A 57671-nucleotide genomic window follows, 5' to 3' on the forward strand; every position below is an offset into this window, starting at 1 on the left:
CAGGATAATATATTAAAATAGATACAGGGTCTTGGTCTCCATCTCCTAAGTTCTCAAAATCAAAAGTTACGTCTGTATACCCCTTGGCTGTAAAGCCTTTTTGCAAAGCTTCATAAAAAGTGGTAGTTACAAACTCAAAAGATGTTGAACGTAATTTTTTAACTTGAGTTTTGCTAATGTTACCACTACTAAAACCTAAATATTCTCTACTTAATGATAGGTCTATATCTTCTGAAAAACGCTGAATAACTTGCCACGCTTTGCTTAAAGAAGTACCTCCTTTAAACAACAAGTGTTCTGCCATATCTAACTTAAAAATAATGTCTAGCGTTTGTACTACCCACCAATCCTTTTCTACGGCAAAATAAGGCAAGTTTTTTTGTTCTGCCACCTGTTGTATTATTTGTAGCTTTTCTTTTTTATGTAAGTTGTAAAAGTTGTTGTTTGCCATACTACAATGCTTTTGCCATAATTTCTGCTATCCATTGCGGTGCTAGGGCAATATCGTGCTTTAATGTTTTTGTGTTTTCTTGTTGCAATAGTTTGTTAATTTTAAAGAGTTCTTGTTCTGTTGCTTTGTCTTTGCCTATATCTTTTAAAGCCTGTACCACTAATTTGCTTATTTCTCCTTTTAAGGCTAAGTTTTTAGGGGTTGTTTTTTTAAACTGTATGGTACGGTTGCCTATTTTTAGGGTTCTAGGAGAACCGTCTGTTAAATAAACAATACGTAAAGGTATTTGGGTAGATAAGCCCAAAGCATTTTGCGCATAAGCTCCTGTTGGTAACAACCTAGCTTTGTCTCTTTTTGCAATGGCAACAGCCACTTCTTCTGCCGTAGGTAATACCTCTGTATGTAGTAATTTACTATAGGTGGGTTTGGCATAAATACCACGTGCTAAACGATGTATTTTTTTTGCTTTTACAAAACGATGTAAAGCAATATGAACTGCACCTTTAGTACCCAACTCTAAAAAATCTTCCATAAAAAGAATAGCCCCCTCTTTTGCTTTTAAAATTTGTGCTGCAACTTTATCTTCTGTACTTTTCATACAACAAATATATATTTTTGTAAGTAATTTAAAATTATTTGTAAGTAATTTATTCTAAAAAACTTACTATGTTTTACAACCACGCTTTTATATTTGTAACAAAATTATACTAAAAAGGTTACAGTTTTTTTTCTAGTTAGTTACACATTACTACTTAAAATTTCTATTGTTATATAATAATAAATAACCTTTTACAACCCATAATTATTTCTTTTGTTAGTCTATTTTATAGTTGTTGTATTCTTCTTGGGTTAAGCTAAAATTAGGATCTATAATAAGTACTTCTTGATAAGTGAGATTGTAGAGCTTGTAGATTAGAATGTCTAATTCACTTAATAAAGCTTTATCTAACTCTAAAGATGAAAAAAGTTCTTTAGATATAGATTCAATACGAACACTTATTTCATCTTCTAATTTTATTAACGGAAAGTTTTTAACATCCTCAATTACTACTATTAAAGACCAAATTTATAATAGTGCAATAGGTACATTTTCCAAACTTGTAATATAGTATGAAAATAGGGTAAAAACATACCCATAACATTTATTATAATTAGTGCACATCTACCACTCACATCAATCCTAGTTTTGAAAACAGAAAAACAAAGCTATGGAGTAGAAAAACCTTATATCTCCAATAATATAATAAAAGTCTGGTTTGAAAGCTTTTTAATTTTGGTATAAACCGTTTTTTTCTTTCTATAAGATTCGTAATGATCTGTTTTGTACTGTGCTAATATTTCTGTGTTTTGAAACAAAGCCAATATTTCTTTTTGTTTGGTATCTAATTTCTCTAGCGGTACTGAGGTGTTTTTTTCTATCATATTGTACTTCGCTATAAGTTCGTTAGCTAATTTTAGATACTTCTCTTGATCTAATAAATCATTCATTGTATGTATGTTTATTGGATGCTTTCCTTTGTTTAAATGTCTTGTATAAACACTTACTTCAAACCTAAATATTTGTTTATTCAAGGGTTTACCTTCATGTCTTTTTACTTCAAAAGTTTTATTATATCCCTTAATTGTGTAATCATAGGAGTAAAATTTTTTACCATAATACTTGCCTCTATCTATCATTTTAATGGGTTCTTTATTTCGTATATGCGACCAAATGTTTAAAATAGTATCGGCTTCGTGCTCTATGTTTGCTCCAAATTCAAGCTTAATAATCTTTGCTTTGTATACATCAAAAGGTAGTTGTTTATTTAAGCTATGTATTGCCTTACAGACCTGTTCATAAGTAAAAGGTTGGTAATTGTTATCCATATACCATTTTTGTAAAGAATTGGAGCATAAAATTGTGTCACCTTTTATGGTTAGGTTTAAATTTTTGATACTTGATTTGTATCCGCTTACTTTTTGGGTAGTTGTACTGTAAGTTGGAAACCAAACCATACCATGCCACTCAAAAGATTCTTCTTTTAAAGTGTATAATTGCTCTGGCAAATATTCTAAAGTAGCTTTTAGTTTGATGTTATCAATCATAAGCTAGTAACTATTTAGAGTTACTAGCTTTTTTGTAGTGTTTTTCGAGTAAGAGGTCTACATCTTTTCTTAGGTAGTAAATTTTACTTCCTACTTGCGAAAAGGCAATGGTTCCGTTGTCTCTCCAAGTTTGAGCAGTTCTTTTGCTAATATGCATTAACATGATAAAATCTTGATTGTCTATAAACGTAGGTTCTGGAGCTTTAGACTTTTCTTCTAATTTTAGATTTAGAAGGTCTATTTTGTTTACTAGTTCATCGAATTGGTCTGATGTTAAAATAATTGCACTCATATGCTGTATGTTTTTAAATTGATACCGCAATATTGCATTGGTTATAAGGTACTAAAAGGACACCCTTATAAAACCCTTATCTTTTTTTAATTTTAATGAAGTGGGTTGTTTTTTATGTAGTTTAATGCTTCTTTTTTATAGTTTTCTGAGGTTGTAGATGCATCTAACTCTGACTTTAATTCTAGTTGTATTTTGTCTGCAACTATTTTACAAAGTGAATGCAAACTCATATTAGGAATGATGCATTTTTCTTTTAGTGCTTCTACAACACCTCTTAATGCTCCTTTTTTTCTTGGAGTTAATATACTTTTTCCATTTATAGTTATTGATAAGTCTTCTAACATTGTTAAGACATATTCTTGATTTTCTTTTTTTGGAATGAATTCTTTAAAGCTTTTATGATTTGTTATCTGTACAGATGCAACACCAGTACCATTTGTATTACTTTGTATAGAAATCTGTTTATTTACAATATTTAAAAGCTCGTAGATATTATAAAATTCAAAAGGGAATAAAAGTTTTTCTTTATCTAGATAATAGTTTTCTGTACCGTTTAATTGCTTGTCTATTTTGTTCAAATGATAATATCCTAGATTTATCATTTTTGGAAAGTCATACCCTTTCTTTTTTAATTCAGATATAGCTTTGTTTAGTTCTTCTTTTGAAAAAGAATTCGCTAAAGCTTCTTTTTCAGAATGTAAATAAATTTCAATATCCTTTTTAAAGTATTCTAATGCAATTATATCTAATTGAGTACGTTCTTTAACGAAATTATACAACTCTAACGAAGTTTGGTCTTTTTCTCTTATTTTGTTCAAAATAGAGTAGATTTCGTTATTGGTATCTTCTTTTTTTTCTATTTCTAAAAGAGTTTTAAAACCTCTTAATCTATCGGCTAAAACCATGTTCTTAACAAACTGTTTTATTAGTTTTTTATCAATTCCAAAAATAGATTCGTTTAAAACATCTTCCCAAAAGAATTCATCAACATTGTTAATATCAACTTCTTTAAAATACAATTCTAATATTGATAATGCTTCTTCTTGATGATTTAATAAAAAGTTCCCTATTAATTTCTCCTTTAATTCATCATATGTTAAATCTGAAATATTGTTTGCTTCTGGATTTAAATAAATACTTATGTAACCTGCTATTTCAGAATTACAATCTGTTAGTTTAGATTGCATTTTCTTTATTTCAGATTTTGTTAATTCCTGCTTTTCAGAATCATTTAAACAAGAACTAAAAAGCATTCTATCTTTTGCAATAGCACTCTCATTGAAAACATCAATTTTACAACTAATGATTTCTATTAAATTATCTAAAACTTTTTCAAAAATACTTGTATTTTCTTCCTTCACAATAGCAATACTTTATATCAATAGCAATTACCACACTATTAAAAAAAATAATGTGGTAACTTCAAATATAAGTAATTATGATGTGTTTTTGTTATGATATATTTCGTAAAACAGCCATATCGTTGCTAATTTTAGTATCTAATACTTTTGAATAGATTTGTGTAGTTGAGAGTTTTTTATGCCCTAAAAGCTTAGAAACTGTTTCCATAGGTATTCCGTTGTTTAGAGTAACTGTAGTTGCAAATGTATGCCTTGCTAGGTGTGTATGAAGTTTTTTAGGTATTTTACATAAAGTTTGTATTTCTTTAAGGTATTCGTTCATTTTTTGATTGGATGGAACTGGTAGCAATCTGTTTTCTATCTCATTACATAAATGTTTTTTGTATTTATTTAAAATAGCTTCTGCATGTGGTAATATTGGAATTTTACATTCTGTTTTTGTTTTTTGTCGTTTTACAACTAACCATTTATTTCCATCTATTCCAATAACCACATTATTCTTATTCAGTTGTTTTAGGTCTGCAAATGCCAATCCAGTATAACACTGAAACACAAATAAATCTCTTACTGTATTTAATCTTTCGGTACTGAACTCTTTTTCAACTATACTTTCTAATTCAAACTTGTTTAAACATTGTCTTTCTTTTTCTTTAACCACAACTTTATAATTTAAAAATGGGTCTTTTTTTAAGTGTTCATTGGCCAAAGCTTGATTGATAACTTTTTTTAAAGCTTTTACATGCTTCATAGCTGAGTTGTGTTGGCATTTTCCAGATGTTTTTAAGTAATGCTCAAATTGTACTATAAAACTATGATTGACTTCTGATATCAAAAGGTCTGTATTATTGTACTGTACTTTGGTAAATGTAAAAATATGTTTTAAAGCTGTTTCATACCTGCTATGTGTAGTAGGAGAGTACCCTTTATCTATTAATTCTTTTATTTGGTCGTTATGGTTTTGAAACAATTCTTTTAATGTCCATTGTTTCTCTCCTTTACCTAAAAAAGCATTGGTAAGTGCTTTTGATGTAATTGGCTTTCCGTATTCTTGTAAGGTTTGTTGGTGGTTTTGTATTTGTCCTCTAACACTATTTAAATACTCATTTAAAGCTTTACTTTCTTTGGAACTTCCTTTTACTTTGTTGCGGGCTGTATCCCAAAGTCTGGGTTCTACACTTCTTTTAATGGCAACTTCAGAACGTTTTCCGTTTACAGTTATTCGTAAATAGATTGGTGCTGTTCCATCTTTTAATGTTTTGGTTTTCTTAATAAAGAATAGAATGGTAAATGTGGCTCTTTGCATGGTACTTAAATTTTGGGTTATAAAATTAGAGCATCACGTTATTTATGCAAAACATAAAGCACTGAATAACAACGCAAAAGAATCTAGTAGGTGGACTTTTTACTACTTAATTTTAGTCCTCCGATTAGTACTCTTGCAATATGGGGAAAGTGAGTGTTTTTGTAAGAAGCTATAAATAAAAAAGCCCCATTTTAGTGGGGCTTTCGTTGAATCTTAAGGATTCTCTTCATAAGAAGCGGTCTGGACGGGACTCGAACCCGCGACCCCCTGCGTGACAGGCAGGTATTCTAACCAGCTGAACTACCAGACCGTTGCTGTTAGCGGTTGCAAATATACAACTAAATTCTATTTGCACAACAAAAAAATATATTTTTTTCAAAAAAAAAAAAAAAATAGCAATGCTAGAGCATTGCTATTTTTATATAATTAGAAAGTCTAGTCTATACTAAATTCAACCAAGAACTATCTTCTTTATAGTCAGTAATTAACGTAGTATTTTCTTGAAAAGTTAATGAGCTTACACATGCAGTAACTTCGTGTTTTAAAGAAGTTATGCATTCAGAAATTAAATCAGATCTAAATCCTTTTATACCTAAATCAATTACAAAATTAGCAGAAACTACTCTTCCTATAATTTTTCCTAAATCAACCATTTTACGTTGAGGCAAATCCATGTTTAAATTAAAACTTAAAACTTCTTTAAAAAACTCAGATGATTTAATGGTTAAATCATACTGTTTTAAAAACTCAAATAAATTGGTTATTTTTTTTCGCTTCATCAACTTCATTATCGCTTCCGAAATTTGGGTATACAACATTTCGTTAGACCCTTCAAAAATCATAAAAGCTCTACTATCCATAATTCCTCTAGCTCCAATGTTTTCTTCTTTATAACCAGAAGAACCTGATAATTGAACTAAGGTTTGAGCTGAAGCTTGCATCATATCTGTAATCACAGATTTCATACTATTGGCTTCTACTTGACAAGTAGCCAATTCTTTATCTATTCCACTTTCTTCAGAACTTCTAGCACACATAGCAGAACAAACAGTAAATGCCGATTGAATATTGGCTATTTGTTCTTTTACTTTGTCTAATGCTAATAAATTTTTTCCTCCTACAATTCTATGAGTACAATGCTCAATAGCTTCATCCATCATTCTTTTAATGAATCCCATGGCCATACCAGGAAATTGCATTCTAGAACGGTGTAACAAATCTAACATCAACTTAATACCTGTACTTCCTCCTTCTAATTTTTGATTTTCGGGAACTTTCAAATCTAATTTATTATTTCCGTAAGGAATGGCATACAAACCAGCATTATTGTAATATTCTTCAACAATTACTCTCTGTTCTGGATCTTGATTATCTGCTATAAAAAAATCAATATCTCTACCTAACTTTCCATCTTCACCTTTTTTGCGTGATGTAATCAACCAATAATCAGCCAAACCTGTTAAACCTTGCCAATGTTTGTAACCTTCAATATGGTATTTTCCATCTTTATAAGTGTTAGATGTTTCCATACTTAGAGCATCCGATCCAAAACTTGGTTCTGTAATCATCAATCCTCCCATATTTCTTTCTTCTAAAAAACGCTTAAAAATTGGTGCTTTTACCTCTGGTTTTGCATATTTACTTACAGGTTCTAAAAATAAAGCGATGTTAATTCCAAATGTTAGTGATAACGGAAGTGACTCGTACGAAGCAGCTTCTAGAACACCTAAACATTCTTTTACTTTTACTCCTCTTCCTCCATATTCTGTTGGAATAGCTACCGATAACGGTTTTTTAGCCATAATATCTCTAAAAACTAAAGAAGGAAAACCTCTTACTTGGCTAAATTTTTGGATATCATCTTTTTCGTAAAAAACACTTTTTAGTGTTTCTTTAAAATCCTTTAAAAAATCACTGTATGAAATGTTTTGTATATCTTTAATTGACATATATTTTATTGTCTTTACAAATTATTGTTGCAAATATACAATTCTTAAAGTGATATAAATGACTACATTGTCTTAAATAGTTTAATTTATATTTAATTTTATGAGGATTAAAAGGGTGGTTTTTAAATATTTTCTTAATTTTGAAGCCGTGAAAAATACAGAGACTACATATTTAACATCTTCTTTCTTTACTACCCCTTGGGGTTGTCTTTGTTATTTATATATATAAAACGTAAAATCTTGAACTTTAATTGACAATGACTTTCATTAAAAATCAAGTACTGTTTTTTTTCTCAATCATTCCATTACATCTATGAAAATTTTAAAATTTGGAGGTTCATCAATAGCCTCAGCTCAAAATATCGTTCGTGTTCTTGATATTTTAAAATCGAACAACAAACAACAAATTGCAGTGGTTTTTTCTGCATGCGGTAAAACTACAGATGCTTTAATTACTATTGCTCACAAAGCTCAAAATCAAAACGATACTTATCACAATTTATTAAGTGATTTGGAAAACAATCATTTTGATATTGTTCGAGAATTAATTCCTGTAAACAATCAGAGTGGTGTTTTAAGTGGTGTTAAAAAATTATTTAACCAACTAGAAAACATTTTAGAAGGTGTTTACTTATTGCAAGAGTTATCTGCCAAAACCAAAGATACCATAGTAAGTTATGGTGAGTTTTTATCTACTTTTATTATTACAAAAGCATTACAATGTCAAGAAATTGATGCTGTATATAAAAACACTGGAGAACTTATTATTACCAATAACAATTTTGGAAATGCTACTCCTATTTTAGACCTTACAAATGCTAACATAAAAGAGTATTTTTCTAACAACCAACATAACATTACTGTATTACCTGGTTTTGTTGCCTGCAATAGTATTGGAGACAAAACAACTTTAGGACGTGGTGGTTCTGATTATACTGCAGCTATTTTGGCTGCTGCTTTGGAGGTGGAACAATTAGAAATTTGGACAGATGTTAGTGGTATGTATACTGCCAATCCAACTATTGTTAAACAAGCTAAGCCAATCCATAAACTATCCTATAATGAAGCTATGGAATTGTCGCACTTTGGTGCTTCCGTACTATATCCTCCTACCGTACAACCTGTAATGCATAAAAACATTCCTTTGTTTATTAAAAATACTTTTAAACCTAATGATTATGGTTCTTCTATTTCTAACGAAAATGTTAAAGATGGAGGTGTGGTAAAAGGAATTAGTCATATAGACAATATTGCTCTAGCCACCGTAGAAGGAAATGGTTTAATTGGAATTCCTGGGGTCTCTAAAAGATTATTTAGTGCCTTATCAGAAAAAAATGTAAATGTAATTCTAATTACACAAGCATCATCAGAACACTCTATTTGCATTGCAATTGATAGCGATGATGTTGAAAAAGCAGAACTAGCCATTCAAGATGAATTTGCTTTTGAATTAAGTTTAGGTAAAATAGATCCTTTACACATACAAACTAAAATGGCCATTGTAGCTATTGTAGGTGAAGAAATGAAAAGCCACCAAGGAATTAGTGGAAAAATGTTTAGTGCCTTAGGAAAAGACAACGTAAACATACACGCTATTGCACAAGGTGCTTCAGAAAGAAATATTTCTACGGTAATAGACAGTAAAAATGTTAGCAAAGCCCTAAACAGCTTGCACGAAGAATTTTTTGAAGATCATATTACCAAACTAAACCTATTTGTTATAGGGGTAGGAAACGTTGGTGGAAAATTAATAGAACAAATAGAAAAACAAAAATCTTATTTATTAGAAAAACTACAATTAAGCATTGAGGTTGTTGGAATGGCCAACTCTAAAAAAATGATTTTTAATGCAGATGGAATTGATTTATCATCTGACTGGAAACAAAATTTAATTGAAAACGGAGAAGATTTAAATCTTGATTTGTTTCTAGAAAACGTAAAAGAATTAAACCTAATAAATAGCGTATTTGTAGACAATACTGCCAACGCAACCATTGCGGGTCTGTATGCAGATTATTTAAAAGAAAGCATTGGAGTGGTTACTTGTAATAAAATTGCCGCATCGTCTGAATACAGTGTATATGCAGAATTAAAAAAACTATCTCAAGAATACAATGCTCCTTACCTATTTGAAACCAATGTAGGTGCTGGTCTACCTATTATTAACACCTTAAATAATTTGGTACAATCAGGAGATCAAATCTTAAAAATACAAGCCGTAGCCTCTGGTTCTTTAAACTTTATTTTTAACTCTTTTGTTGGCGATGCTAATTTTGCAAAAATAGTTGACGAAGCAGGAGAATTAGGATACACAGAACCAGATCCTAGAATTGATTTAAGTGGGGTTGATGTAGCTCGTAAAATTTTAATTCTTGCTCGTGAAAGCGGAGCTAAAATGGATTTAGAAGATATTGAAAACAAATCTTTCTTACCAAAATCTAGCTTAGAAGCTTCATCTGTAGAAGATTTTAAAAAGACATTAATTACAGAAGAAGCACATTTTAATGCTATTAGAGACAAAGCAGCAGCTAATCATACTCAATTAAAATATGTGGCAGAATATGTAAATGGAAAAGCTAATGTATCTTTACAAGAAGTTAGTGCAGACCATCCTTTCTATAATTTACAAGGAAGTGATAATATTGTATTATTCTTTACAGAAAGATATCCTGAGTTTCCTTTAATTGTTAAAGGAGCTGGTGCTGGTGCAGATGTAACCGCATCTGGAATATTTGCAGATATTATTAGAATTGGTAAAGGATAAAAAAGTAATGAGTCCATAGTACTAAGAATAAAATAACTCACTACTCTATTCTTAGTACTCAATACTAAATAAAACATGAAAGAAATAAAATTATTTTGCCCAGGTACCATCGCCAATGTTTCTTGTGGTTTTGATGTATTAGGTCTTTGTCTAGATACTACAGGTGATGAAATGATTATTCGTAAAGTAGAAACCCCTGGAGTAAAAATTACTAAAATAGTAGGACAAGATTTGCCTTTGGCTACAGAAAAAAACGTAGCTGGTGTTGCTGTTTTAGCCATGCTAGAAAAATTAAACAACACCAAAGATGGTTTTGAAATAGAAATCTATAAAAATATAAAACCTGGTAGCGGAATTGGAAGTTCTGCAGCTAGTAGTTCAGGAGCTGTGTATGGAGTAAATGAGCTATTAGGAAAACCTTTTAACAATCATGATTTGATTGAATTTGCTATGAAAGGTGAAGAATTAGCAAGTGGAGTTCCACATGCAGACAATGTTGCTCCTGCTCTGTTAGGAGGTTTTACCTTGGTTCGTAGCACCAATCCTTTAGATGTTATAAAACTACACACACCTTCTGAACTATATGCAACAGTCATTCACCCTCAAATAGAGGTAAAAACAGCAGATGCTCGCGAAATATTAAAAAGTAAATTGCGTTTAAAAACAGCCATTACCCAATGGGGAAATATTGGAGCCTTAGTAAGCGCATTGTACACAGAAGATTACAATTTACTTTCTCGTGCTTTGCACGATGAAATTGTAGAGCCTATTCGTTCTATTCTAATTCCTGCTTTTGATTTGGTAAAACAGGAGTGTAAAAACGCAGGTGCTTTAGGTTCTGGAATTTCTGGTTCTGGTCCTTCTATCTTTGCTTTAAGTAAAGGAGAAGCAACAGCAAATAAAGTTGCAGCAGCTATGAAATCTGTTTATGAAAAAATTGGTGTTGATTATGACATTCACATCTCAAAAATTAATGACCAAGGAATAAAGATTTTATAATAAGTATATTCGTTTATTTGCTTATTTGTTGAACTGATAAAACGAGTAAACAATTAGCATAATACAATATGACAGGTGTTCGAGCGGAGTCGAGAACCAAATAAACACATCAACATAAAAAAATGAAATATTTTAGTTTAAACGAAAATGCACCTGCAGTATCTTTTAGAGATGCTGTTGTTAATGGAATTGCTCCAGATAAAGGATTGTATTTTCCAGAAAGTATTACGCCATTATCTCAAGATTTTATACAAAACTTAGATAAGTATAGCAATGATGAAATTGCATATCAAGTCATCAAACAATTTGTAGGTGATGAAATTCCTACTGAAGACTTAAAAGAAATTGTTAAAGAAACCTTATGTTTTGATTTTCCGGTAGTTCCAATTGAAGAAAACATAGGCTCTTTAGAGTTATTCCACGGACCAACTATGGCTTTTAAAGATGTGGGAGCTCGTTTTATGGCTCGTTGTTTAGGGTATTTTAACAAAAAAGAAAACAACACCAACGATGTCACCGTATTAGTAGCTACTTCTGGTGATACTGGAGGTGCAGTAGCTAGTGGTTTCTTAGGCGTTGATGGTGTGAAAGTAGTTATTCTATACCCTAGCGGAAAAGTATCCGATGTACAAGAAAAACAACTAACTACTTTAGGACAAAATATTACAGCTTTAGAAGTAGAAGGTGCTTTTGACGATTGTCAAGACATGGTAAAAACCGCTTTTTTAGACGAATCTTTAAAAAAATACAGAACCTTAACTTCCGCAAACTCTATCAACGTGGCACGTTGGTTGCCACAAGCCTTTTACTTTTTCTTTGCATACAAACAAATCAAAGACAAATCAAAAGATATCGTATTTTCTGTTCCTAGCGGAAACTTTGGGAATATTTGCGCTGGTATGATTGCTCAAAAATTAGGACTTCCTATCAAAGAATTTATTACCGGAACCAACGTAAACAGAGTCGTTCCTGCTTATTTAGAATCTGGAATATACCAACCTAAACCTACCATTGCTACTATTTCTAATGCTATGGATGTTGGTGCTCCAAGTAACTTTATTAGAATAGAAAAGTTGCATGACTTTGATATTGATAAATTACGTAAGAATTTAAAAGGATATTCTTACACAGATCAAGAATCTACAGCTGCCATGGGGCATTTATATAAAAAGTTTAACTATGTAGCAGAACCACATGGAGCTATTGGTTATTTAGCTTTAAAAAACTATTTAAAAACAGCAGAAAATACACAAGGGGTTTTCTTAGAAACAGCACACCCTGTTAAGTTTATGGATGTTCTATATCCTGGTGTAGCAGAAACTATTGAACTGCCAGAGCAAATTAAAGCCGTTATAGACAAACCTAAAACATCTATTAAAATAGCAGATTACACTGGTTTAACTGACTTTTTAAAGTCTTAAAAACCTGTGCAGATACACCACATTAAAATCCCCTTTTGGGGATTTTTTTATTTACTTTTGTTACTCATATACCTTTTCAATGAAAAATACAGCACTTACACACATACACAAAGAATTAGGAGCAAAAATGGTTCCTTTTGCAGGATTTAATATGCCTGTTCAATATGAAGGCGTAAAAGCAGAACACGAAGCTGTGCGTACAGCTGTAGGTGTTTTTGATGTTTCACATATGGGAGAATTTTTACTAGAAGGTCCCAATGCTTTAGCTTTAATACAAAAAATATCCTCTAACGATGCCAATAAATTAAATATTGGAGATGCTCAGTATGCTTGTATGCCTAATAACAATGGGGGAATTGTTGATGATTTATTGATTTATAGAATAAAAGAAGAAACCTACTTATTAGTTGTTAATGCTTCTAATATTGATAAAGACTGGGAATGGATTTCTAAACAGAATAACGATGATGTTCTAATGAGAAATTTATCAGACACATATTCTTTATTGGCTATTCAAGGTCCTAAAACCATAACAGCTTTACAAAGCTTAACCTCTGTAGACCTATCTAGCATTCCTTTTTACAAATTTGTAATTGGAGATTTTGCAGGAATAGAACATGTAATTATTTCTGCTACAGGTTATACAGGTGCTGGAGGTTTTGAAATCTATTGTAAGAACAATGAAGTTGAACAAATTTGGAACAAAATATTTCAAGTCGGAAAAGATTTCGGAATCAAACCTATCGGTTTAGGAGCTAGAGATACCTTACGTTTAGAAATGGGATATTGTCTGTATGGTAATGATATCAACGACACTACTTCACCTATAGAAGCTGGTTTAGGATGGGTTACCAAATTCAACAAAGATTTCATCAACAAAAAAAATATTTTAGCTCAAAAAGAAAATGGAGTTGCTAAAAAATTAGTAGGTTTTGAAATTGTAGATAAAGGAATTGCAAGACATGATTATCCAATTGTAGATGCCGATGGAAATGAAATAGGAATTGTAACGTCAGGAACCATGTCTCCAAGTTTAAACAAAGCTATAGGGTTAGGATATGTTCCAACAGAACTTAGTAAAGTGGACAGTGAAATTTACATTCAAGTAAGAAAAAAACAATTAAAAGCCAAAGTTGTAAAATTACCTTTTTACAAAAAATCTTAACTAAAAACATCTATTATGGAAATGATATATATACTTCTTAGTCTATTATTAGGTGGAGCAATAGGTTTTATCATATCAAAAAAAATAAGTGCTTTACAAGCAGCTAAAGATATCGCTACAAATAAAGAACAACTTAATTTGTTACAAAAAGAACTAGAGTATAAAGAAAAAACTGCTCAAGAAAATAAACTTAGATTCGAACAATCTTTACTAGAAGGCAAAAAAGAACAAGAAAAAGTTATAGAAAATGCTAAGTTAGATATAGAGCTGCTTCGTCAAAAAAAAGAAGAAGAAATTAAAGCCCTGCATCACGAAAAAGAAACCTTAGCTATTTCTTTGGAAAGAGCCAATGCAAAAACCGAAGAACTTTCTACAGATTTAAAAGAGAACAAAGCAGAAATAGAAAAACTGCAAGAAAAATTCACCAAAGAGTTTGAAAATTTAGCCAACAAAATTTTAGAAGAAAAATCTAAAACATTTTCTGACCAAAACCAGAAAAATATTAGTGACATTCTAAAACCTTTACAAGAAAAAATTCAGTCTTTTGAAAAAAAAGTTGAAGATACTAACAAAGAAGGAATAGAAAGAAATTCACGTTTAAGGCAACAAATAGAAAGTTTAAAAGACCTAAACAACAAAATGAGTAAAGATGCCGAAAACTTAACCAAGGCATTAAAAGGAGATAGCAAAACCCAAGGAAATTGGGGAGAAATGATCTTAGAACGTGTTCTTGAAAAATCTGGTCTAGAAAAAGGAAGAGAATATGATTTAGAAAAAAGTTTTGATACTGACATTGAATCCAAAACTCGTTTAAGACCCGATGTAATCATCAATTTACCGGACAATCGTAAAATGATTGTAGACTCTAAAGTTACATTAACAGCTTATGAAAAATTAGTGAGTTCTAATGACGATCTTGAAAGAGCACAATACACTAAAGAACACTTACTATCTTTAAACAGACATATAGAACAATTAAGCGCTAAAAAATATTCAGAATTATACCAAATAGAGTCTCCCGATTTTGTTTTGATGTTTATTCCTATTGAACCTGCATTTGCTTTAGCTTTAGAACAAGATGGAGAGCTATACAACAAAGCTTTTGCAAAAAACATTGTAATTGTTACTCCAAGTACCTTGTTGGCAACACTACGTACTATAGAAAGTATGTGGAAAAACGAAAAACAACAAAGAAATGCACTGGAAATTGCCACACAAGCTACAAGATTGTTCGAGCAATTTGTGTCACTTACAGAAGAATTGATTAAATTAGGAAAACAACTAAAAACAGTTGAAGGAACGTATGATACAACCATGAAAAAATTAACAGGAAGAGGAAACTTAATTGTTAAAGTAGAAAATTTAAAAAAGTTAGGAATTAAGACCAATAGTAAAGAATTCAATCAAAAACTACTAGAAAGAGCTTCTGAAGAAGCTTAATAAAAAGTTTTTTGAAGGCTAACAATTTGATATTAAATAAACTATAAAATTGCTTAAAAAAAGTTAAATTTTTGTTTTGCCATAACAGAGTTATCCTTTATATTTGCATCCGCAATGGCGAGGTAGCTCAGTTGGTTAGAGCGTCGGATTCATAACCCGGAGGTCACGAGTTCAACTCTCGTTCTCGCTACAAGTTCTTTTATAAGATTACATACCAAATAAAAAAAATAAGCGAAAGTAGCTCAGTTGGTAGAGCGTCAGCCTTCCAAGCTGAATGTCGCCGGTTCGAACCCGGTCTTTCGCTCAATTTTTTATCAAATTAAATATATTTTAATTATGCGAAAGTAGCTCAGTTGGTAGAGCGTCAGCCTTCCAAGCTGAATGTCGCCGGTTCGAACCCGGTCTTTCGCTCTAAGTTTTAAAAAATAAATATATTTAATTATGCGAAAGTAGCTCAGTTGGTAGAGCGTCAGCCTTCCAAGCTGAATGTCGCCGGTTCGAACCCGGTCTTTCGCTCTAAGAACACCATTAAGTTGGTGTTTTTTTTTAGATGACTATTCGGGGTGTAGCGTAGCCCGGTCATCGCGCCTCGTTTGGGACGAGGAGGTCGCAGGTTCGAATCCTGCCACCCCGACAAAAGCCAGTAAATTTTAATTTACTGGCTTTTTTTATACTGTTTAATTCTTTTTTAGATCAAATCTCCATATAAAAGAGAATAATTATTGAATTACTAAAAAATCCAGTTACAATTTAATTGCAACTGGATTTTTTTTATTCTGAAAACTCAAACAATTGAGATTTTTTATTCTTGCCTATATAATGTAGCTGTTCTTTAAGTTCTACAGACATAGATTTGTAATGAGAATTTCTAGACAACAAATAAAAAGGCATTCCTTTATGAATTACTGCTTGCAACTCTTCTTTAGTATGCAATACCTTTATAGCCCCTTTTGTATAAAATTGGGAGGAATAGGATTTAAACTCCCATGCATATATGTTATAAGACTTATCTTTTATTGTAGTTAATAAATGTTTGTCTGTATTTTGCCAATTTGTATTACTGTAAACAGTATTCATTCCTATAAAACCAATCAACAAAGCAATAGGAACAATTGTAGCTCCAATTACCCATCCTTTGTGTTTTTTAAAATGCTCAAAATAATACAATACCAATAATCCTAATGGAATTGTACATGGCAATGTATACGTATGTATTAAACTTTTTGATGCTGTAAAAAAGAAAGGAGTCCACAACATCCAAAGCCACAAAAAAGTAACCCATTCGTTTTTTAAAATTTCACTCTTCTTTTGAATTAATTTTGTGATTACAAACTGAATCCAAGGCATAGAAAACAACAATAAGAAAACCCAAATCATTCCCAATGGTTGTTGTTTGGCAAAACCATACTTATCTCCTTTCCAACCCGATTCAAAAAAGCGTTTGTAGTGCTCTCCAACAAAGAAATAATCAATAAAACCAGGTGTTCTAATCTCTGCCCAATAAAACCAAATAAAAGAAAGTACAAAAGCTAATAAAAGCCCCGGAATCCATAAAGCTTTTTTAAAGAAAACAATTAGCTTCCCTTTGTAAATACAAGCCCATATAAATAACGGAGGAACGGTTAATATTAATGTTATAGGACCTTTAGATAACATTCCTATTACAACTCCTAACCAAGTTAAAATTTTCCATAACAGCTTGTTGTTTTGAGTATAAATAGATTTCCAAAAACCTATCATAATAAAAGTAATCCCTACTAATAAAGAAGAATCTGTAGATACTACCCCACTGTGTATGTAATATTCTGGAATGGTTAGTAAAATAAAAGCTAGTAAAAAAAGTTTTTTTTGGGTGTAGTTTAATGCCTTTGCTACAAATACAATGAGTACTATATGTAAGAGAAAAGAAGGAAACCTTGCTGCAAATTCATTAACACCAAACACATGAAAACTTAAAGCAGAAATCCATGTAGACATTGGGGGTTTTGCCCAAAAAGGAACTCCATAATCTATTTGGGGAGTTACCCAATTTCCTGTTTCGTACATAATTCTTGCTATTTCAGCATATCTTGCTTCTGTTTTATCTAGCAAAGGAAGCCAAGCAGCTACCAAAATTCTTAATATTACTAGTCCAAAAACCGAAAGTATTAAAGCATTTTTTTTTAGATACGTATACATTATTTATAGATGTTTATATGCATTGTTTATTTTTAACAAATCGAACCATAGTTTAAAGAAGTAACTAAGTTTTACTTTTGAATCTCCTTTGTCTATCCATTTGTTAAGAGGAATTTCTTTCATTTTTAGCAAGGCCTGCTCTCTGCCATATATTTTAATAATTCTAAAAAATATTTCTACATCAAACAACCATTTAGATATAAAAGGCTTGTTAAACACTTTTATGCTTAATTCTTTGGTAAATACTTTAATACCACACTGAGTATCATACACTCCCAATTTTAATACATTCGATATAAAAGTGGCAATTACTCTTCCTGTAAAAAATCTAAAATAACTTCGTTCTATTTTAGAACCTAATTTTTTAATTCTAGAACCAAACACAAAAGTTAACTTTCCTTTTAGTTTTTCACTTATTCGGTAACATTCATTTAACGGAGTAGCCAAATCGGCATCTATATATGCTATTTTTTGATACTCTAAATGTTCTGCACAATATTGCATTCCTTTTAAAGTAGCACCTGCCTTTCCATAATTTTTAACACAATCAAACACAAAAATTTGAGAAGGTTGCTTTAATGAATATCCTTGTAAGGTTTCTAAAGTATTATCTGTTGAACCATCGTTTACAAAACAAATTGCTACGTTAGGGTGTTTCTTTAAAAATGAAAAAAACTTTTTTTTACGAAGTGATTTAGATTCGTTATAAGATGGAATTACGATAACTAAATCGTATGTTTTTTGAGGTTTTGGCATAAATAATTTTAACAAAAAATAATAGAGAGTCTCTGCTTAACATTTTTTTAACGTATCTGTAAAAATAGAATTATTTATCAACATAAGAAATGAATAATTACAGAGCTTTTAATCTCACTATTTTTACTATAAATAGCATCAATTAAAGGATTATAAAAAGTTATAAACATTAACAACAAATACCTGTAAAAAAAAATTATTTTAGCGACTCATAAATTCTAAAACTCATAGAAATATGTCAGAAACTACAGAAAGAATTAAATGCCTTATCATAGGATCAGGTCCTGCAGGATATACTGCTGCTATATATGCATCTAGAGCAGATTTAAAACCTGTAATGTATACAGGTATGCAAATGGGTGGACAATTAACAACAACTACAGAAGTTGATAATTTTCCTGGATATCCTAACGGTACTGATGGTACTGCTATGATGGAAGATTTGAAAAAACAAGCTGAACGTTTTGGAACTGAAGTACGTTTTGGATTGGCTACAGCCGTTAATTTTAGCGATGAAGTTGGTGGTATTCATAAAGTAACCATTGATGGAACAAAAGAAATAGAGGCCGAAACTGTAATTATTACAACAGGAGCTACAGCTAAATATTTAGGTTTAGAAAGCGAAGAACGTTTAAAAGGAGGTGGTGTATCTGCTTGTGCTACTTGTGATGGTTTCTTTTACCGTAAACAAGATGTAATTGTTGTAGGTGCTGGAGACACAGCTGCAGAAGAAGCTACTTATTTGGCTAATATTTGTAATAAAGTAACTATGTTAGTTCGTAAAGATTACATGAGAGCTTCTAAAGCAATGGTTCACAGAGTAGAAAAAACAGAGAATATAGAAGTTTTATACAATACAGAATTAGATGAAGTATTGGGTGGTAATGTGGTAGAAGGTGTTAGAGTTGTAAATAACCAAACAGGTAACAAACATCAAATAGATGTTACAGGTGTATTTATTGCTATTGGTCACACACCAAACACAGATATTTTTAAAGGTCAGTTAGACATGGATGAAACAGGGTATTTAATTACACAAGGAAAATCTACCAAAACAAACAAACCTGGTGTTTTTGCTGCAGGAGATGTTCAAGACCACGAATACAGACAAGCTGTTACTGCTGCTGGTACGGGATGTATGGCTGCATTAGATGCTGAACGCTATTTGGGTAGTTTAGAATAACCAATATTCTTAAAAGCTTAAAAAAACATCGTTAAAATATATTTTTAGCGATGTTTTTTTATATGTAACACCACTAATATTCTCTATACAGTTTCAACATAATCCTTTCTATATTCTTATTTTTGTATACAAATTTTAAATTTTCTTACAGGTATGAGTATTGCTAACCATTTAACTTCTATTCAAAAAAACATTCCTAATCATGTAACTTTGGTTGCTGTTTCTAAAACCAAACCCGTTTCAGATATTTTAGAAGCCTACACTGCTGGACAAAGAGTTTTTGGTGAAAACAAAATTCAAGAAATGGTAGCTAAATATGATGAATTACCTAAAGACATTGCTTGGCACATGATTGGACATTTGCAAAAAAACAAAGTAAAGTATATGGCTCATTTTGTAGATTTAATTCATGGTGTAGATAGTTTTACCACATTGCAAGAAATTAACAAACAAGCTAAAAAACACAATAGAACTATTAAATGTTTACTACAATTAAAAATAGCTCAAGAAGACTCTAAATTTGGTTTATCTAAAGAAGAAATTACAAACATTTTAAATAGTTATGATTACAAAAACATGGAAAACACACAAGTAGTAGGACTCATGGGAATGGCTAGTTTTGTAGATGATAAAAACCAAATTAAACAAGAATTTTCATTTCTTAAAACTTTTTATGATGAGCTAAAACCAGATCAACCCCAATTTAATACCATTTCTATGGGAATGAGTGGTGATTATCAATTAGCTATAGAACAAGGGAGCAATATGGTTCGTGTAGGTAGTGCTATTTTTGGGAACAGAAACTACACCAATTAAGCTAATTTTTTATAAAAATAGAAAAACATATTTCCTATTAATGAGCAAGTAAACATAGCAATACCTATAGGAATTAAATTATCTGAGTGAAAAACAGCAATTAAAGTTCCGGCCAAAAAGCCTAATAAAAATCTAAAAATCCCTAACGTTGCATTTGCAGATCCGCTCGCTTCCGGATTGATATCTAGTATAATTGCTGATCCATTTCCAAAAATTAACCCCAAACTACCTATAAAAAATACAATCAACACAAATACATTCCAAAAGGTAGCACAACCCAAAACAAGAGTTGCTAACAACAACAAACCCGTAGTTAATTGCAGTAACAATCCTAACTGTAACAACTTAACCGGTTTGTAATATTTAAGAAGAATTGTATTTAATAAAGAAAGCAGAATGTTTAACAAAATATTAGCTCCAAAAACCATTGGAAATGTATCCATTGGTACTCCAAAATAATCTAAATAAATAAACGATGAACTAGTTATAAAAATATACAACCCTGCTACTGGAAAACAAATAGAAAACAAAAACATTACTGATTTTTTATCGGACAAAAACACTTTATATTTTTGAAACAATTGTTGTACAGTTATACTTTTTGTTAGGTATTTTTTTTCTCTAGACTCCGGAATAAAAACCACAAACACAACAAATAATAATACGGCAAATAGAAACAAAAAATAAAACACACCTTGCCACCCTTGATAAAAAGTAATATAAGAACCTATAATAGGAGCAAACAAAGGAGCCAACATCATAATCATTGCAGTAACCGTTATTAACTTTGCAACTTGTTTACCGCTATACAAATCACGAATAAATAAATTAGAAGTAACTGTGGCAAAACCACCGCCAAATGCTTGCACAAACCTTAACAACAACACAACTTCTATTTTTTTACAAAACGGTATAGACAAAGCAGAAATACCATACAAACCAATTCCTATTAAAGCTATGTTTTTTCTACCAAAAGCATCGGACAAAGGACCTCCAAAAAAATTACCTACAGCAAAACCTAAAAAATAAACCGTAATTGTTAGTTCTATTACATTTATGTTAACACCATAAAAAGTAGCCATTAAAGGCATGGCAGACAAAAAAGAATCTATTGCAAATGGAGACAATGCAATTAGTGTTGCCATTATAAGTGTTATGGATTTGTAATGCGTTTGGTCTACTTTAAAGCTTCTCATTTTATTCTATTAAAATATAGAGTACAAATGTAGCCGCTACAACGGAAAACAAAACGATAAAAATAAAGATTAAAATGATACTTTTTAAGGTAGTTTTCTAAAAATTAAGGGCGTTACCCCTTCATTGTTTTTAAAAAATTTAATAAAATTTGTAGTTTCTTCAAACCCCATATTGTGTGCTATTTCATCTATAGATTTTGTGGTTTGTATTAAAAGTGATTTTGCTCTTAGCATTTCATAATTTGTTAAAACCTTTTTAGCCGTTAAACCTGTTGTTTTCTTAACACACTCCGACAAATAAATAGGTGTTATGTTTAACAAACTAGCATATGTAGCTATTTTTTTATGTGTTTTGCTTTCTTGTAAAATAAGCTCTTCAAATTTAGAAGTAATTTCTTCATACCTCTTAAGTTTAATCTTTCCAGATTCTCCTTTTAACATTCTTTTTATGTAATTTAAAAGCACATTTAAATAAGATTGAAGAATTTCTACTCCATAAGCTTCGTTGTGCTCTAGCTCAACATACATTGCTTCTAATATATTTTTTATATATACTCTTTCCTCCTTTTTAATTCTGTATATAGGATTGCTATTTAGTTTAAAAAAGGGAAACTCCAACTGCACATCGTATTGATGTTTTTCTTGTTTAAAAAACTTAGCTGTAAAAAACACAATATATCCTACTGGTTTTTCTACTCGGCAAATAGACAATGGCTGCATGGGAGAAGTAAAAATAATAGAATTGTCTAAATCCTTTAACATGGTATGCCCTATTTTAAGACTATTCTTATTTTCTTCAAAGAAAGAAATTTCAAAAAAACGTTTGTAATGTGGAAAGTTTTCTAACTTTTTAGCATAATCTAAATCCTCTATTTTTAGTAAATAAAAGTCAGGAGATATTCCTTTTTTAGTTAGTTGAAGTTCTAAAATTAGTTCTTCAATAGTATTAAATATCTTCACAACAACGCTCTTTATATTTCTTCAAATTTACAATTTGTTCGTTACATAAACTTACTTCTCCTACATATACATCAATCAATTTGGATATGTTATATTTGTAGGAAACGCTTAGCTTAAAACTTTATTGCTAACATTAATTATTTGGATGTACGCTATTGTAGATATTGAAACCACCGGAGGAAAATTTAACGAAGAAGGCATGACAGAAATTGCCATTCATAAATTTGATGGTAAAAAAGTAGTTGATAAATTTATTACACTAGTAAACCCTGAAATTCCCATTCAACCTTTTGTGGTACAACTAACAGGTATTAATGATAAAATGCTGGTAAAAGCTCCTAAATTTCACGAAATAGCTAAGCAAATTATTCAAATTACCGAAGGTTGCATTATTGTAGCACACAATGCCAATTTTGATTATAGAATTTTAAGAAACGAATTTAGAAGATTAGGATACAAATATATAAGAGACACCTTGTGTACGGTAGAATTAAGCAGAAAACTAATTCCCGAACAAGATTCCTACAGCTTAGGAAAACTATGTAGAAGTTTAGGAATTCCTATGAGCGACCGTCATAGAGCTAATGGTGATGCCGTTGCTACTGTAAAACTTTTTAAAATGTTACTTAACAAAGATGTTGAAAAACAAATCATTAAAGCCAACATTAAATCAGAAGGAAAAGCAAAAACTACAAATGCTGCTACAAATATTAGCGATAAGTTTATCAAAATCTTAGACAAATCTCCTAGAAAAACAGGGGTATTCTATTTACACAATCAAAAAGGAGATATTATTTATATTGGTAAAAACCGAAATATTAGAAACGGAGTTAATCAATTATTGCTAAGAACCTCTAAAAGGGCTAAAACCCTACACAGACAAATTGATGATATTAGTTTTGAAGAAACCGGAAGTCTTTTAATTGCCAACATAAAAAGTAACGAAGAAATAACGGTTAACAAACCACATTTTAATACTCCAAAAAGAGTACACATTCCCACAACTGTTTTTAACACAGAAAACGCATTGTTGATAGACTTAGGTAGAAACACTGCAGAAAAATCGGTTTTCTTGTTACAAAAAGGTCAAATAAAAGGATTTGCTTATATAGAGCTGGCTCATCAAATTAACCATGTTAGCATTATAGAAAACATATTGTCACCCATAGAGAATAACTTATACAATCGTCATGAAATTAAAAAATTTATGGACAGTGGTAAATTCAAAAAAATAATTAGAATTGAATCAGAATAAGCAAAACTGGAAAAAGAAACTTCACGAAATAATTTACGAAGCCGACACACCTGCTGGTAAATTGTTTGACGTAGTGTTGCTTATTTTAATACTAATAAGCGTTTTAGTTGTAATGCTAGAAAGTGTAGAAACATTGCAAAGTGTATATGGTTCTTACTTTAGTATTATAGAATGGGCTATTACTTTATTATTTACCATAGAATATATTTTAAGAGTAATTACCGTAAAATCGCCTTTAAAATATATTTTTAGTTGGTATGGTATTATTGATTTAATTGCCACACTGCCTAAATATATTGGTTTATTTATTACTAGAACCGAAGCTCTTTTGGTTTTACGATCACTTAGGTTGTTACGCGTTTTTACCATTTTAAAACTAGCCAGATATGTAGGTGCTTCTAACGATTTAATTAAAGCCATAAAAGCCAGCAAAGCTAAAATTGGTGTTTTTATTTTTGCTGTTCTTGTATTGTCTATGGTACTAGGGACTATTATGTATATTATAGAAGGGAATGCAGATAGTGGCTTTACAAGCATTCCTAGAAGTATTTATTGGATTATTGTAACCATGACTACTGTAGGTTATGGAGATATTGCTCCTACAACCGCATTGGGTCAATTTTTTGCTTCTTTGGTAATGATTATGGGATATGGAATTATTGCCGTTCCTACGGGTATTGTTTCTTCCGAATATACTAGTGTAAAAAAAGAGCCAATCAATACTCAAGTTTGCAATAATTGCAACGAAACACGTCATCAACACAAAGCTAATTTTTGCCACAACTGTGGAGAACACTTATAAAATTAATGAAGTACTTAATTACCATTGTAGGACCAACTGCTATAGGAAAAACTGCATTGAGCATAAAATTAGCTCAGCATTTTAATACAGAAATTATTTCTTGTGATTCTAGGCAATTTTTTAAAGAAATGACTATTGGTACTGCCGTTCCAGAACCCGAAGAACAAGCAGCTGCACCTCATCATTTTATACAAAACAAAAGTATTCATCAAGAATATAGTGTAGGACATTTTGAGCGAGAAGCTTTAGAAAAGTTAGATGAATTATTTGCCAAATACAAAATAGTCATTATGGTAGGTGGTAGTGGCTTGTATGTAGATGCTGTTCTTAATGGGTTAGATTATTTTCCTACCATTGCTCCATCTGTTAGAAAAGAACTAAACAAAAGGTTAGAAACAGAAGGTTTAGAAAGTTTACAAAGTCAATTAAAGGAATTAGATATAGAAACCTATAACGAAATAGCTATAGAAAATCCACATAGAGTTATTAGAGCTTTAGAAGTTTGTATAGGTAGTAGACAAACGTATAGTTCTTTTAAAAACAAGCCAAAAACACCTAGAAACTTTACACCTATTAAAATTGGATTAACTGCCGACAGAGAAGTTATGTACGATAGAATTAATCGTAGAGTTAATATAATGCTAGAAAAAGGATTGCTTAAAGAAGCACAAGAACTATATGCTCTAAAAGATTTAAATGCATTACAAACTGTAGGCTACAGAGAACTTTTCGATTTTTTTTCTGACAAAATTGATTTTGATTTTGCTGTACAAGAAATTAAGAAAAACTCTAGACGTTTTGCCAAAAGACAAATGACCTGGTTTAAAAAAGATGAAAACACTCTTTGGTTTGATTATCTAACAGAAGTGAAAACTATTATTCAAAAAATTGAAGAAATTACAACATAAAAAAAGGCTATCAGTAGATAGCCTTTTTTTATACAATCCATTTTTTAGGATTCATTAATACGTTGATTAATTTTTCTTCCCAACTATCTTTCTCTGGCTCATGACAATAATGCCATTGTACATGGGGTGGCAAACTCATTAAAATAGACTCTATTCTACCATTGGTTTTTAAACCAAACAACGTTCCTCTATCATGCACCAAATTAAATTCCACATAACGTCCTCTACGCACCTCTTGCCAATCTCTTTGTTCTTTAGTATAGGGTAAATCTTTTCGTTTTTCTGCAATAGGCACATAACTCTCTAAAAAGCTATTGCCTACTTCTGTAACAAAATTGTACCATTGTTCTAAAGACATATCTTCTGTAGGTTTGCAATAATCAAAAAACAAACCTCCTATTCCCCTAGCTTCATTTCTATGAGTATTCCAAAAATACTCATCACATTTCTTTTTATACAACGGATAAAATTCAGGATTGTGTTTGTCACAAGCTGTTTTACATACCGTATGAAAATGCACAGCATCTTCATCAAACAAGTAATAAGGAGTTAAATCTTGTCCGCCTCCAAACCATTGTGTAACCACATTACCAGATTCGTCATACATTTCAAAATATCGCCAATTTGCATGTACTGTTGGCACCATTGGATTCTTTGGATGGATTACCAAACTTAAACCACAAGCATAAAAGTCTCCTGCTTCTACACCAAACTGCTTTCTTAACGGCAAAGGCAGCTCTCCATGCACCGATGAAATATTCACACCTCCTTTTTCAAAAACCGCTCCGTTAGAAATTACACGAGTTCTTCCTCCTCCACCTTCGGGTCTATCCCATAAATCTTGTACAAAGGTAGCTTCTCCATCTATAGCTTCTAAACCCGCACAGATGGTATCTTGTAACTTTTGTATGTATTGATAAAATTGTTCTTTCATTTATTATTAGTATTGAGTACAAAGTATTAAGTACAGAGTTTAAAACTAAATACTCTGTACTCAGTACTCAGTACTAATTTCCGTACTCTTTCACCGCTTCTATAAACGCTCCGGCATTCTCTAAACCTATATTTGGTAAAATACCATGTCCTAGATTTACAATGTACTTGTCTTTTCCAAAGGCATCAATCATTGTTTTTACTTGCTTCTTGATTTCTGCTGGTGGTGAGAACAAACGCGTAGGATCAAAATTACCTTGTAGTGTAATATTTCCACCTGTTAACTTACGAGCCCACTCTGGTGTAATGGTCCAATCTACTCCTAAAGCAGATGCGTTAGACTTAGCCATTTCTTCCAAAGCAAACCAACATCCTTTTCCAAAAGCAATTACTGGAGCATCGTCTTTTAAGGCTTCAATAATCTGATTGATGTACTGCCAAGAAAATTCTTGATAATCAACTGGAGATAACATTCCTCCCCAAGAGTCGAACACCTGAACAGCATTTACACCTGCTTCCACTTTTTTCTTTAAGTAAGCAATTGTAGTATCTGTTATTTTTTGCAATAAAGCATGCGCAGCCAAAGGTTGTGTAAAACAAAACTCTTTTGCTTTGTCAAAGTTTTTAGAACCCTGTCCCTGAATACAGTAACACAAAATTGTCCATGGAGAACCCGCAAAACCAATCAATGGAATTTCGTCATTCAACATCTGTTTTGTTAACTTAATCGCATCTAGCACATAACCTAAGGTTTCTTCAATATCTGGAACAATTGCTTTTTCTACATCGTGCATGTTCTTAATAGGATTTGGCAACCAAGGTCCAATTCCGTTCTTCATTTCCACCTCAATATTCATCGCTTGCGGCACTACCAAAATATCCGAAAATAAAATAGCAGCATCCATTCCGTACCTACGAATAGGTTGCACGGTAATTTCTGCAGCCAGCTCTGGCGTTTGACAACGTGTAAAGAAATCGTATTTCTTTTTTATTTCCTGAAACTCTGGCAAGTATCTTCCTGCTTGTCTCATCATCCAAACTGGAGGTCTCTCTACAGTTTCGCCTTTTAAGGCTCTTAGGTATAGGTCGTTTTTTATCATCTCTAGTAAAATGATTGTAAGTAAAAAGTAACAAGACTTTTCATACAATCTCTATTTTAATGTTCTTCTAAAAATTATATAACATCTTCTGAATTTGCTTTATTTTATCTAATAAAGCCTCAAAATCTTTTTCTTTTATAAACTCTAATTCAAAAGCAATAATTAATTGAGTTTTTATTTCATATGCAGAACCTAAAGCAATGGTAATAAAACGAGCAAAATCTTTACTTGTTTCTCTTCCACAACCTTCTGCAATATTTGAAGGAACAGAAACAACAGCTCGGTTCAGTTGACTTGTTAATCCATAAATTTCAGATTTAGGAAAAGATTTTGTTACTAAATAAACTTCTTTACAAAAGTCTTTAGATATTTTCCAAATATTTAATTCTCTAAAATTATGCACCTAAAAACGTCTTTTTACCTTCTACTCTTAATCCTTTTACTTTTCTCCTACTACTTTCATAGAAGCATCAATTGCAGTCTCCAACTTTTTTAATTCTTTTATTGTTAATGCAGAAGATAAAAACCATGCTTCAAATTGAGAAGGCGGTAAAAACACACCATTTTCAATCATTGCCCAAAAGAATGTTGCAAACTTTTTTGTATCAGATGATTGTGCATCCGTAAAATTAGTCACTTCTTTATTTGTAAAAAATGGATTGATCATAGAACCAAATCGGTTTACCACTAAATCTACTCCATACTTTTTGGCTGATGACAACAATATATTTTCTAGCTTTTCTGCAATGGTGTTAAATTTTGCATATGGATTTTGTTTTTGTAACTCTGTTAGGGTTGAAATTCCTGCAGCCATAGCTATAGGGTTTCCTGACAAAGTTCCTGCTTGGTACATACCTCCTAACGGAGCTACATTTTCCATAATTTCATTACGAGCTCCATAAGCTCCTACAGGAAAACCACCCCCTATTACTTTTCCTAAACAAGTAATATCTGCTTCTACTCCTACCAATTCTTGTGCTCCACCAAATTTAGAACGGAAACCTGTCATTACCTCATCACAAATTAATAATGCATTTTTTTCTTTGGTTAATGCTCTTAATCCTTTAATAAAATCATCTGTAGGTTGTACTACTCCCATGTTTCCAGTTACAGGCTCTAGAATTACCCCAGCAATATCATCATATTTGTCAAAATGCGCTTTTACACTTTCTAAATTGTTATACTCCGCAATTAACGTGTTTTCTACCGATTGAGCCGGAACACCTTTAGATCCTGGTAAACTTAACGTTGCCAAACCAGAACCTGCCGCTACCAACATAGCATCCATGTGTCCGTGGTAACAACCCGAAAACTTAATGATTTTATCTTTTCCTGTATGTGCTCTTGCCAAACGAATAGCACTCAATACAGCTTCTGTACCCGAGTTTACAAAACGAACTTTATCCATTCCTGGAAAAGCATCACAAACTATTTTTGCCAGTTTAATTTCAGCATTGGTAGAAGCTCCAAAAGAAGTTCCTTTTTTTAATGCTTGTGTAACTGCTTTTTCTACTTTTTTATTCCTATGTCCTAAAATCATAGGTCCATAAGACAAAACTAAATCAACGTATTTGTTTCCATCTACATCTTTTATATAAGCACCTTTGGCTTTGTCTATAAACAACGGATTTCCTCCTACCGATGCGAATGCTCTAACAGGAGAGTTTACTGCCCCTACTAAGTTTTCACATCCTTTTTTGTATAGTTTTTCTGAATTTTTTGTGTTCATTTTTTCAATGTATAATGTTTCAAGGTAAAAAGACATTATTTAACATTTATAATATCTTTTATCTTAAAATCCTTTTACTTTTTACTTAATATTTTAGCTACTTCCTTAGCAAAATAAGTGATGATAATGTCTGCCCCTGCTCTTTTCATAGACAACAAAGATTCCATCATAACACGTTCTCCATCTATCCATCCTTTTTCTGCGGCTGCTTTTACCATGGCATATTCTCCACTTACATTGTAACATGCAATGGGTCTGTCAAAATCTTCTTTTAAATCTCTAATAATATCTAAATAAGATAAAGCTGGTTTTACCATTAAAATATCGGCTCCTTCTTCATCATCAAAAGAAGCTTCTCGGTGTCCTTCTAATCTGTTAGATGGATCCATTTGATAGGTTCTTCTATCTCCAAAAGAAGGTGTAGAGTCCGCTGCTTCTCTAAATGGTCCATAAAATGCTGATGCATATTTTACAGAATAGCCCATAATTGGAATGTTTGGAAAACCTGAATGATCTAAGGCTTCTCTCATAGTAGCAATGGTTCCGTCCATCATTCCAGATGGAGCTACCATATCGACCCCTGCTTTTGCATGAGAAATGGTTTGTTTGGCAATGTTTACCAAAGTAGCATCGTTGTCAACATCGTTGTCGTGAATAATTCCACAATGTCCGTGACTGGTATATTCACAAAAACAAACATCTGTAATCACATACAAACTAGGATAATTCTTTTTGATAAAACGAACCGCTTGTTGCATAATTCCGTTATCATTCCACGTTTCTGTACCTTCATCATCTTTTTCTGATGGAATTCCAAATAACAAAACAGCAGGAATGTTTAACGCAACTACCTCATCCAATTCTTTAGAAATGGTATCTAAAGAAAAACGAAAAATTCCTGGCATAGAACCAATTTCTTTTTCTATGTTTTCTCCCTCTTCAATAAACAACGGATAAATTAAATCATCAACTGTTAGTTGATTTTCTCTAACCAATCTTCTTATCCCTTCAGAGGTTCTTAATCGTCTTGTTCTATTCATTTCTTAGTAGTTAATACATAGTAGTTAGTACAAGGACTATCGTAACTACGCAATTTATTACTCTTAGTACTCTGTACTTAATACTTTGTACTATATTATTTCTTTTAATTTTTCTAATACAGATTCTACCGTAGTTTCATTAGCTATATATACTTGGTCAAAACTATTTAAAGCTTCTGTTGCTGTACTTACACCGATACAAATAACTGGTTTTTGAATGGGTTTATTTTTTTGTAGAAAACTTCTAACTCCTGAAGGACTAAAAAACAAAATAGAATCTAGCTTTTCTTCTATTTTTTTAGAAACCAATTCTGTTTTATAAACCACATATTCTGTAACCAACACACCGTTTTCTGCCATAATGGTTGCCAAATCATTATTTCTAATATTCCCACAAAACCAACTTATTTCTTTAAAAGAACTAGTTGTTTTAGAAAATTTATCTGCTAAAATATTGGCCAATTCCAATGCATTATTTGCAACTACTGCTACCTTAATTCCATATTCCTCTAACAAAGATTGCGTTTTTGTACCTACACAATACACTGTTTTAAACCAATTGGCTTTATTTTGATGAGTTTTAAATACGGAACGTACACTGTTTGCACTTGTAAACACTGCGTTTTCTATCTTTTCCGTAATTTTAAAATCTTCTCCAAAAGAAATTTCAATCATAGCAACTTCTTTTATAGAAACTCCGCTTACAATTCTTTTTTGGGAATCTGTTAATATTTTAGTGGATAGGACGTTCAATGTTGCTAAGTTTATAGATGTTATAATTCAATATTTTATTTATTAACCACCTTTTTTATTTCTTGCATTAGTTCTTTTCCTCCGTTAAAGAGAATTTCTTTAGCACACTCTACTCCTAATTTTTTGGATTCACTAATGTTTGCAATTCTAAACACTCCTTTTTGCTCTACACCATCTATAGAGCTTAATACACCTTTAAACGCAATTTTATCTTGTATTATTTCGGCATATCCACCAATAGGTGCTGTACAACCTCCTTCTAATGTTTTCATAAAATCACGTTCAATTGCTACACACAATTCAGTTTCTATATGATTTAATTGGCTACAGGCTTTTAATACTTCTTTATCTGATTCTAATGCGGTAATCATAATTGCACCTTGTGCGGGTGCAGGAATCATCCAATCTAATACCACGTGTTTTTGAGGTAATAAATTGATACGATCTAACCCAGCTTTGGCAAAAATAGCTCCACTCCAATTGTTATCTTCTAATTTTTGTAAACGCGTATTTACATTCCCTCTTAAATCTGTTAAACGATGTGTAGGATATTTATGTAACCACTGTGCTTTTCTTCGCAAACTACCTGTAGCAATAATGGCTTTTTGAGTTTCTAACTCCTCATACTCATCTTTATACACCAATACATCGTGTACATCTGCACGTTCTAAAACAGCCGCTTGTACAATGGTTTCTGGTAGTTGTGTGGGCACATCTTTTAAGGAATGAACAGCAATATCTATTTGTCCACGAAGCATAGCAACATCTAAAGTTTTGGTAAAAACTCCCATACTTCCTATTTGATGTAGCGGAATGTCTAAAATTTCATCTCCTACAGAAGACAACTCTATAATTTCTGTTTGATAACCTAATGTTTGTAGTTTATCTTGTACTAAGTGAGCTTGCCACAAAGCCAATTCACTATTTCTAGTACCTATTCTGATGATTTTACTCATAAAGTTCTTATAAGGTGGCGTTAAATATTTTACTTACAATTTCTATACTTTGATCTACAGATGTGTTTTCATCTTTTAGATGTTTGACAAATTGTGTGGTAATTTTCTGAATAATTCTTGAAGTAATTTGCTCTGCATGTTCGGTATTAAAACCTTCTATTTTTTTCTGATGAAAATTTATTTCATCTTCTTGAATACTTTGTAATGACACTTTAAGAGCGTTTACAGCAGGAGTAAATTTTCTATGATCTAACCAATAAGAAAAATCTTGTTTGTGCTTATTAATTATTGCTTGTGCTTTAGGAATTTCGGCCTGTCTTCTTTCTAATGTTTTATCGGTAATTTTAGACAATTCATCTACATTAATTAAAGTAACATCTTCAAAAGATTTTACTTCTTTACCCACATTTTCTGGCATTGATAAATCTAAGATTAGTATCTTTTTGTTTTTATGAATGTGTTTTGCCGTTATTGTAGGCAGTTCAGCACCTGTTGATACAATTAAAATATCGGCATCTTCTATTTCTACTTCTAAATTTTCAAAAGTATTGATGGCTATATTCTGATGTTGTTCTGCAAACTCTACTGCTCTAGAATGTGTTCTATTTATTAAATGAATATTTGTATTATTGGTATATTGTAGTAAGTTTTTACAAGCATTTTTACCTATTTCCCCTAATCCATAGACTAGCACACGTTTAGAATTATAGTTTTCTACATTTTCTATAATATATTGAGTAGCTGCATAAGCAACAGAAGTTGTACCTGAACTTAGCTCTGTGTTGTTCTTAACATCTTTACTTGCTTGTAAAACAGAGTTCATTAATCTTTCTAAATACGTATTAATGGTTCCGTATTTCTGAGCTAATTGATAAGCTTGCTTTAACTGTCCTACAATTTCGTAATCTCCTAGAATTTGACTTTCTAAACCTGTACCAATGTTAAATAAATGCTGAATTGCTTCTGAGCCCTTAAAAATATTAGAAAACCTAACAAATTCCTCTACCGTTCCATTTGAATGCTCACAAAGTAAACTAATCAATTCAAACGGGTGTTTTGCAAAACCTGTAACTTCTGTTCTATTACAGGTAGAAACTACCATTACCCCATCTATTCCTTTAGATCTTGCATCTTTTAACAAGGCAATTTGTTTCTGTTTAGACAAGCTAAAGGCACTACGTGTTTCCACATCTGCCTTTTTATAACTTACTCCAACATTATAGAGTTTAGTTCCTATTTGTTTATTATTCATATGTTCACACACCATAAGTATCGACAAAAGTACTTTCAATATTTATTTAATAACATCGACAAAAGGACTATAAACAACCCTCTAAGGTTTTTTCCGTAATTTAAAACAATTACAAATAACCCAATACACTAGCAAACACAAGTGAAATATGATAAAAATCATAAACAAATAAATTAAAACACAAACTTAAAAAAAAGTTGTTTGAAGTGTGTTTTCCAAGGTTTTTAGTTTAATTTTGTAGATATATTGATAAAAATAGCGATAAAAAAATGAAACTTTTCGACCCTAAAAAATACCAAAACATCGACAAAAGTTCACTTATACTTATCGATGAAAACAACTTGTTTTCTTTATTAACACTAAGCAACAACACTACTGATAATCAATATTATATATTTAAAACTCAGCACAATTACATTCAGTTATTTTTTAACATTAAAGAATTATCAACTGTTGCATTTAATATGGAACATTGTGCTATTAAATTAAACACCAATGAATCTGGAATGGTTTATTTTAACGAAGACCAAACCAATATACTTTTTAACCTTGCTCCTAATTCTGAAATAATAGCTATGTTAATTCCTGTTCAGTATTTTCATTCTTTATTTACTACAGAAGAAAATTACTTGCTAAACTTTAACAATTTTGTAATAGGAAAACCAATTATAGAAACAAAAGCAACAACTCCTGCACAGCAAGTAGTATTGCATCAAATTTCTAAAAAACCAGACAATTCTCCTTTAAACCATTTGTTTTTAAAAGCCAAGGCTTATGAATTGTTTAGCTTGTATTTTAGCAATACCGAAGACAGCATAAACGATAACTGTCCTTTTGTTTCTAACGAAACCACTATAGCACAGTTAAAAAAAGCTAAAGACATTGTTATAGAAAACATGGCAGACCCCCCTTCTTTAGAAGAATTGGCCAAAAATGTAGGATTGAATATAAAAAAACTAAAACAAGGGTTTAAAGAAGTTTATGGAGCTCCTGTTTTTACGTTTTTGCTTAATTACAAATTAGAGTTTTCTAAAAAATTATTATTAGAAAATAAATTGAATGTGAACGAAATTGGAAATAAAATAGGTTACAGCACATCTAGCCATTTTATTGCTGCTTTTAAAAGAAAATTTGGTATTACTCCTAAACAATTTACCAAACAAAACAATGCTTAAATGGAACAATTAGATCATACCAAATCTAAAAATACATATCAAAAATTTCCTATTGTTGTTATTGGCGAGGAATTAAGAACTCCGCAAAATGTAGGAATGAGCATTCGATGTTCTGAAGCCTTTGGTGTAGCTACTTTCTATTTGCACCAAAACTCACCAGACACATCTAACAAGTTAGTACAACGTACGGCTAGAAATACAGATAAAAATATTTCTATAGAAAAGTACAACCATATAACTGAACTTATTACCGAACTAAAAAACAATAATTTTCATGTTTTAGCTCTCGAAATTACAAGTACTAGTAAAAACATAGAAACTTATCATTTTACTGCACATGCTAAAATTGCACTTCTTATTGGTTCCGAAAGATTTGGTATAAATCAAGAAGCCCTAAATATGTGCCATGATAGTATTCACATTCCTATGTGCGGAGTAAACTCTTCTATGAATGTAGTAAATAGTTTGAGCGTATGTTTGTACGAAATTACTAAACAATTAAAAAACAATTAATCTCATATAACAATGAAAGGAATACTGTTCGTAAATTTAGGATCTCCCAACAGCACATCCGTAAAAGATGTTCGTAAATATTTAGACGAATTTTTAATGGATAGCAGAGTAATTGACGTTCCCTATGTTACTAGATGTTTGCTTGTGAAAGGGATTATTTTAAACACAAGACCCAAACAATCTGCAGAAGCCTACAGTAAAGTATGGACCAAAGAAGGTTCACCACTTATTGTTATTTCTGAAAAATTTACTCAGAAAGTAAAAAAGAATGTAAATGCTCCTGTTTCTTTAGCCATGCGATATGGAAATCCATCTATAGAAAAAGGGATTGATGAGTTAGTTAGCAAAGGAGTTAATCATATTTTAGTAGTTCCGTTGTATCCTCAATTTGCCATGGCTACTACAGAAACAATTACTGTTTTAGCGGATCAAATTGTTAAAGAAAAACATCCAAACATAACACTTACACATTTTCCTGCATTTTACAATAATGAAGAGTACATTGATGTGCTTTCTAAAAGCATACAAGAAGAGTTGGAAAACGAAAGTTTTGATCACTTACTTTTTTCTTACCATGGAGTACCAGAAAGACATATTAAAAATTCTGACATCACAGGAAATCATTGCAAACTAAATGGTGAATGCTGTAACACAAGCTCAGAAGCTCATCAATTTTGCTATAGACACCAGTGCTACGAAACCACCAAACAAGTTGTAAAAAAACTAGGACTGCAACCTGGTTTCTACAGTACTTCTTTTCAATCGAGATTAGGTAAAGATCCTTGGCTACAACCTTATACTGATGCTACCATTAACGACAAAGCAGAGAATGGTATTAAGAAGTTAGCCGTAGTTACTCCTGCTTTTGTGGCAGATTGTTTAGAAACTATAGAAGAAATTGGCATGGAAGCTCAACATGAGTTTAAAGAAAATACTGGAGAAGTTTTTAAAACTATTCCTTGTTTAAACGATAGAAATGATTGGGTAAATACCGTTAGCAACTGGATGAATAACTGGCTAAATAGTTAATATGGAATATTTATACATAAAATCTTTACATATAATTTTTGTCGTTACCTGGTTTGCTGGTTTATTTTATATGGTTAGACTTTTCATCTATCATAAAGAAGCCGAAGAGAAAGAAGATAATGTAAGATACATTTTACAACAACAATACAAACTTATGGAAAAAAGGCTTTGGTACATTATTACCTGGCCTTCTGCTATTATTACTGTAATTACCGCTAGTTGTTTGCTCTATTTATCTCCTGGTTTTTTAACACAAAGTTGGATGTGGGTAAAATTATCTTTTGTAGCAGTTTTATTTATCTATCAATTTATTTGCCATCAAATATACAAGCAACTACAAAACAACGTTTGTAAATATTCTACCATGCAATTACGATTATGGAACGAGGTAGCTACTATTATTTTGTTTGCTGTTGTTTTTCTAGTAGTCCTTAAAAGTGCTATTAATTGGATATGGGGAGTTGTAGGAATTGTACTTGTATCTGTTTTATTGATGTTAATGGTTAAAGCATACAAAAAATTAAGAGCTAAAAAAAGTTGGGATCAAGAGGAAAACAATAGTTAATACTTATTTTAAAAAAATTACTTCTCCTCTACCATCAGAAGAATTACTACCTATTAAAAAGCTAGTGGAATTGGGTAATATTTTGAACAAAACTTTATGAAATCTATGTGTAGCAATTTGATTGATGATATCACTATAAGACATTGATTTTTCTTCAAACCAAATCTCTTCAATATTGTATTCTCTTATATATTCCTCTAACTTAATTAGTTCTGAGGTTGCTATTCGTTTTATTTTTTTATTTAATTGCAAATCAACATTTATATCTCTATGACCAACAAATAAAATTCTAGTTGTATCTTCTATTAAAATTGTAGAATTAGATAATTTAAAATATTTAATTAAAAACCACATTTTTACCCCAAAGCGCATTACTAAAAAATCAATACCTGTATACTTAAAGTGTTTTTTATAAAAAATATTCATTGCTCCATAAAAGTGTCTTAAATACTTAACATCTTTTCTTGTACTTTCTCCTTTGTAATGAATTACAACCGATTTTCCGTAATAATAATTTGTATATCCTTTTTGAGTTAGTTTGTAACTTAAATCAATATCTTCTCCATACATAAAATAATCCTCATCAAAACCACCAACTTCTAAATAACGATTTTTTTTCATCAACATAAAAGCTCCCACTAAAACCTCTATCTTTCCAATACCGTCTTTTGTTAAATAGTTTGCATAGTAACCTGTTTTACTTAACCCCATCATTCTACCAAAAGATTTTTTGGGTGTAGGCAATCCTCTTTTACTTTCAGGTAAAAACACTCCCGTACCATCTACCAATCTAACCCCCAAAGCTCCTAAATCTTTTTGTTTATCTGCAAAAGGAAGAATTCTGTCAAACAAAGATTCTCCCACAACAGTATCGGGGTTTAAAATTAAAACATACTCACCTTTAGCAACAGCAACTCCTTGATTGTTAGCCTTAGAAAAGCCAACATTTTCTGTGTTTTTTATTAGAATGGTTTGAGGAAATAGTTTTTCTACCATTTCACAACTATCATCTCTAGAAACATTATCAACCACAATAACCTCTGCATTTATATGCTCTATAGCCTTATAAACACTTAACAAACATTGATGCAAAAAATAACGAACATTATAGTTTACAATAACTATTGATACTTTCATTTTAGAAATGTTTCAAGAAAAATAAATATTACAATATGTAAATATAATTTTTCTGTACTAACAAAAAATAGAAGTATAAAAAAAAGAACCTTACCACGGAAAGATTCTTTTAGATATAAAGTGATTTACTCTATTTTATAAAATATTATTCTGATATGCAAAACCTATTAAATGAGGCAAACTTTTGACTCCAAACCTTTTATACATTGGAATAATTCTTTTTTCTATGGCAGATTGAGAAACTCCTAATTCTTCTGCTATTTCTTTAAAAGCATACCCTTTTGCAGCCAAAGCCAATGCTTCTTTTTCTTTTCTAGAAATTGCATAATGATTGAACAACTCTTTGTTTAAAGCCTCTTCAAACTCCGCTACATTAGGACCGTAAGCAGCATATTGCATTACATTTCCTAGTCTTAGCGTTTTAATCACCTCAGAATATCCTATAATTTCCTCAATTTCTCCATTTACAGCTTTATGTACACCTACTCTAGAAAACAAAGGAACTACAGAACCATTTTTATGTATTTTTTCTAACTCTAGTGTAAAACTATATGACTCAAGATCTTTTTTAATTCCTTTTAAAAACACCATTGCCTTGTCGTTTAACTCTCCTGAAAACTTTAAAAACCTAGGTGTGGTTATACTAACAATGGTAAGCATTGTAATTTCATCATCTTTATATCCCAATATATCTTCCCAACCTTCGGCATAAACCATTCTACCTTCTTTAAAAGAGTAAATGTACACCGCCTGATTAGGAAAACTAGGCAGCGTATTTTTGTAGTATTTATATAATTCGCACGATTGGTCTACTGGTGTACTTGTAAGTAAACTTTTGGAATATTCTCCTATATCTTCAATATCTATTTTCATTAAAAATTTTAAGAACTACGTAAAAACGCAGTTGTATCAATTTGTTATCAGACTTATATTTGTAGGTGTAAGATAGTTAAAATCTTAAACATTTGTAAATAAAAAAACTTAAAAAAGTTTTTGTTTACTTTCGAAAAAGTTGGGGAAAATTTGCTGTGAAAAAGAAAACATTTCATCCTAATTTAAAAAAAGTATTAGTTAGTTCTAATACTTTTTTTATACGTAAAAATCACAACTTTACAACCGTAAAACTTGTATTTAAAGGTTGTAATTTTTTAAATAAAATATTGATTACCTCTTTTCCGTATTCTTGATAATAATCTGCAAAATTTCGTTGCCTTTCTTCTAAAGAATAATTTGGGAACATTTGATTTTGAAGAATTTCTATTCTTGTAACCAAATCATACATTTTTTTCTTTTCTGCTTTTAGCAATCTTTTTTCTAAATGATCTATTCCCTTTAATTGCTTTGCTTTTTGTGCCTTTACAGCTCCCACAAAAGATTTATCTGTTTGTGCCGTTAGTGCTTCTAACTCAGCAAACATTGTTGTTAATTGTTTTCTTTTAGTTTTAAAATCGTAATTAATATTAGAAAATTCATTTACTTTTTTCTTGATCAAATCATTCTGAGAGTAAAAAAAATCTTCGTAATCTATACCTATTTTATCTATCTTTTTTTGTTGTTTTGCTGACACCAATAATGCTGAATTTCTTAACATTAAAATAGGAAAAGGTACTTTAAAACTAGAGAAAGTAGTTTTTAATTGCATCCAATAAGCCAATTCTCCACCTCCACCTATATAACATAAGTTTGGTAAAATTACTTCTTGATACAACGGTCTTAAAAGAGCGTTTCCAGAAACAAACTCTAATTGGTCTACATTCTTAAACAAATCATTAGCCGATAAAAACTCTAAGTTTGTATTTAAAACTTTATATGTATTGTTTTCTTTAACAATACGTTCCCTAAAACCATTACCTATATAAAACAAATTAATCTCTCTGGCGTTTACTTGATTTGGATACCCTTCTTTTGTTAATTCTTTATTGGTTGTTTTTACCTGTTTAAAAGTAACTTGTTCTGTTAATTCTTTTAAAGCATAGGGTTTAAATAAGCTTTTTAGTTTTTTATCATCACCATCTATTACCACCAACCCATATTCACCAAACAATGCATTTACTAAATAACGAGATGCCTCTGCTAAATTTGAATGCTCTAAATAGGCTTTTTTAAACAAATTTCTTAATTCGTTTGCATAATGACTACTGTTTAATGCAGATGAAAACTCTTGATAAACTTCTTCTAATCCTTCGGTATTTAATCTACCTACAGGTCCTTTAGCATCTTTATTCCACTTTATTTTGTTTCCTTTAAAATTAAAATATTGTATTTCTTCAAAATCATGATCTTCAGAAGCCATCCAATACATGGGAACAAAGTTGTGTTTAGGATAGGTTTCTTTTAACTGTTTACACAAATTAATTACCGATATTATTTTGTATAAAAAATACAATGGACCTGAAAACAAATTTAGTTGATGTCCTGTAGTTATGGTAAAAGTTGTTGACAAAACCAAACTATCTATATGATTTTGAGTTTTTTTACTTATTTCTGTATTTTTATATTGATGCTCTAAGGCTGCTACCAATACCTTTCTATTTTCTGTAGCATAAGAGTTGGATTTTTCTTGAATTTGCGCTTCAAAATTTTCTAAAGTAGGAAAACGATGATAAAAAGGTTGTATGGTATTTTTTTGTGCTAAATAATCTGTAATTATTTTAGAAAAATATCCTGTTTTTTTATAAGGTATTTGTATCGAATCCATAGATATTATTTGATAGCTTTAAGTCGAAAAAATAACAGTAGATTACAAACCTACGTTGAAAAAGATCTTATTTGTAAATACTTTTAAATCGAGACCAGGTTGAATTATTTTTTAAAATGTAAATGTAAAAACAACTTACGTCTAATAAAAAATAAAACAAGCTAATTCCACTTGGTGGATTATGGCTTGGTAAAAAAGAAAAAACACCAAAAGCTGTGTCTGGCCACTTCCAGCATCCAAATGCAGTTCCTCCTATTTCTAAAATTGCCACCAAAATATACATGGCATAAAAAAACAATCTGTCTTTAGGTCTTTTCATTAATAATAAAAACACACAAATGGTCATTACAAAACCAAATACATCTTTAAAAAAAAGTAAATAGGTAGTAGCTAACAATGCTATTGCAATTGCAAAAACTTGTTCTACACTTTGGTTGTGTTTTCGCACAACAGATGATTTGCTAAACATTAAAATTCTTCCGTACAAAGCTGCATGTCCTAAAGGCACATATAAGGGTACGTTTTCTAATCTGTAAGTATACATATCCAATCCTCTAGAAAACAAATGTTCGCCTACAAAACCTATAAATACTGCATATATCATAGATTCTTTTACTCTTGGAGTAGATCTAAAATACATTTTTAGGAAACCTCCTAGCATTAAAATATTGATTAATATCTGAGAACTTGTAACGTTTTCTGCAAAGTAAATACTATCAAAAAACAACACAAAAACAAACAGCACAAAACGTCCTATTTCTCTATTAAAAATTGAAACTATTTTGCTTAAGTCTTTTTTTTCTACAGATAGAATACGGAGCATTTTTTTCTTTTTTATTTAAAGCATAAATGTATAAAAAAGATAAATGGTTAACTCGGAATTAAATCACAATACCAAAAACCTGTATCCCAATTTAAATCTTTGTCTTTTTGATAACAATTATCTTCTTTATTTGTATTAGGCTGGTATGTTTTGTGAACTTTTTCGCCTACTTGAAATGAAACAGGATGTTTAAAAATAGGACCATCAAACACAAAAGTATGGAACTCTCCATTTTCTCCACAGACATCTACATTTTGGGGTAAATCTTTTAGAAACTGTTCGTCTACCACTCTACCTACAAAACTTTTATCTAAATATTGTGCATTTACACAAACGGTAATGGCTTTAAAACCTAAATCTAAAAATTCTTGTAACAAAACCTTAGTATCTTTTTTCCACAACGGATATACTCCTGAAATGCCAACTTGTGCTAGCTTTGAATCTCTATACGCTTTTAAATCTTCCAAAAATATATCGCCAAAAAAACAATGCTGGTAACCTTGCGTTACAATACCTTGCATTGTGTCTTGCATAATTTGGTCATATTCTTTCATGGTTACATTGCCAGAAAATTCAATTTTACGCAAAGGAATGTTTAAAGAAACAGCTTGTTTTTCTAACAATTCTTCTCTTAAACCGTGCATAGAAACACGTCCAAATTCTTTGTTAATATTGGTCAACAAAAAATCAACCTGGTATTCAGATTGATTCAATGTTTTATACAAAGCCAGAGCAGAATCCTTTCCTGAGCTCCAGTTAAAATAGGCTTTCTTCAAACTTTTTGTTTGTTTATTGGTCAATAGATCCTAACACGCGTTTCATAAAACCGTTTAAGGCTTCTTTTTGTGGAGTTCCTTTTTTAATTTCTTTATCTACCTCTATAGCTCCATAAAGGTTTGATATTATTTCTCCTAAAACATCTAGCTCTTCATCTTTTAAAGAAGCAACTTCGGTTAAAGATTCTAAAACCTCTAATGTTTCGTGAATATAGTCTACATCATTTTCTGCTATAAACTGAGTAACGTGCTTAATTACTGGTAACTTCATCTATAAAAGATTTTAAAACATCTGTTTTGTTAGTTTGTACTTGTTTTACCAATTCTCCATTTTTAAAGGCTGCAAAAGTAGGTAAGTTTGTTACTTCCGCTAATTTTCTAGATTCTGGATTGTTTTCTGCATCCACTACTAAAAACTCTGCTCCTTCTGTTTCTGATGAAAACTTTTTAAATTTTGGTTTCATTATTCTACAATTTCCACACCAGCTCGCAGAATATTGAACAAAAACCAAATTATTATTACTTACTTCCTCTTGAAGTGTATCTGTGGTTAATTCTCTCATAATTCAACTATTTTTTTGTTAATTATTTAAAACAAACCGGATGCAACAATTGTTTGCTTGAAACACCCGGCTATATGTTTTTTACTTAAAACTTATGTATTAGTTTTTAGCTAAATAAGCTGCTGTAGATTTAGCATCTGCTCCCATAGCTTCTTTTCCTTCTTCCCAGTTTGCAGGACAAACCTCTCCATGAGATTGAACGTGAGCATAAGCATCAATTAATCTTAAGAATTCGTTTACGTTACGACCAACTGGCATGTGGTTAATTCCTTCGTGGAATACAGTTCCTTCTTCATCAATTAAGTAAGTAGCACGGTATGTTACATTGTCTCCTTCTTTAATATAAGTTCCAGTTTCTTCATTGTAAACCTCATCAGTAATATCTAAGATTCCTAATACTTCTGCTAAGTTACGGTTAGAATCTGCTAATAAAGGGTAAGTAACACCTTCAATACCTCCATTATCTTTTGCAGTGCTTAACCACGCAAAGTGTACTTCTGGAGTGTCGCAAGATGCTCCAATTACTACAGTATTTCTTTTTTCAAACTCAGCTAAAGCAGCTTGAAACGCGTGTAATTCTGTTGGACATACAAAAGTAAAATCTTTTGGGTACCAGAATAACAATACTTTTTTCTTGTTGTTAATTGCTTCTTCCAATACATTTACTTTAAATGTATCTCCTAATTCATTCATTGCATCTACTGCCAAATTCGGAAATTTTTTCCCTACTGCTGTTGCCATAATTGTTTATTTTTATTTAATAATTGATTTAATTTCTATGACAAATTTAAGTGCAATATTGAATAAAACAAGTAGATTTCTATCTAATGTATTTATCATACTATTGATTTTACTAATAGTTATAAAATAAACATCAAGTTTTCTTATTAACTATAATCTTAACCAGTAAATTCAATTGTTTTTGTACATTTATAAAAAGGTTACATTCATTACAAAACAATAATTACATGAGATTTTTACTCGTATTTCTTTTTACCACAACTCTTTTTTCTCAAACAACCAAAGCACCATCAGATCCTAACTTAAAAGTAGCTTATTTTGCTAGCGGTTGCTTTTGGTGTGTAGAAGCTATTTACGAAAGTGTACCTGGTGTTGTAGAAGCCATTTCTGGTTATGCAGGTAGCCCGGTTAAAAATCCCACATACAGATCTATCCATAAAACAGGACATGCAGAAACTGTAGCAGTTTATTACAATCCTACAAAAATAACGTATGCAGATTTGGTGGATGTTTTTTACGCATCACAAGATCCAACTACCTATGGTCAAAAACCAGATTTTGGTAAAAACTACCGTTCTATTATTTTTTATAGCAATGTTGATGAAGAAAAAATAGCACAACAAAAATTTAAAGAAATAGACAAACAATACAAAGGAAAAGCAGTTACAGCTATTCAAGAAATAGATCATTTTTATTTTGCCGAGGACTACCATCAAGATTACGAAAAAAAGCATCCTAACAATTCTTATATACAAGCTGTTTCTAAACACAGACTAGCCAAGTTTAAAGCAAAGTACTTTAAACAATAACTTGATAACAATCAACTTTTATAACCCCTTGTTTTTTAGTACTTTTTATGTAAATAATAATCACAAAAAATTACACCATGAAAACAAGAAATTATGATACACTATCAGAAGCCACCAACGATTTGTCTAACAAAGGATATACAGATAATTTTACGGCAAATGACGAGCACATTAAAGCATTATACTCAAAAAAGGAATATCAACCGGAGCAGTTAAAAATTGATGAACGATACAGATTTGAAGGAATGACCAATCCTTCTGATCAATCAGAATTATTTGCCATAACTGCAAATGATGGTGTTAAAGGAACACTTATTATGTCTTACAGTTCTGAAAGTAATCAGAACAGAGAATTGATCAAACAAATTAAATAAATTTTTGTTTTGTTCCTAAACCCCATTACTTTTACAGTCTATTAAAAACAGGGTTTGAAAAACAAGTTTCTAAATAATATCAACCATCATCTTATTTATAGAATTACGTTTCTATTAAGTTTGATGGGGATATTTATATTAATTGCCGATTTTGGATTTAATCAATCTAAAAAAATTCAATTATTTGCCAACGAAATTTATTTTGTCATTCTAATTTCTGGAATCTTTACAACCGTTATTAGATATCTTAAACTTAGTAAAACCCTTACTAAAAGAGTGGTACTGTTTGATAGTACTAGTATACTTATTATACTGTCTATTATTTATGTTCATTTTTTTTCGGAACAATCACACACTCATCTTTCTGTTTTTTATGATGATGTTTGGATTAAACTAGCCATTATTCTTACCTTTATTAGAGAGTTTGCCGAGAAAAAATTAGTTTACAAACGGACCTTTTTAAATCCTGCTCAACTATTTATAGTTAGTTTTTTAATTCTAATATTTTTAGGAGCTTTGTTGTTAATGTTGCCCAATGCAACTCACACAAATATTTCCTTTTTAGATGCCTTATTTACAGCCACCAGTGCTGTTTGTGTAACAGGACTTATTGTGGTAGATACAGGTACTTTTTTTACCGAATTTGGACAAATTATTATTCTAATTCTTATTCAAATTGGAGGATTGGGAATTTTAACATTTGCCAGTTATTTTAGTTACTTTTTTAAAGGAGGAACAACTTATGAAAATCAATTAGTACTAGGAGACATGACCAATGCTCAAAAAATGAGCGAAGTTTTTACTACCCTTAAAAGAATTTTATACATTACTTTTATGGTGGAATTTTTAGGAGCTGTTTTTATTTATTCTAGTTTAGACAGCTTGTTGTTTGATTCTTTTATTCAAAAATTATTTTTCTCTGCATTTCATTCTATCTCTGCTTTTTGCAATGCAGGTTTTTCTACTTTACCTAATAGTTTATATCAAACGGGGTTTGCACACAACTACCTTTTACAATTTATTATTATTGTTATTTTTATGTTGGGAGGATTAGGTTTTCCTATTGTAGCCAACCTAATAAAATATTCTAAATACTTTATAGTTAGTAGACTTTTTAGAAAAACACATATTAGCTACAGACCTTGGGTATTAAACTTAAATAGTAGAATTGCTTTAATTACAACAACCTCACTAACCGTTGCCGGAACTGTTTTATTTTTTATAAACGAATACAATCATATTCTAACACATCAAAAAGGATGGATGGGTAAATTTATTGCCTCTCTTTTTGCTGCCACCACCCCAAGAACTTCAGGTTTTAATACTATAGATATGGGTGCATTGCAAAACTCATCTGTATTATTAATTATATTGTTAATGTGGATTGGGGCTTCGCCTGCATCTACAGGAGGTGGTATTAAAACCAACACTTTTGCCATTGCTACCTTAAACTTTTTTAGCTTGGCCAGAGGAAAATCTAGAATAGAAGTCTATCGTAGAGAAATTGCCGAAGTATCTATTCGTAGAGCTTTTGCCGTAATTTCATTGTCTTTAATTGTTATAGGATTTGGAATTTTTGCTATTTCAGCATTCGACCCCAAAACAAACATACTTAGCGTTGCTTTTGAATGCTTTTCTGCCTACAGCACCGTAGGGTTAAGTTTAGGAATTACAGCCAATTTAAGCACTTACAGCAAGTTTGTTCTTATTGTGATAATGTTTATTGGTAGAGTAAGTATGCTGTCTATTTTAATCGCTTTTTTTAAAAAGGTAAAACACGTAAACTACCGTTATCCTACGGAAGAAATCACCATAAATTAATACTTTATGAAATACATAATTATAGGTCTTGGAAACTTTGGATCTTCTTTAGCTGAAAAATTAACAGAACAAGGGAACGAAGTTATTGGTATTGATACTGACATGAGTAAAGTAGATGCTTTTAAAGAAAAAATTAGTCATACCATTTGCATGGATGCTACGGATGAATTTACCGTTTCTGGTTTACCTTTAAAAGATACAGACATTGTTATTATTGCCATTGGAGAAAACCAAGGTGCCAATGTAATGGCTACTGCTTTGTTTAAAAGCTTAAAAGTAAAACGATTGATAAGTAAAGCAACCAATCACATTCATAAAAGAGTGTTACAAGCCATTGGGGTTGATGAAATTGTATTACCCGAAGAAGAATCTGCAGAACGTTGGGCCAAAAAACTATGTTTAAAAGGAATTGTAAATTCTTTTGAATTGAATAACGATTATAGTATTGTACAAGTTAAAATGCCCGAGAAATACAACGGAAAAAGTATTTTAGAGATGCAAATTAAAGAAAAATACAATTTACTAGTGCTAACAACCATTTCTAACAGCGAGGTAGAAACTGCTATTGGAAAAAAGAGAAGTGTTGTCAATGTAAAAGGTGTAGCAAACCCTCGTGACATTCTATACAAAGAAGATGTATTAGTGGTTTATGGTGCTAATAAAGATATTCAACGTTTTTTAAGATAAATTACATATCTGTCCTATTAAGCATGTTGTTCTTAAAACACACTTAATAGGACAGAAGGTACCTTTTTAAATCATTGCTAAAAACTCATCTTCAGAAATAATAGCAACTCCTAAATCTGTTGCTTTTTGCAATTTGGCAGGTCCCATATTGTCTCCTGCAACTATATAATCTGTTTTTTTAGAAATAGAACTACTTACTTTTGCTCCGTTATCTTCTATCAACTTTTTAAGTTCGTTTCTAGATACTTTATGAAACACACCAGATACTACAAATATTTTTCCGGCTAACTTATCTGTTTGATTTTCTAAATCTTCTTCCGATAAAGAAAACTGCAATCCATAATCTTTTAATCTAGAAATCAATACTTGGTTTAAAGGTTCGTTTCTAAAAGAAATAATACTTTCTGCAATTCTGTCTCCAATTTCATCTACAGAAATTAATGTTTCAAAATCTGCAGCAAATAAATCATCTATATTTTTAAAGGCTTTTGCTAATTTTTTTGCCACTGTTTCTCCTACAAAACGTATTCCTAAAGCAAATAATACTTTTTCAAAAGGCATTTGTTTAGATGCCTCTATTCCATCAATCATATTATTTGCCGATTTTTCTGCCATACGTTCTAAAGGAATAATTTGTGCTACTTTTAAATCGTACAAATCAGCATAATTCTCAATCAACCTTTCTTTACAAAGCAAATCTACTGTTTCCGCTCCCAAACCATCAATATTCATAGCTTTTCTGCTAATAAAATGAATAATTCTACCAGCTACTTGCGGAGCACATCCAAACTCATTTGGACAATAATGCTTGGCATCTCCTTCTTTTCTTACCAACGGAGTATTACATTCTGGACAGTGCGTTGCATATATAGTAGGAACAGAATCTTTAGGTCTTTGAAGCAAATCTACTCCAACAATTTTAGGTATAATTTCACCTCCCTTTTCTACAAAAACCTCATCTCCTACTCTAATATCATGCAAAGCTATTTGATCTGCATTGTGCAACGATGCTCTTTTAACTGTGGTTCCTGCCAACTGTACAGGTTCTAAATTGGCTACAGGAGTAATGGCTCCTGTTCTCCCTACTTGATAGGTGATTTCGTTTAATTTAGTAGATACTTGTGCTGCTTTAAACTTATAAGCAATGGCCCAACGAGGTGCTTTTGCGGTATATCCTAACTCTTCTTGTTGACGAATATTGTTCACTTTAATTACAATTCCATCGGTTTCGTACGGAAGGTTAAATCGTTCTTTATCCCAATAATTTACAAATTCTATTACCTCATCAATAGAATTGGCTACCGTAATGGTTTCTGGCACTTTAAACCCAACAGATCTTGCTTGTTCTAAAGCCTGTGCGTGACTTTCAAATTCATTATTATAGGTTAATACTTGATACAGCAAACAGTCTAAAGGTCTTTTAGCAACCTCTGCACTGTCTTGCAATTTTAAGCTTCCACTAGCTGTATTTCTAGGGTTTTTATAAATTTCTTCTCCTGCTTCTTCTCTAGCAATATTCATTTGATTGAACCCTTCTAAAGGCAGTATAATTTCTCCTCTAATTTCAAAATCATCTACAAAGCTACCTTGTAATTTTAAAGGCAAAGATTTAATTGTTTTTACATTATTGGTAACATCATCTCCTTGCACTCCATCTCCTCTGGTTACTGCTTTTTGTAAAATTCCGTTTTTATAGGTTAAGTTGATGGAAGCACCATCGTATTTAAGTTCACAAGTATAGGTAATTTCTCCTTCTATAATTTTAGAAATTCGCTTTTCCCAATCTAACAAATCTTCTTTACTGTAAGAATTATCTAAAGAATACATCCGATTTTTATGCACTACCGTTTCAAAATTTTTAGTAATAGCTCCTCCTACTTTTTGTGTTGGTGAATTGGCATCAAAAAATTGTGGATGAGCTTGTTCTAAACTTTGTAATTCTTTCAACAATTGGTCAAAATCATAATCCGAAATGGTAGCATTGTCTAACACATAATATTCATAATTATGCTTATGCAATGTATTTCTTAAACTTTCTATTTTTTGTTGAATAGACTCACTCATTTTGTAAAAATTTTAAGCGTAAATTTAAAACGTTTATTTTAGATACCACAATAATAAAATTAGGAAGTGTTGGGAAATAATTATAAAACATTACACTTCTCGACTCCGCTCGAAGACCTAAAAAATGGTGTTCGAGCGGAGTCGAGAACTAAAGACTAAAACACCTCTAAACAAGAAAATATATTACTAAATCGTAAACTGAAAAAAATGGTGTTCGAGCGGAGTCGAGAACTAAAGACTAAAACACCTCTAAACAAGAAAATATATTACCTAATCGTAAACTAAAAAAACTGGTGTTCGTGCGGAGTCGAGAACTAAAGACTAAAAAACCTCTAAACAATAAAATATATTACTAAATCGTAAACTAAAAAATGGGTGTTCGAGCGGAGTCGAGAACTAAAGACTAAAACACCTCTAAACAATAAAATATATTACTAAATCGTAAACTAAAAAATGGGTGTTCGAGCGGAGTCGAGAACTAAAGACTAAAACACCTCTAAACAATAAAATATATTACTTATTCATAAACTAAAAAAATCTGGTGTTCGAGCGGAGTCGAAAACAAAAGCTTAAAACACCTCTAAACAAGAAAATATATTACATAATCGTAAACTGAGAAAACTGGTGTTCGAGCGGAGTCGAGAACAAAACTCTAAAACACCTCTAAACAAGAAAATATATTACATAATCGTAAACTGAAAAATCTGGTGTTCGAGCGGAGTCGAGAACTAAAGCTTAAGACATTCAAACTAATGAGTAACCGATGATTCCCTTACGTTTAAACGACCATTTAACACAATAGTTTGCGGAACAAACAACCCTTTGTTTTCTAATTGTTCAATTAATAAATTGGCTGCTGTAATACCAATATCTTTAGTAGGTTGAGCTACTGTTGTTAAAGCCGGATGTACATGTGGTGCCAATCTAGATTCTGTAAAGCCTACAATAGCTACATCTTTAGGTATTTCGTAACCATATTCTTTAAAAACGCGCATTGCTCCAATGGCACAATGATCATTTGCTGCAAAAATAGCTCTAGGCACATTGTTTTGCTCAATCATTAACCTAGCTGCTTTTTCTCCATCTTCCATATAAAAGCCACATGGAATTATTCTACCTACCTCTCTTTTGTGTTTTCTATGTGCTTTTTCAAACCCCATAATTCTATTCATTGATAGTTTCATGTGCTTAGGACCACTTAAATAAACAATATCCTCATAGCCTTGTAGTATTAAATGTTCGGTAGCAAAAAAAGCCCATTTAAAATCATCAAAAACCACCTTACAAGCATCTAACTTATCAGCTACTCTATTAAAAAATACAATAGGCATTTTATCATCTATCAATTCTTTGTATTTTTCAATATTGTCATCTTCTTTAATTAAAGACACAATCAAACCATCTACCATATTGTCTAGCAGAGTTTCTAAATTTTTCAACTCCATTTCCGAAGAATCATTAGACTGCATAATTAATACTTGATACCCTTTATCAATCAAAACCTTTTGAGCTTCCATAATAATATCAGGAAAGTAACTATTCACAAATTCAGGAACTATAATTCCTATATTATAGGAACGTTGCTGAATTAATTTACGAGCAATAGGATTGGGTCTATACCCTAATTCTTTTGCTGTTTTTATAATTAGCTCCTTGGTTTCTTGCTTAATATCGTACTTATCGTTAAAAGCTCTAGAAACAGTAGATACTGAAACATTCAGTTTTTTAGCTACATCTTTAATGGTAGTTCTTTTCATATTCCAATATTAAACATTCGGAAATTAAAAGTCAAGTTTCGGAAACGTTATCGGTAAAAAAAATACTTTCGGAAACGTTATCGGAGGTGTTTTTTATTTCCCTGTTGCTTTATTCTAAAAAATTATAGGAATTTAGAAGTAGTAAATTATAGAATTCTCTTAAAACCATAGAAAACTTACATATGTTAATTGAAAATTATTCAGCTGAAACAAGATCCAACAGAGAACAAACCATTACTACTGATTTTACAATTATTGGTGGAGGAATTGCAGGAGTTTGTGCAGCTATTACAGCAGCTAGAAAAGGAACAAAAACCGTATTAATACAAGATAGACCCGTTTTAGGTGGTAACGCATCATCGGAAGTAAGATTGTGGATTCTAGGAGCTACTTCTCACATGGGAAACAACAACCGCTGGTCTAGAGAAGGTGGTGTAATGGATGAAATTTTGGTAGAAAACATGTACCGAAATAAAGAAGGAAACGCAGTTATTTTTGACACCATTCTTTTAGAAAAAGTATTGGAAGAAAAAAACATTACGCTTTTGTTAAACACATCTGTATACGACATTTCTAAAAAGAACGATACTTCTATTGAATCTGTAAAAGCATTCAATAGTCAAAACTCAACCAACTACACTGTATCATCTCCGTTGTTTTGCGATGCTTCTGGTGATGGTATTGTTGCGTTTAAAGCTGGAGCTTCTTTTAGAATGGGAGCCGAAAAAAGAGAAGAATTTGGAGAATTATTTGCTCCTGATGATTCTTATGGAGAGTTGCTAGGACACTCTATGTATTTTTACAGTAAAAGAGAAGATTTTCCTGTAAAATATACAGCTCCATCTTTTGCTTTAAAAGATATTACCGAAATTCCTAGATACAAAGCTATTGGAAAAGACGACAAAGGTTGTCGTTTTTGGTGGTTTGAATACGGAGGTAGAAAAGATACCATTCACGATACCGAAGAAATAAAACAAGAACTTTGGAAAGTAATATATGGTGTGTGGGATTACATTAAAAACTCAGGTGAGTTTGAGGATGTAGACAATCATACCTTAGAGTGGGTAGGAACCATTCCTGGAAAAAGAGAAAGTAGACGTTTTGAAGGTTTGTACATGATTAAACAACAAGATGTAATAGAACAACAAACTTTTGACGATGCGATTGCTCACGGAGGTTGGGCTATAGACTTACATCCTGCAGATGGAGTATATAGCAAATTATCTGGTTGTACACAATGGCACTCTAAGGGGGTTTACCAAATTCCTTACAGAACCTTAGTAAGTAAAGATATTGACAATTTATTTTTAGCAGGTAGAATTATTAGTGCTACTCACGTTGCTTTTGGATCTACAAGAGTAATGGCAACTAACGGATTAACAGCACAAGCTGTAGGAATGGCAGCTGCCATTTGTCACGAAAAAACAGCACTACCTCAAGATCTTTTAGAAAAAAACAATCTTAAATATTTACAAAACGAATTAAACATTACAGGTCAAAGCATTCCTGATTTCCCTATTCTTTCTGAAACTAATTTGGTTAGTTCGGCAACGGTAAGTGCTACATCTAGCTTGTCTTTATCAGAAATTCCTTTTAACGGAGAATGGATGAATTTAAAACTGGCTGCAGCACAATTATTACCTTTAAAAGCCAATACAAATTATAGTTTTACTGTACTTGCTAATGTTATAGAAGACACTACCTTAACGGTAGAATTGCGTAGTTCTAAAAAAGCAAAAAATTACACTCCAGATGTTATTTTAGAAAGCAAACAAATCAACCTTAAAAAAGGAGAACAAAACGTAGAAATTTCTTTTTCACAATCTGTATCAGAAGATCAATATGGTTTTGTAACCTTTTTATCTAACGATAAAATTAGTCTTAAAAATAGTGAGTTTAGAAGCACTGGAATTCTTTCTGTTTTCAATGGTGTAAACAAAGCAGTATCTAACAACGGAAAACAAACTCCACCAGAAAACTTAGGAGTAGATACTTTTGAATTTTGGACTCCACATCGTAGACCTGATGGTAAGAATATTGCTATGACAATTTCTCCTGCCATTTCTTCTTTTGAGGTTTCTAATATTGGAAATGGTTATGTTAGACCTTGGGGACAAGCAAACGCTTGGGTTGCCAATTTAACAGATACCAAACCTGAATTAAAAATTGAATGGGATTCTGAAAAGACCATTTCAGAAATTAAACTATTTTTAGATACAGATTACGATCACCCAATGGAATCTACTTTATATGGACATCCAGAAGATATAGTTCCTTTTTGTGTACGTAACTATGTAGTTAAAAACAACAATGGAGATGTACTTTTTACACAAAAAGACAACCATCAAACAATTAATACCATCAAATTAGAAACTCCAATTAAAACAACAGGAATTAGCATAGTGCTAGAAAAATCTTTAGAAAATGTTCCTGCATCAATTTTTGAAGTATACTGTAAATAACCTTTTAAACAAATATTATGAGTAATATAGATATTGGAGTTATCCTCCTTTTTTCAATACTGGTTTTTGTCTGTGGATTGAGTTTTTCTAAATCGGGAAAAAACATGAAATCTTATTTTGCTGCAGGTGGTGGATTGCCTTGGTGGATGAGTGGTTTATCTTTATTCATGAGTTTTTTCTCTGCAGGTACATTTGTTGTTTGGGGAGCTATTGCCTACAGTAGCGGTTGGGTTGCTGTAACCATACAATGGACCATGTGTATTGCCGGTATCATTATTGCTTTTTACATTGCCCCTAAATGGCAAAAAACAAAAGCATTAACAGCTGCCGAATACATAACAAGTAGATTAGGGTACAAAACCCAAAAAGTATACACTTACTTGTTTTTAGTTATTTCTATTTTTACCACAGGAACATACTTGTACCCTGTTGCTAAAATTGTTGAAGTTTCTACAAACATTCCCATTTCTAACAGTATCATTTTTTTAGGAGTAATTATTTTAATCTATACGGCTGTTGGTGGTTTGTGGGCTGTAATTGTAACCGATATTTTACAATTTGTAGTCTTAACAGCTGCTGTACTAATTGTAGTTCCTTTGGCTTTAGACAAAGTTGGCGGTATTGATGGATTTATAAGCAAAGCACCAGAAAATTATTTTAATTTGGTAAATGCCGAATATTCCTGGGAATTTATGGTGGCTTTTGGACTTTATAATTTATTTTTTATAGCAGGTCATTGGGGATATATACAACGTTACACCTCTGTTTCTTCTCCTAAAGAAGCTAAAAAAGTAGGATTAGTTTTTGCAGGATTGTACACATTAAGTCCTGTTATTTGGATGTTACCTCCTATGATTTACAAAGTATTAAATCCTGAATTGGGAGCTTTGGCAGATGAAGGAGCTTATTTATTAATTTGTAAAGAAGTACTCCCTATAGGTATGTTAGGTTTAATGTTAGGAGGAATGGTTTTTGCAACTTCTAGTTCTGTAAACACTACTTTAAACATTTCTGCTGGAGTTTTTACAAATGATATTTACAGACACTTAAACCCTAACACTAGTGATACTAACTTGGTAAAAATTGGTAAAACAACCACTATTGTATTAGGTATAATTACCATTATTATTGCATTATTAGTCCCTATGATGGGTGGAATTGTATCTGTTGTATTAACCTTGGCAGCTTTAACAGGTGGTGCTATGTTTCTACCTCCATTATGGTCTTTATTTTCTAAACAACAAACAGGTAAAAGTGTAATTGTAGTAACAATTACTTCTTTAACAATCAACTTATTTTTTAAGTTTGTTACTCCTGAACTGTTCAATTTCTCTTTAAACAGAGCAAACGAAATGATTCTTGGTGTAGGTGGTCCTATTCTATTATTAGCTATTTATGAAATTTATGCAAAAGCTAAAAACTTAGAACCTACGGAATACAATCAATACATAGAAAAAATGGCCGCAAAACCAGTTTCTAATGAACCAGACGATTCCGTTTCTCAAAACTTAAAAGGTGTAAAAGTAATTGGTATTGGTGTATTATCTACCGGACTTATTATTTTAGGACTTACTTTGTTTAGCGAAACTTCATCCGTTATTATCAACCTAATAGGATCTTTAGTCTTATTAGGAGGAGCTTTTATCGTGTACAAATCATCAAAAACAAAAAATTAAAAATTAACATATGAAATCTATTTCTATATTAAAAAAATTAGGTTTAGGGCTTACTCTAGCTGCACTAACTATTAGTTGCGAAACTAAAAAGGAAGAAAAAACAACCGCTAAAGAGCACAAAGCATTCCCTTATGCTTTGCCTACAGAAAAACCAGACATGCCTTTAAGTGCATCGGCAGAACGTATGTTCGATTATCCTGCTCCTAGAGCACAAGACAACGAATTGTTTTCTCAATTTAAATATACCAAATTAAAAGGGTTTGATTACAATGGTGGTGATGGAACCATTTCTAGAAGAGACCCTACTAGACCTATTAAAGTTGGAGATACTTACTATGTTTGGTATACAAAACGTCATACCATAGTTCCTCCTATTGGATGGAACAATGCTGCCAAAGCTACCGATGAAATTCCATCTACAGATTGGGATTTGGCAGAAGTTTGGTACGCTACTAGTAAAGATGGTTTTAATTGGGAAGAACAAGGTGTTGCCATTAAAAGACCAGAAAAACCAAAATCTGGGTGGAGATCTGTTTGTACTCCAGAAATCTTAGTTTGGAAAGGAAAGTATTATTTATACTACCAAGCTTTTGATGAACCTAGTGGATTAAGAGGTGATTTATGTCCTGTATCTATTTCTTTTGCAGACTCTCCTAACGGACCATGGACTCATGGTGGAGATGCCGTAATTCCATTTGGTAAAGAAGGAGAATGGGATCACAAAGCAACACACGATCCATTTCCAATTGTACACAACGGAAAAATTTATGTGTACTACAAATCGGCTTACAACAAATGGCCAGACAACAGAAAAAACTATGCAGTAGGACATGGATTGGCTATGGCTGAGGATCCATTAGGACCTTATACAAAGCACCCTTTAAACCCAGTTTCTACTTCTGGACACGAAACAACATACTTTCCATTTAAAAAAGGAATTGCAGCCATTTATTACAAAGATGGAAACGAAAGAGAAACTGTTCAATATGCAGAAGATGGTGTAAACTTTAAAATGGCTTCTAAAATTTCTTTAGTACCTATTGCAGCTGCACCATACACTCCAGATGCTTTTACAGATACAAAAGATGGTAGAGGAATTACTTGGGGATTTTCACATTTTATAAACGCAGGAAAGCCTGGAAAAGGATATTCTATTATTGCAAGATTTGATTGTGATTTAAGTTTAGATTATAACGAACCAGGTTTTAAACAAACAGGTGTTTGGCACAAGCCAGATGTATATTTTGCTCAAGGATTAGGAAAATTGAGAACTCACCCAGAAGGTAGATAATACTCTTTTTTTAACACATTCTAAAACGCTCTCTACGAAAGTACTTTTCTTTGTAGAGAGCGTTTTTTTATGGACATATAAAATGTATCTTTGCCATCCCAATTTAACTTAACAAAATGGCATTTATAGACGAAATTAAACGCAGAAGAACCTTTGGTATTATCTCTCACCCCGATGCTGGTAAAACCACATTAACGGAAAAACTACTATTATTTGGTGGTGCCATTAGTGAAGCTGGTGCTGTAAAAAATAACAAAGTCAAAAAAGGAGCTACTTCCGATTTCATGGAAATTGAACGTCAGCGTGGTATTTCTGTTGCAACCTCTGTACTTGCCTTTAATTATAAAAATCGTAAAATTAATATTTTAGATACCCCTGGGCATAAAGATTTTGCTGAGGATACCTTTAGAACTTTAACTGCAGTTGATAGTGTGATTGTAGTTATTGATGTTGCTAAAGGAGTTGAGCCACAAACCGAAAAGTTGGTAGAAGTTTGTAGAATGCGTAAAATTCCGATGATTGTTTTCATCAACAAATTAGACCGTGAAGGAAAAGATGCATTTGATTTGTTAGACGAAGTAGAACAAAAATTAGGATTAACCACTACTCCCCTTTCTTTCCCAATTGGTATGGGGTACGATTTTCAAGGTATTTATAATATTTGGGAAAAGAAAATCAACATTTTTTCAGCAGATAACAAACAAACTGTAACAAGTGGTGTAGAATTTACCGACATTAATGTTCCAGAATTAGATGAGTTAATAGGCACCAAAGCAGCAAACACCTTACGTGAAGAATTAGAAATGGTAGAAGGAGTATATCCTGAATTTAACCAAGAAGATTACATCAAAGGAGATTTACAACCTGTATTTTTTGGTTCTGCTTTAAACAACTTTGGAGTAAAAGAATTGCTAGATTGTTTTATAGAAATTGCTCCAGACCCACAACCTAAACAAGCCGAAGAAAGAATTGTAGATTCTAAAGAAAATAAACTTACAGGTTTTGTCTTTAAAATCCATGCAAACATGGACCCTAAACACAGAGACCGTCTGGCTTTTGTTAAAATAGTATCGGGAACTTTTAAAAGAAACGTACCTTATTTACACGTTCGCAATGGTAAAAAAATGAAATTCTCTAGTCCAAATGCCTTTTTTGCAGAAAAAAAAGAAATTATTGATGAGTCTTATCCTGGAGACATTGTTGGGTTGCACGATACTGGAAACTTTAAAATTGGAGATACTTTAACCGAGGGAGAAATTATCAACTTTAGAGGAATCCCTAGTTTTTCTCCAGAACACTTCCGCTATGTAAACAATGCCGATCCTCTAAAATCAAAACAATTATACAAAGGACTTGATCAGCTTATGGATGAAGGAGTTGCTCAGTTGTTTACCTTAGAGTTAAACGGACGTAAAGTAATTGGAACCGTTGGTGCTTTACAATACGAAGTAATCCAATACCGTTTAGAGCATGAATATGGTGCAAAATGTACCTACGAAAACTTAAACATGCACAAAGTGTGTTGGGTAGAACCTACAAACAATAAAGCGGAATTTGAAGAGTTTAAACGTGTAAAACAACGTTATTTGGCCAAAGACAAACAAGACCAGTTGGTTTTTTTAGCAGACTCTGCTTTTACCATTCAAATGACACAAGACAAATA

General features: G+C 31.5%; 51 protein-coding genes and 6 tRNA genes (2 of these 57 only partly in view). 27 read left to right on the forward strand and 30 right to left on the reverse strand.

The genetic code is table 11. The features are described 5' to 3' along the window. The 8 genes from ACY2IJ_RS04170 to ACY2IJ_RS04205 all read right to left on the reverse strand — a co-directional run. On the reverse strand, nt 1-451 hold the 5' portion of the coding sequence (locus ACY2IJ_RS04170) for a nucleotidyl transferase AbiEii/AbiGii toxin family protein (protein ID WP_476725904.1). Its footprint begins 554 nt before the window's first position; only the first 451 of its 1005 coding nucleotides appear in the window; it begins with the start codon at nt 449-451; the stop codon falls past the left edge of the window. 1 nt (nt 452) lies between these two features. Then, the gene (locus tag ACY2IJ_RS04175) at nt 453-1049 is read right to left on the reverse strand and encodes a DUF6088 family protein (RefSeq protein WP_476725905.1); all 597 of its coding nucleotides are present in this window, start codon (nt 1047-1049) and stop codon (nt 453-455) included. A gap of 626 nt (nt 1050-1675) precedes the next feature. Next, entirely contained in the window at nt 1676-2536 is an 861-nt protein-coding gene (locus ACY2IJ_RS04180; RefSeq protein ID WP_476725906.1) for a hypothetical protein, read from the reverse strand. 10 nt (nt 2537-2546) lie between these two features. Then, nucleotides 2547-2828 carry a helix-turn-helix domain-containing protein gene (locus tag ACY2IJ_RS04185; RefSeq protein ID WP_476725907.1) on the reverse strand — a complete coding sequence of 94 codons (282 nt, stop codon included), beginning with the start codon at nt 2826-2828 and terminating at the stop codon, nt 2547-2549. A gap of 92 nt (nt 2829-2920) precedes the next feature. Next, nucleotides 2921-4189 carry a hypothetical protein gene (locus ACY2IJ_RS04190; protein ID WP_476725908.1) on the reverse strand — a complete coding sequence of 423 codons (1269 nt, stop codon included), beginning with the start codon at nt 4187-4189 and terminating at the stop codon, nt 2921-2923. Between the two features lie 91 nt (nt 4190-4280). After that, nucleotides 4281-5492: a site-specific integrase gene (locus ACY2IJ_RS04195; RefSeq protein WP_476725909.1), complete on the reverse strand. Its 1212-nt coding sequence runs from the start codon at nt 5490-5492 to the stop codon at nt 4281-4283. A 236-nt stretch (nt 5493-5728) separates the two neighbouring features. Next, a tRNA-Asp gene (locus tag ACY2IJ_RS04200) sits at nt 5729-5802 on the reverse strand. A 130-nt stretch (nt 5803-5932) separates the two neighbouring features. After that, the gene (locus ACY2IJ_RS04205) at nt 5933-7441 is read right to left on the reverse strand and encodes an acyl-CoA dehydrogenase family protein (protein ID WP_476725910.1); all 1509 of its coding nucleotides are present in this window, start codon (nt 7439-7441) and stop codon (nt 5933-5935) included. Nucleotides 7442-7754: 313 nt separating this feature from the next. Here ACY2IJ_RS04205 and thrA point away from each other — a divergent pair, with 313 nt between their 5' ends. The 10 genes from thrA (at nt 7755) to ACY2IJ_RS04255 (ending at nt 15864) form a co-directional block, all read left to right on the forward strand. Further along, nucleotides 7755-10205, forward strand: coding sequence for a bifunctional aspartate kinase/homoserine dehydrogenase I (gene thrA, locus ACY2IJ_RS04210; protein WP_476725911.1), 2451 nt, complete (start codon nt 7755-7757; stop codon nt 10203-10205). A gap of 75 nt (nt 10206-10280) precedes the next feature. Next, nucleotides 10281-11204 (forward strand): homoserine kinase, encoded by a 924-nt coding sequence (locus tag ACY2IJ_RS04215; protein ID WP_476725912.1) that lies wholly within the window; start codon nt 10281-10283, stop codon nt 11202-11204. A 122-nt stretch (nt 11205-11326) separates the two neighbouring features. Further along, on the forward strand, nt 11327-12625 hold the full coding sequence (gene thrC, locus ACY2IJ_RS04220) for a threonine synthase (protein ID WP_476725913.1): 1299 nt from the start codon (nt 11327-11329) through the stop codon (nt 12623-12625). A gap of 79 nt (nt 12626-12704) precedes the next feature. Then, nucleotides 12705-13790, forward strand: a complete 1086-nt coding sequence (gene gcvT / locus ACY2IJ_RS04225) for a glycine cleavage system aminomethyltransferase GcvT (protein WP_476725914.1) — start codon at nt 12705-12707, stop codon at nt 13788-13790. A gap of 15 nt (nt 13791-13805) precedes the next feature. Then, complete coding sequence (locus tag ACY2IJ_RS04230) at nt 13806-15230, forward strand: DNA recombination protein RmuC (RefSeq protein ID WP_476725915.1); 1425 nt, start codon at nt 13806-13808, stop codon at nt 15228-15230. Nucleotides 15231-15346: 116 nt separating this feature from the next. Then, nucleotides 15347-15420 (forward strand) — tRNA-Met (locus ACY2IJ_RS04235). A 41-nt stretch (nt 15421-15461) separates the two neighbouring features. Next, nucleotides 15462-15534, forward strand: a tRNA-Gly gene (locus ACY2IJ_RS04240). A 34-nt stretch (nt 15535-15568) separates the two neighbouring features. Beyond that, nucleotides 15569-15641, forward strand: a tRNA-Gly gene (locus ACY2IJ_RS04245). Between the two features lie 32 nt (nt 15642-15673). Further along, nucleotides 15674-15746: transfer RNA gene (locus ACY2IJ_RS04250), tRNA-Gly, on the forward strand. A 43-nt stretch (nt 15747-15789) separates the two neighbouring features. Further along, nucleotides 15790-15864 (forward strand) — tRNA-Pro (locus ACY2IJ_RS04255). Between the two features lie 137 nt (nt 15865-16001). On the opposite strand, the gene ACY2IJ_RS04260 is transcribed toward ACY2IJ_RS04255, so the two are convergent. Together ACY2IJ_RS04260 and ACY2IJ_RS04265 are read right to left on the reverse strand one after the other, a co-directional pair. After that, the gene (locus tag ACY2IJ_RS04260) at nt 16002-17408 is read right to left on the reverse strand and encodes a phospholipid carrier-dependent glycosyltransferase (protein ID WP_476725916.1); all 1407 of its coding nucleotides are present in this window, start codon (nt 17406-17408) and stop codon (nt 16002-16004) included. A 3-nt stretch (nt 17409-17411) separates the two neighbouring features. Next, on the reverse strand, nt 17412-18164 hold the full coding sequence (locus tag ACY2IJ_RS04265; protein ID WP_476725917.1) for a glycosyltransferase: 753 nt from the start codon (nt 18162-18164) through the stop codon (nt 17412-17414). A gap of 235 nt (nt 18165-18399) precedes the next feature. On the opposite strand from ACY2IJ_RS04265, the gene trxB reads away from it, so the two are divergent. Both trxB and ACY2IJ_RS04275 read left to right on the forward strand, forming a co-directional pair. Continuing rightward, complete coding sequence (gene trxB / locus ACY2IJ_RS04270) at nt 18400-19347, forward strand: thioredoxin-disulfide reductase (protein ID WP_476725918.1); 948 nt, start codon at nt 18400-18402, stop codon at nt 19345-19347. 153 nt (nt 19348-19500) lie between these two features. Beyond that, nucleotides 19501-20163: a YggS family pyridoxal phosphate-dependent enzyme gene (locus tag ACY2IJ_RS04275; protein ID WP_476725919.1), complete on the forward strand. Its 663-nt coding sequence runs from the start codon at nt 19501-19503 to the stop codon at nt 20161-20163. Here the strand turns inward: ACY2IJ_RS04275 and ACY2IJ_RS04280 are convergent. Both ACY2IJ_RS04280 and ACY2IJ_RS04285 read right to left on the reverse strand, forming a co-directional pair. Continuing rightward, nucleotides 20160-21359, reverse strand: a complete 1200-nt coding sequence (locus ACY2IJ_RS04280; protein WP_476725920.1) for a Bcr/CflA family efflux MFS transporter — start codon at nt 21357-21359, stop codon at nt 20160-20162. The genes ACY2IJ_RS04275 and ACY2IJ_RS04280 overlap by 4 nt on opposite strands. Nucleotides 21360-21443: 84 nt before the next feature. Then, nucleotides 21444-22319: a helix-turn-helix domain-containing protein gene (locus ACY2IJ_RS04285; RefSeq protein WP_476725921.1), complete on the reverse strand. Its 876-nt coding sequence runs from the start codon at nt 22317-22319 to the stop codon at nt 21444-21446. Between the two features lie 145 nt (nt 22320-22464). Between ACY2IJ_RS04285 and ACY2IJ_RS04290 the strand changes: the two genes are divergently transcribed. The 3 genes from ACY2IJ_RS04290 to miaA are packed head-to-tail and all read left to right on the forward strand — an operon-like array spanning nt 22465 to nt 25284. Beyond that, complete coding sequence (locus ACY2IJ_RS04290; RefSeq protein WP_476726536.1) at nt 22465-23574, forward strand: exonuclease domain-containing protein; 1110 nt, start codon at nt 22465-22467, stop codon at nt 23572-23574. Then, nucleotides 23561-24376: an ion transporter gene (locus ACY2IJ_RS04295; RefSeq protein ID WP_476725922.1), complete on the forward strand. Its 816-nt coding sequence runs from the start codon at nt 23561-23563 to the stop codon at nt 24374-24376. Before ACY2IJ_RS04290 ends, ACY2IJ_RS04295 begins: the two co-directional genes overlap by 14 nt. A 5-nt stretch (nt 24377-24381) precedes the next feature. Further along, nucleotides 24382-25284 (forward strand): tRNA (adenosine(37)-N6)-dimethylallyltransferase MiaA, encoded by a 903-nt coding sequence (gene miaA / locus ACY2IJ_RS04300; RefSeq protein ID WP_476725923.1) that lies wholly within the window; start codon nt 24382-24384, stop codon nt 25282-25284. Nucleotides 25285-25312: 28 nt separating this feature from the next. On the opposite strand, the gene hemF is transcribed toward miaA, so the two are convergent. The 8 genes from hemF to hemA all read right to left on the reverse strand — a co-directional run bounded on the left by hemF (nt 25313) and on the right by hemA (nt 33047). After that, nucleotides 25313-26218, reverse strand: coding sequence for an oxygen-dependent coproporphyrinogen oxidase (hemF, locus tag ACY2IJ_RS04305; protein ID WP_476725924.1), 906 nt, complete (start codon nt 26216-26218; stop codon nt 25313-25315). A gap of 73 nt (nt 26219-26291) precedes the next feature. After that, nucleotides 26292-27317 carry a uroporphyrinogen decarboxylase gene (gene hemE, locus ACY2IJ_RS04310; RefSeq protein ID WP_458228508.1) on the reverse strand — a complete coding sequence of 342 codons (1026 nt, stop codon included), beginning with the start codon at nt 27315-27317 and terminating at the stop codon, nt 26292-26294. A gap of 67 nt (nt 27318-27384) precedes the next feature. Further along, entirely contained in the window at nt 27385-27720 is a 336-nt protein-coding gene (locus ACY2IJ_RS04315) for a four helix bundle protein (protein WP_476725925.1), read from the reverse strand. Nucleotides 27721-27756: 36 nt separating this feature from the next. Further along, nucleotides 27757-29046, reverse strand: coding sequence for a glutamate-1-semialdehyde 2,1-aminomutase (gene hemL / locus ACY2IJ_RS04320; RefSeq protein WP_476725926.1), 1290 nt, complete (start codon nt 29044-29046; stop codon nt 27757-27759). Between the two features lie 74 nt (nt 29047-29120). Continuing rightward, nucleotides 29121-30086, reverse strand: a complete 966-nt coding sequence (gene hemB, locus ACY2IJ_RS04325) for a porphobilinogen synthase (protein WP_476725927.1) — start codon at nt 30084-30086, stop codon at nt 29121-29123. 90 nt (nt 30087-30176) lie between these two features. Beyond that, nucleotides 30177-30839 (reverse strand): uroporphyrinogen-III synthase, encoded by a 663-nt coding sequence (locus ACY2IJ_RS04330; RefSeq protein ID WP_476725928.1) that lies wholly within the window; start codon nt 30837-30839, stop codon nt 30177-30179. 35 nt (nt 30840-30874) lie between these two features. Further along, complete coding sequence (hemC, locus tag ACY2IJ_RS04335) at nt 30875-31795, reverse strand: hydroxymethylbilane synthase (RefSeq protein WP_476725929.1); 921 nt, start codon at nt 31793-31795, stop codon at nt 30875-30877. Nucleotides 31796-31802: 7 nt separating this feature from the next. Beyond that, nucleotides 31803-33047 carry a glutamyl-tRNA reductase gene (gene hemA / locus ACY2IJ_RS04340; protein WP_476725930.1) on the reverse strand — a complete coding sequence of 415 codons (1245 nt, stop codon included), beginning with the start codon at nt 33045-33047 and terminating at the stop codon, nt 31803-31805. A 269-nt stretch (nt 33048-33316) separates the two neighbouring features. Between hemA and ACY2IJ_RS04345 the strand changes: the two genes are divergently transcribed. Genes ACY2IJ_RS04345 through ACY2IJ_RS04360 form a run of 4 tightly spaced genes read left to right on the forward strand, consistent with a single transcriptional unit; the run spans nt 33317 to nt 36329 of the window. Next, nucleotides 33317-34222: a helix-turn-helix domain-containing protein gene (locus tag ACY2IJ_RS04345; RefSeq protein WP_476725931.1), complete on the forward strand. Its 906-nt coding sequence runs from the start codon at nt 33317-33319 to the stop codon at nt 34220-34222. Then, entirely contained in the window at nt 34223-34735 is a 513-nt protein-coding gene (locus tag ACY2IJ_RS04350) for a TrmH family RNA methyltransferase (protein ID WP_476725932.1), read from the forward strand. 12 nt (nt 34736-34747) lie between these two features. Further along, nucleotides 34748-35764, forward strand: a complete 1017-nt coding sequence (gene hemH / locus ACY2IJ_RS04355) for a ferrochelatase (RefSeq protein ID WP_476725933.1) — start codon at nt 34748-34750, stop codon at nt 35762-35764. 1 nt (nt 35765) lies between these two features. After that, nucleotides 35766-36329, forward strand: coding sequence for a CopD family protein (locus ACY2IJ_RS04360; protein ID WP_476725934.1), 564 nt, complete (start codon nt 35766-35768; stop codon nt 36327-36329). Between the two features lie 3 nt (nt 36330-36332). Here ACY2IJ_RS04360 and ACY2IJ_RS04365 read toward each other — a convergent pair whose 3' ends face one another. The 8 genes from ACY2IJ_RS04365 to ACY2IJ_RS04400 all read right to left on the reverse strand — a co-directional run bounded on the left by ACY2IJ_RS04365 (nt 36333) and on the right by ACY2IJ_RS04400 (nt 43067). Beyond that, a complete protein-coding gene (locus ACY2IJ_RS04365; RefSeq protein ID WP_476725935.1) occupies nt 36333-37466 on the reverse strand; it encodes a glycosyltransferase family 2 protein in 1134 nt (377 codons plus the stop codon). 135 nt (nt 37467-37601) lie between these two features. Then, on the reverse strand, nt 37602-38339 hold the full coding sequence (locus ACY2IJ_RS04370; protein ID WP_476725936.1) for a LuxR C-terminal-related transcriptional regulator: 738 nt from the start codon (nt 38337-38339) through the stop codon (nt 37602-37604). A 229-nt stretch (nt 38340-38568) separates the two neighbouring features. Next, nucleotides 38569-40164, reverse strand: coding sequence for a bacillithiol biosynthesis cysteine-adding enzyme BshC (bshC, locus tag ACY2IJ_RS04375; RefSeq protein ID WP_476725937.1), 1596 nt, complete (start codon nt 40162-40164; stop codon nt 38569-38571). A 67-nt stretch (nt 40165-40231) separates the two neighbouring features. Beyond that, a complete protein-coding gene (locus ACY2IJ_RS04380; RefSeq protein WP_476725938.1) occupies nt 40232-40987 on the reverse strand; it encodes a hypothetical protein in 756 nt (251 codons plus the stop codon). A 47-nt stretch (nt 40988-41034) separates the two neighbouring features. Next, nucleotides 41035-41763 carry a Dph6-related ATP pyrophosphatase gene (locus ACY2IJ_RS04385; RefSeq protein WP_476725939.1) on the reverse strand — a complete coding sequence of 243 codons (729 nt, stop codon included), beginning with the start codon at nt 41761-41763 and terminating at the stop codon, nt 41035-41037. A 13-nt stretch (nt 41764-41776) separates the two neighbouring features. Continuing rightward, the gene (locus ACY2IJ_RS04390; RefSeq protein WP_476725940.1) at nt 41777-42034 is read right to left on the reverse strand and encodes a DUF6952 family protein; all 258 of its coding nucleotides are present in this window, start codon (nt 42032-42034) and stop codon (nt 41777-41779) included. Further along, nucleotides 42015-42326: a thioredoxin family protein gene (locus ACY2IJ_RS04395; protein WP_476725941.1), complete on the reverse strand. Its 312-nt coding sequence runs from the start codon at nt 42324-42326 to the stop codon at nt 42015-42017. The genes ACY2IJ_RS04390 and ACY2IJ_RS04395 overlap by 20 nt, the downstream gene beginning before the upstream one ends. Nucleotides 42327-42425: 99 nt before the next feature. Then, nucleotides 42426-43067: a peroxiredoxin gene (locus ACY2IJ_RS04400; protein ID WP_476725942.1), complete on the reverse strand. Its 642-nt coding sequence runs from the start codon at nt 43065-43067 to the stop codon at nt 42426-42428. 227 nt (nt 43068-43294) lie between these two features. On the opposite strand from ACY2IJ_RS04400, the gene msrA reads away from it, so the two are divergent. From msrA to ACY2IJ_RS04420, 4 genes are all read left to right on the forward strand, one after another. After that, on the forward strand, nt 43295-43876 hold the full coding sequence (msrA, locus tag ACY2IJ_RS04405; protein WP_476725943.1) for a peptide-methionine (S)-S-oxide reductase MsrA: 582 nt from the start codon (nt 43295-43297) through the stop codon (nt 43874-43876). 77 nt (nt 43877-43953) lie between these two features. Next, on the forward strand, nt 43954-44250 hold the full coding sequence (locus ACY2IJ_RS04410; RefSeq protein WP_476725944.1) for a phosphoribosylpyrophosphate synthetase: 297 nt from the start codon (nt 43954-43956) through the stop codon (nt 44248-44250). Between the two features lie 123 nt (nt 44251-44373). Next, on the forward strand, nt 44374-46071 hold the full coding sequence (locus ACY2IJ_RS04415; protein WP_476726537.1) for a TrkH family potassium uptake protein: 1698 nt from the start codon (nt 44374-44376) through the stop codon (nt 46069-46071). 6 nt (nt 46072-46077) lie between these two features. Next, nucleotides 46078-46758 (forward strand): potassium channel family protein, encoded by a 681-nt coding sequence (locus ACY2IJ_RS04420; protein ID WP_476725945.1) that lies wholly within the window; start codon nt 46078-46080, stop codon nt 46756-46758. A 66-nt stretch (nt 46759-46824) separates the two neighbouring features. On the opposite strand, the gene ligA is transcribed toward ACY2IJ_RS04420, so the two are convergent. Continuing rightward, nucleotides 46825-48822 (reverse strand): NAD-dependent DNA ligase LigA, encoded by a 1998-nt coding sequence (gene ligA / locus ACY2IJ_RS04425; RefSeq protein WP_476725946.1) that lies wholly within the window; start codon nt 48820-48822, stop codon nt 46825-46827. Nucleotides 48823-49571: 749 nt separating this feature from the next. Next, a complete protein-coding gene (locus ACY2IJ_RS04430; RefSeq protein ID WP_476725947.1) occupies nt 49572-50579 on the reverse strand; it encodes a LacI family DNA-binding transcriptional regulator in 1008 nt (335 codons plus the stop codon). Nucleotides 50580-50761: 182 nt separating this feature from the next. Here ACY2IJ_RS04430 and ACY2IJ_RS04435 point away from each other — a divergent pair, with 182 nt between their 5' ends. From ACY2IJ_RS04435 to ACY2IJ_RS04450, 4 genes are all read left to right on the forward strand, one after another. Next, a complete protein-coding gene (locus ACY2IJ_RS04435; protein ID WP_476725948.1) occupies nt 50762-53041 on the forward strand; it encodes an FAD-dependent oxidoreductase in 2280 nt (759 codons plus the stop codon). Between the two features lie 17 nt (nt 53042-53058). Continuing rightward, complete coding sequence (locus ACY2IJ_RS04440) at nt 53059-54717, forward strand: sodium:solute symporter family protein (protein ID WP_476725949.1); 1659 nt, start codon at nt 53059-53061, stop codon at nt 54715-54717. Between the two features lie 10 nt (nt 54718-54727). Beyond that, nucleotides 54728-56008, forward strand: coding sequence for a glycoside hydrolase family 117 protein (locus tag ACY2IJ_RS04445; protein WP_476725950.1), 1281 nt, complete (start codon nt 54728-54730; stop codon nt 56006-56008). A 116-nt stretch (nt 56009-56124) separates the two neighbouring features. Further along, a protein-coding gene (locus ACY2IJ_RS04450; protein WP_476725951.1) for a peptide chain release factor 3 crosses the window boundary here: on the forward strand, nt 56125-57671 show its 5' portion. The gene runs 40 nt beyond the window's last position; 1547 of the gene's 1587 nt are visible here — the first part of the coding sequence; it begins with the start codon at nt 56125-56127; its stop codon lies beyond the right edge, outside the window.

This window comes from Wenyingzhuangia gracilariae (genome assembly GCF_056387575.1).

What these genes read in the sequence shown, in the direction of transcription:
- ACY2IJ_RS04345 (WP_476725931.1), top strand. Translation starts at nt 33,317, where the DNA reads ATGAAACTTTTCGACCCTAAAAAATACCAAAACATCGACAAAAGTTCA.
- ACY2IJ_RS04265 (WP_476725917.1), bottom strand. Translation starts at nt 18,164, where the DNA reads ATGCCAAAACCTCAAAAAACATACGATTTAGTTATCGTAATTCCATCT.
- ACY2IJ_RS04410 (WP_476725944.1), top strand. Translation starts at nt 43,954, where the DNA reads ATGAAAACAAGAAATTATGATACACTATCAGAAGCCACCAACGATTTG.
- ACY2IJ_RS04185 (WP_476725907.1), bottom strand. Translation starts at nt 2,828, where the DNA reads ATGAGTGCAATTATTTTAACATCAGACCAATTCGATGAACTAGTAAAC.
- trxB (WP_476725918.1), top strand. Translation starts at nt 18,400, where the DNA reads ATGTCAGAAACTACAGAAAGAATTAAATGCCTTATCATAGGATCAGGT.
- ACY2IJ_RS04280 (WP_476725920.1), bottom strand. Translation starts at nt 21,359, where the DNA reads ATGAGAAGCTTTAAAGTAGACCAAACGCATTACAAATCCATAACACTT.
- ACY2IJ_RS04365 (WP_476725935.1), bottom strand. Translation starts at nt 37,466, where the DNA reads ATGAAAGTATCAATAGTTATTGTAAACTATAATGTTCGTTATTTTTTG.
- ACY2IJ_RS04440 (WP_476725949.1), top strand. Translation starts at nt 53,059, where the DNA reads ATGAGTAATATAGATATTGGAGTTATCCTCCTTTTTTCAATACTGGTT.
- ACY2IJ_RS04415 (WP_476726537.1), top strand. Translation starts at nt 44,374, where the DNA reads ATGGGGATATTTATATTAATTGCCGATTTTGGATTTAATCAATCTAAA.
- ligA (WP_476725946.1), bottom strand. Translation starts at nt 48,822, where the DNA reads ATGAGTGAGTCTATTCAACAAAAAATAGAAAGTTTAAGAAATACATTG.
- ACY2IJ_RS04370 (WP_476725936.1), bottom strand. Translation starts at nt 38,339, where the DNA reads ATGAAAATAGATATTGAAGATATAGGAGAATATTCCAAAAGTTTACTT.
- ACY2IJ_RS04215 (WP_476725912.1), top strand. Translation starts at nt 10,281, where the DNA reads ATGAAAGAAATAAAATTATTTTGCCCAGGTACCATCGCCAATGTTTCT.
- hemC (WP_476725929.1), bottom strand. Translation starts at nt 31,795, where the DNA reads ATGAGTAAAATCATCAGAATAGGTACTAGAAATAGTGAATTGGCTTTG.
- ACY2IJ_RS04380 (WP_476725938.1), bottom strand. Translation starts at nt 40,987, where the DNA reads ATGCTCCGTATTCTATCTGTAGAAAAAAAAGACTTAAGCAAAATAGTT.
- ACY2IJ_RS04430 (WP_476725947.1), bottom strand. Translation starts at nt 50,579, where the DNA reads ATGAAAAGAACTACCATTAAAGATGTAGCTAAAAAACTGAATGTTTCA.
- ACY2IJ_RS04390 (WP_476725940.1), bottom strand. Translation starts at nt 42,034, where the DNA reads ATGAAGTTACCAGTAATTAAGCACGTTACTCAGTTTATAGCAGAAAAT.
- ACY2IJ_RS04205 (WP_476725910.1), bottom strand. Translation starts at nt 7,441, where the DNA reads ATGTCAATTAAAGATATACAAAACATTTCATACAGTGATTTTTTAAAG.
- ACY2IJ_RS04180 (WP_476725906.1), bottom strand. Translation starts at nt 2,536, where the DNA reads ATGATTGATAACATCAAACTAAAAGCTACTTTAGAATATTTGCCAGAG.
- bshC (WP_476725937.1), bottom strand. Translation starts at nt 40,164, where the DNA reads ATGGATTCGATACAAATACCTTATAAAAAAACAGGATATTTTTCTAAA.
- hemF (WP_476725924.1), bottom strand. Translation starts at nt 26,218, where the DNA reads ATGAAAGAACAATTTTATCAATACATACAAAAGTTACAAGATACCATC.
- hemL (WP_476725926.1), bottom strand. Translation starts at nt 29,046, where the DNA reads ATGAACACAAAAAATTCAGAAAAACTATACAAAAAAGGATGTGAAAAC.
- hemE (WP_458228508.1), bottom strand. Translation starts at nt 27,317, where the DNA reads ATGATAAAAAACGACCTATACCTAAGAGCCTTAAAAGGCGAAACTGTA.
- gcvT (WP_476725914.1), top strand. Translation starts at nt 12,705, where the DNA reads ATGAAAAATACAGCACTTACACACATACACAAAGAATTAGGAGCAAAA.
- ACY2IJ_RS04290 (WP_476726536.1), top strand. Translation starts at nt 22,465, where the DNA reads ATGTACGCTATTGTAGATATTGAAACCACCGGAGGAAAATTTAACGAA.
- ACY2IJ_RS04230 (WP_476725915.1), top strand. Translation starts at nt 13,806, where the DNA reads ATGGAAATGATATATATACTTCTTAGTCTATTATTAGGTGGAGCAATA.
- ACY2IJ_RS04435 (WP_476725948.1), top strand. Translation starts at nt 50,762, where the DNA reads ATGTTAATTGAAAATTATTCAGCTGAAACAAGATCCAACAGAGAACAA.
- ACY2IJ_RS04275 (WP_476725919.1), top strand. Translation starts at nt 19,501, where the DNA reads ATGAGTATTGCTAACCATTTAACTTCTATTCAAAAAAACATTCCTAAT.
- hemB (WP_476725927.1), bottom strand. Translation starts at nt 30,086, where the DNA reads ATGAATAGAACAAGACGATTAAGAACCTCTGAAGGGATAAGAAGATTG.
- msrA (WP_476725943.1), top strand. Translation starts at nt 43,295, where the DNA reads ATGAGATTTTTACTCGTATTTCTTTTTACCACAACTCTTTTTTCTCAA.
- thrA (WP_476725911.1), top strand. Translation starts at nt 7,755, where the DNA reads ATGAAAATTTTAAAATTTGGAGGTTCATCAATAGCCTCAGCTCAAAAT.
- ACY2IJ_RS04400 (WP_476725942.1), bottom strand. Translation starts at nt 43,067, where the DNA reads ATGGCAACAGCAGTAGGGAAAAAATTTCCGAATTTGGCAGTAGATGCA.
- ACY2IJ_RS04260 (WP_476725916.1), bottom strand. Translation starts at nt 17,408, where the DNA reads ATGTATACGTATCTAAAAAAAAATGCTTTAATACTTTCGGTTTTTGGA.
- ACY2IJ_RS04360 (WP_476725934.1), top strand. Translation starts at nt 35,766, where the DNA reads ATGGAATATTTATACATAAAATCTTTACATATAATTTTTGTCGTTACC.
- ACY2IJ_RS04420 (WP_476725945.1), top strand. Translation starts at nt 46,078, where the DNA reads ATGAAATACATAATTATAGGTCTTGGAAACTTTGGATCTTCTTTAGCT.
- ACY2IJ_RS04195 (WP_476725909.1), bottom strand. Translation starts at nt 5,492, where the DNA reads ATGCAAAGAGCCACATTTACCATTCTATTCTTTATTAAGAAAACCAAA.
- thrC (WP_476725913.1), top strand. Translation starts at nt 11,327, where the DNA reads ATGAAATATTTTAGTTTAAACGAAAATGCACCTGCAGTATCTTTTAGA.
- ACY2IJ_RS04350 (WP_476725932.1), top strand. Translation starts at nt 34,223, where the DNA reads ATGGAACAATTAGATCATACCAAATCTAAAAATACATATCAAAAATTT.
- ACY2IJ_RS04175 (WP_476725905.1), bottom strand. Translation starts at nt 1,049, where the DNA reads ATGAAAAGTACAGAAGATAAAGTTGCAGCACAAATTTTAAAAGCAAAA.
- ACY2IJ_RS04445 (WP_476725950.1), top strand. Translation starts at nt 54,728, where the DNA reads ATGAAATCTATTTCTATATTAAAAAAATTAGGTTTAGGGCTTACTCTA.
- ACY2IJ_RS04395 (WP_476725941.1), bottom strand. Translation starts at nt 42,326, where the DNA reads ATGAGAGAATTAACCACAGATACACTTCAAGAGGAAGTAAGTAATAAT.
- hemA (WP_476725930.1), bottom strand. Translation starts at nt 33,047, where the DNA reads ATGAATAATAAACAAATAGGAACTAAACTCTATAATGTTGGAGTAAGT.
- miaA (WP_476725923.1), top strand. Translation starts at nt 24,382, where the DNA reads ATGAAGTACTTAATTACCATTGTAGGACCAACTGCTATAGGAAAAACT.
- hemH (WP_476725933.1), top strand. Translation starts at nt 34,748, where the DNA reads ATGAAAGGAATACTGTTCGTAAATTTAGGATCTCCCAACAGCACATCC.